Origin of the sequence: Anaerovibrio lipolyticus DSM 3074 (assembly GCF_900141865.1) — a bacterium.
GTDB classification, from domain to species: domain Bacteria; phylum Bacillota; class Negativicutes; order Selenomonadales; family Selenomonadaceae; genus Anaerovibrio; species Anaerovibrio lipolyticus.
The window spans coordinates 1-57,671 of record NZ_FQYW01000020.1 but is presented as its reverse complement, the minus strand read 5'-3'; the positions used below and the strand labels follow the sequence as shown (position 1 = coordinate 57,671).

Genomic DNA, 57,671 nt, shown 5'->3' with positions numbered 1-57,671 from the left:
ACTTAAACTTTGACGCTTACACTCAAATTATCGTAACTGCGTAATTCCCCTAATATTGTATCTCTCCTTGAACCACTTCTCTCATTGGCTTAAATGAGTCCAGCAGATCATTACGTGGTTCATTTTTATCATAAAAACTTGTATAATACTTTTCTCTCTTGTTTTTTGTGTAATAATTACCCATTTCCCAAGCGCACCACTGACGAATAAAGTGGCTACCGGGCATTCGCAATTCACTATTAGTTGTCCTAAGAAATAAAAATTGATCACTCTTCCTTAATGCATCTTCCAATTGTTCCTTGGTGGTAGAGCCATTTTTATTTACTCCCTCCCACATCCAATTAACATATAAAAATCCCGAACGTAGCCAAAAATAGTAAAACAAAGCTTGCGTTAATCCTTTGTCATAGTACGCGTATGACAAAAATGTTCGTTTTTTTAGTGTACTTACGGCCTTAACATTCGCGACCTCAACATAATTTGCATTTATAATATCCTCTTGATATTCCGCAATGGCTTTTAGTAACAGCCTAAAAAATGTTTTAAAATTGTGAGAAGAGTGCCCGTTTACTGTGTTAACATCCATTTGCCGCTGTATTTGTTTTTCTATTTCGTTTGCAAACGATTTATTTTCGACAGTTTCTGCATTACTATGAAATATCTCTAAATATTCTTCTCTCCGAGGCAATTCTGACCTACTATTTATTATATCTTCAAAGTGCATAATGAGGTGTGCTGAGTCATAATACATATTACGAACAATTAAATAATCTTTGTAACGTACTATGGAATTATCATTTGTTATTAAATTCCCACTTTCCATAAAAAGATTATATCTTGTCAAAAAACTAAACCCCATATGACATTCTTCTTTCACAAAAATACTAAATAAATTTATCTCACATATTATATATCTTATCTATGATTGTTATTATACACCAATATTCGGGCCTGTTTTTCCATTGTTAAATTACGCCGACGCTAATACCATTTCAAATAAAAATTAATATTTAAAATAATAGGCATCAATATTAGACATAGATGTTACTTTAAAATTATCATATTTTAGTGCGTCCTCAATCAGCTTTTTTTGATATGGCACATGGATAGTGGCTACATTACGCATGCTATTCCTAAACACTGGAAGATTATCCCATAAATCTCTGACTTGTTGTTTTATTCCGCTGTATCCCGCGATATCTGATTTTTCCTTAAAATCTGGATAAATAACTATCACAGGAAGCCCCTTATTATTTATTCCGTAATCAATTTCTTCATGTAATGCCCTACTATTTTTTGTGTGCCTGCTTAGAAACAATATTATATTTTTTGAAACGTCCAGTCTTTCATGCAAACGCTGTTTCAGTGTTTCCCATTTGCTATTATCTCTTACACTATATGTTTTACTATGAGCATCAACAAAAGGAAATGAACTATCCCTTGCTTTCCACGCGCGAAGCTGATTGTAATAGACAAAATCAGGAGTTGCGTTAGCGCCTAAATTAGATTCATCAAATGGCTCTGCAACATAAAATGCTGCATAATTTGCTGTTCTGTTTCCCATAAGAAGTTCCTCCCCACCTTATAATGTTAAATATATCTTTATACTCGTACAATGGGAGTTTATTCAATTTCTTTCTATCTTTAGAGTTACCCTCATATATAACAATGCTTATGTAAACTCACTAAGTCTAAATTTGTCACGGGTTCACATAATATAATACACTACATTCTTATTGTCAACTTCTCATATAACCCTTTAACAACATTATTTGATAGATATAATCTCTTATATAGGTCTGTTATTATCATGCAAGCCGTAAATAATCCCCCATATATAAACAATATGAAATTAATCGAATTTGCATTGTACGAATCCAAGCCTGCGTAAATTGCAACCAGTGAAATAATAGCCAGAATATAGCCAATTCCGTAATATTGCAGTGTAAAGTTTTTATTAAACAGTGCTTCTTTATGAAAAAAGTAAGTACCATTCTTCAATCTTCTCCAAAATTCTCCGCCCAGTACCAATATTTCTCTCACATATAGCCGGTCCTACACTGGCATCAAAGGGCTGGTTCAATTTTGCCAATATATCCTCTTTTAATGGCTTAGCCAATCTACTTACGTCGAAGGGAGTTCGTTTCGGAATTTTGGGCATATCCATGACATACACATAAGGTACCCCGGCAAAAAATGTCTCCGTCAGTACGCCACCGGAATCCGTCACCACCTGCTTTGCGCCCTTGATAAGATGTATTGATTCAAAATATCCCACGGGCTCTACAGCCCATATATTCTGAAAACTAAATTCATTTATCAGGCGGAGAACACGATCTTTATTTCGGGGATGAACCGGAAAAACTGTCGGATACTCCAAAGACTCCATGGCCATCATCATTGCTTTAAGAGCATTATCATTTCTAGTGTTTTCCTGGCGATGACACGTCATATAATAATACTTTTCCGGAACCTCAATATTACCTTGCTCTAACGACAGTAGTATTCTATCCTTCCATGGTTTTGAGGCATATCTAAAAAAAGCTTCCCCCATAAGATTTCCTACCACAAAAACATTGTCCGTGATTCCCTCACCGGCTAAATTTCTTCTAGCAGTTTCGGTGGTACATAGCAACAAATTGGAAATATGGTCAATCATAATCCGGTTCATCTCTTCTGGATTATTTTTATTGTCAGCACGATCCCCTGCCTCTACATGGATGACCTTGAAGCCCAGCTTAGCAGCCGTAAGAGCCCCAGCCAATGAAGAATTAGTATCACCATATATCAATACTACATCTGGCTGTTCGTCCATTATCGTAGACTCTACCCCAGTCATCATACGGGATAGATTATCTATCTGACTGCCACCAGAGACGCCAAGATTGTACTTAGGAGCCGGAATCCCCAATTGCCTAAAAAACACGCCAGACATATTATCATCATAATGCTGCCCGGTGTGAACCATTATTTCCTCGACCTCTGCACCAATATTATCTTTATTCCATTTTGCAATAGCATCGGACACCATAGCCGCTTTAACAAACTGCGGTCTGGCACCAACTATGGTCAATATTTTCATCTTTTTCCGACAAGCACTCACTCTTCTGCTTTAATCCACCGATAACTAATTCCCATACCAAACCAGAACCATTTCATCACAATAGGGTGGCTAAAGGTATGTTCGGTAAGACCGTTAATCATTAACCCCATAAATATAGCCAACATAAATATATAGCCAGTTTTCTTTTCCTTATGCCAGCCACGTATACAATAAGCTATCGTTCCCAGTACCCATATTACAAAGGCAATACCACCTGGATAACCATGCTCTGCAAATTCTTGGAAAAACAAATTGTGCGTGTGACCAAGGTGAGGCATTTTTGCTTCTGGCAAAATATATTTCTCATGATACATATCGCCAAAATTACCAGAGCCGACACCAGTCAATGGATAGTCATTTCCCATATTCGTTGCACTTTGCCACAAATACAACCGCTCCATGTTACTACGATTATCAGTCACATTGGTCATACTTTGTACCCGCATGTACATGGCAGGCACATGGCAAACCACAACTGATAAACCAATAGCCAGCACCAGCAGAGCCACTAGAGCCTTCACCTTTGACTTAACCATGAGCAATGTTGTTACCACCACAGTAACTGCAATGGCCACCCAAGCTCCACGAGTATTATTGGAAACGGCTCCCATAGCATTAATGAGCAAGCCCACCAGCATAACCCACTTCAGTTTCCCTTGGGTATTAAGCATAAGCAATGCAACAGTAGGAACCATCATAGAAAGCAGTCCCGCCGTGCTCATAATGCGAAAAAATCCTTGGGAGCCTCTGGCACCTGTATCCATAGATAGCCACTGATAAATAACATATATATTATTTATCACCGAAGAAGCCACCATTAAGCCAACAATTTTAATCAGCCAGTCTCTTTTTCGTACAAACATTACAGCCAGTAAAAATGGCTCAAAATTGTTGATATAATACTGAAACATATTTTTAGCGGTGGCTCCCATATTCAAGGTAAAAATATTAGTACCTACCAATACTCCGAGAAAAATTAAAAATGGTAGTCTAAGCCCCTTGTCAATGGTAAGCAGTTCACGCCAATCGTCGTGTTTCTTTATAAGTCGGATAATAGTACCAACCGTCGCCAAGCCCAAGCATACATTGGCACCGCCCATGGATATACTTGAACACAATGCATATCCACATAAAAAATAAAATATCCACTTTTCTATTTTTTCCACACTTCCGGCACTTCCCGCAGATTCATCTTGAAACATAAGCCCAAACACCCCATTTATACATGAAAAACCGTTACCAGCCCAACGAGCCGGTAACGGACTAAAATTCAAATACGTAGCTTAATTCTACACCTAATTATATGGGATTGACAAGCATTACATTGCCATCTATTTTGTTTCCATTATCATCTTGACTACCTTATCTCCCGCATGGCCGTCACCGTATAAGTTCATGGAGAAATCCAGTTTCTTGCCAGACAGTTCCTTTTCAGCAGCCAAAATCTTTTCTTTGTCTGCCCCCACCAAGGTGTTATAACCATTTTTAACCAGCTCCACCCATTCGGTTTCATCCCGCAAAGTAATACATGGCTTTTCAGCAAAGAAGGCTTCCTTCTGGACTCCACCACTATCAGTAAACACAGCCAGACAATTCCCCTGCAAGTGGAGCATATCAAAATAACCCACCGGATCAATACAAGTAATGTGTTGGAGTTTCATTCCCAACTTTTCCAATACCTTTCTGGTACGAGGGTGAAGTGGCAAAACAACCTTTGTTTTCTGTGCAATGACCTCTAATGCCTCAAAAATACCTTTAATCCTTGCAGGATCATCAGTATTCTCTGCACGATGAACGGTGGCCAAGTAATATTCTTCCTTTGCCAACGCTTTTATCTCATCACTTACCTTGCCCTGGGCTCGATAAAACAATGCCGCGTCATACATTACATCACCGATGCACAGCATATTGGCACCGAGTTTTTCATAGCCTTCGGCTCTAAGATTATCCATAGCAGTTTCCGTTGGGCAAAACAGCCACTTAGAAACTCTATCCGTCAACGCACGGTTGATTTCCTCTGGCATATCCATGTTGAAAGAGCGAAGACCTGCCTCCACATGAGCCACTGGAATATGCAGTTTAGCCGCCGCCACAGAACCAGCCAATGTGGAGTCCGTATCACCATATACCAGTACCACATCCGGCTTTTCCTGAAGCATAACCCCTTCCAGCTTCTCAAGCATCCGTCCGGTCATAGCACCATGGGTACCACCACCTAAATGAAGGTTGTACTTAGGCTGAGGAATACTCATTTCCTCAAAGAACACCTCTGACATGTTGGCATCATAATGCTGCCCAGTGTGAACGATTACTTCCTCTATTTCTGCCTTCCCAACAGATTCATTATACTTTTCAATAGCCCTGGACACCACAGCAGCTTTTATAAACTGTGGCCGAGCACCTATTACTGTGATTATCTTCATTATTATCACTCCATCTATTTAACCGCGTCCAAAAACATTTTAGCCAACGCTTCATAGTTATATTTGCTCAATACTGCCCTTTTGCCATTATTACCCATTTCCAGCAATTTTTCTGGTGGCGAATGCAATAATTCATTTATTCCAACTACCAATGCATCCACATTCTCTGCTTCAACACTAATACCACAATCATATTCTTCGGCAAAATTATTAGGAGCATTTACGGCATATAGCAAAGGCTTTCCACTCATCATAGAATCAAATAATTTATTCATCCCTATGCCAAACTTAAACATTTTATTGTTAATGGCAGCAACATAACAAGCATCCAACAATGCTGTAAAGGACGGAACAGCTATCTTTGGCACAGCATCAAAAAAAGCATAGCATTTTTTATCAAGCTTTAACTGGTCCGTAAGTTTTATCAAATAATCCTTATAATTTCCATTTCCTAAAAATGCTACAAACAACTTGTTTTGATCACATTTAGACAGGGCTTTTAACAATATATCCAGGCTATAAGACTTGGTATGGCTTCCAAAAAAACCGATTACAAAGCGTCCCTCCCGCTTTGCTTCCATGATGGTATTCTTATATTGTTCTGGGATATCAGCCAGCGATGACCAATCAGCCAAATTGATACCATTTGGTACGTGCGCAAATTTATCCCCAGCCATTCCATGCTGCACTAGATACTCTTTGGCACATGGCAAAATTGAAACCACCTTGTACGCATTACGGCAAAAATAGTTTTCACCAATTTGCATTATCATAACAAAGGGATGCCACTTGGACATACCATAAAGTTCCATTGGAGTAATTGGCCACATATCGTGAATTTCATGCACATATCTTGCATTAACGCTATCGGCTATTTTTTTTGCCGGAAATGCATCCAAAGGATATGTTGAAGAAGAAATAACTACATCCGGTTTAAAGTCAATTATCATTCTCGTTACGTTGAAATATAACTTCGCTATGAATCGAATCATGGAAAGCAGCCGTCCCACGCCATTTCCTGCATATCGTCCAGACTTAATCCACTGATATTCAATCCCATCAACCATATCTATCTGAAAATCCTTTTCCACATTAGGATTTTCTGTACGCAAATGAGAATAATCACCGGCCACTATGCGAACCCGATGACCATTTTTCACCCATTCCCTTGCAAGATAATACGGACGAAATTCCATGCCGTATTTCAGCCCGCCAGCATAATGATTAATATAGAGTATATTCATAGCTATCCCCGATCATTCAACAATTGCCTTAAAGGTCTTCAAGATAATAATAAAATCACCCCACACTGAGTGATTGCGCACATATTCCCTATAATATTTAATTTTTATAGGTAAAACCTCGTGAATGTATGCCTGCTCCGGATCTTCCGCCTGACCTAAAATCTCGTTTTCCGAACGAAATTCTATGGAGGCATTATCTGTAATTCCCGGACGTACCGAAAGGACTTCCTGCCGTTCTTCCTCAGTATATTCGGCAATATATCTTGGCACCTCTGGCCGCGGCCCTACCAAACTCATATCCCCCAGTACAACATTAACGAGCTGGGGCAGTTCATCCAGCTTATAATGGCGCAACACTTCACCACTTCTGGTCACCCGCTTATCGGCACCAACTGTGATCTGCTTGCCTTGTTTCTCTGCATCCACCACCATAGTGCGGAATTTAAAAATGCGGAAAGTCACACCATAACGACCTACTCTTTCCTGCCTAAAAAAAATAGGGCCATTTGAATCAAAATGAACCCATAAAGCTAGTACCAAAAGCACCGGGGATAAAACAATTATCCCCGGTATAGTAAACATCAAATCAAAAAGACGCTTCAACATACTCTCTTCCCTTTTCTTCCTTTTTGCCTCCCCCTCTGGGGTAATGTGTCAGCCTCCAAAGGCTGACGGATGAGATTTGTCTATAATTCTTTCTGGGCCTGCAGGAAACTATCAATTACAAAATCCACGTCCTTATCCGTAAGCCTTGTATGCAGCGGCAAAGTTATCTCATTGGCAAATCGATTATAGGCATTTGGATAATCTTTAATATCAAAACCCATATTCTTATACGCTGTATGCATAGGCAAAGGCTTATAGTGAACATTTGTTGCCACACCCTTTTCTGCCATCTTTTCAATAAAAGCATTACGATACTCCGCATCATGGCCCAAGAGTCTTACCAAATAAAGATGACCACTGCTCTTAAAATTATCACCATAATGGCACAGAACTTCCACATCGGCATTTTTAAGGCCAGCATTGTACCTTTCAATGATTTCCTTACGACGCATTAAAAGCCCCGGATACCGCTTTAACTGCACCAGTCCCATAGCTGCCATGATGTCAGTCATATTGCACTTGTAGTAGCAGCCCTTAATATCATATTCCCAAGCCCCCAGCTTTGTCTTGGCAAGAGCATCCTTATTCTGCCCATGCAGGGACAACAGCTGATAAGTCTTATAAATTTCCTCATCGTCAATACCATTAATTGGTCGCCAAGTAGCACAGCCTCCTTCAGCAGTAGTAAAGTTCTTTACTGCATGAAAAGAAAATGAACTAAAATCCGCTATATTACCAGCCATTTTACCATGCCATTCAGCACCAAGAGCATGAGCACAGTCAGCCACAACAGCCACACGGCCTATAGCTTTCTGAATTTCATTTGCAGGCTTAAAGAGTGCCTTCTTGGACTCCACAACATCAAATATCTTGTCATAATCGCAGACAACACCGCCCAAATCGACCGGAACAATAGCCTTTGTCTTTTCTGTAATAGCATTCGCCAGCTTTTCATAATCCATCTCATAGGAATCAGGCATCGTATCCACTAAAACGACTTTAGCACCAGTATGAACTGCTGCACTGGCACTGGCAGTATAAGTATAGGCCGATGTAATAACCTCATCCCCGGCACCAACCCCAAGCACATGCATGGTCATCTCAAGAGCCGCAGTTGCAGAATTCAGGCATACAGCCTTGTTCGTCCCCATATATTCTGAAAGCTGCTTCTCCAGCTCCTTGGTACGAGGCCCAGTGGTAATCCACCCACTCCGCATAGCTTCCCCGACTTCCTTAATTTCTTCTTCTGTTATATCTGGTGGTGAAAATGGTATTTTCATAACTTTGTCCCTCATTTCATTATTCAATAACAGCTAGGCCTTTTTGTACAGCCTTAGCCCCGCTCATTACTATAACTGATTCTGCGTTCCATATCTTTAAAAATGGACGCATTTTCTTTTGAAACATCGCAGATAAATGCAAACAATTATCCTCTGCAATAGTCTTAACCAAAAGCATAAACCGAATCTTAGGAGATTTCCCTAAGCATTCCTTTAGCGTTATACCAATAGGATAATCGGCATCTTCCTTTTGTATTTCATGGAAAATTGAATAACACAAAGATATTGAATGGATAAATTTATCAGCTATTTCAACTACATAGCTTTCCAAATCGTTTTTATTCTCCTTGTCTGGAGCAGTTGTTTTTAACTCAACAAAATATATCATATTTTTCTTGGCATTCACAACGCACTCCACGGACGATACGCCTGAACTGCGAATCTTTCTATAAGCATGACATTTTTCTATTAAAAAGCTTATATCATCCGTATAATTGATTGCCATGCCCGATTCATGAATCTCCATCGTCATCATCCCCTGTCAACATTTCTACTTCGGCACTATATAAAGCTATCGCCGCATCTATAATACTGTTATCAGGCATTCCATTTTTTAAATCTTCATACACTGGTTCATTAGTCAATGACAACGACAACACCGGAATAGATTCATGATATTTTTGAGCCAATAAAAACAATTTTTTTATAATAAAGTACGAGTGACTGGCAATAAAGAACTGCACACCACTCTCGGCCAAATTGTAAATAATATCCAAAAACTCAACGACCGCACTTGGATGAAGTGATGATTCCAGTTCATCCAAAAAAATCACTGAATTACGACTAATATAACGATTGACAAGCAATCTATCAAAAATGGCAATTTTTTTTATACCTTCAGCAGTTTCACCTATTGTATAAGTGTTACGACCTTGATAATAATACCACCTATTTGTCTTTGAATCGAGCTCTACCCGTCCATTAACCATACTACGTAAACGCTCTCTACTCTCAGCAAATCTTCTGTAGTTATTCCCCTGCTGACCAGGCAGCATAAGTGCCCTTGCTAAATCCACATATGTGTCATCAAAACCAAATGCTCTGTCCTGATCTCTGGATTTTAAGATAATCTGGTACAAGGACAAAACTTCCTTGGCAGGAATAAATACAGAATTATCCACACGATTTTCTTGGGACTCACTTTCCAGCTTAATTATCTTCCTAACCGTATCAGAACCAAATGAATACTCAAATATCTTACCATCAGACTGCATAGAAAAATGTAACTTTTCCTTATAATTCTTATTAACCAATTCTCCCAAGGAGTCAGGCTGAAATGTCCAATAAAGTTTATCCGCTAAAATATCGGGCAAACTTTGATTGTCCTGACCTTTCTTATACTGTTCCATGGTTTTCAGAGCCGTATACATGGCCTTCATTAGGAAAGTTTTACCTGTACCATTTTCGCCAATTATCAAATTGATTTTTCCAAGATTATTCCAATCAATTTGATGATGCATACCAAAATTTTTCAAATATAACCGTTCAATCATAATTTTTCACCATTTTCAATTAATTTTACATCGTTAACTCTAACTTTAATTTTTCTACTAATTCGCTTGATTTAGTTGGTTCAGTGCTATTAATGTCATCCACATACTTATCAATAATAGAAACTAACTCCGTTACCAGCTCAACTAATTTATTATTATTTTTTACAACCTTAAGAATAGTTTGACAGATTTTTTCAATTTCACCAGAGTTCATTTGTGGTATTTTACTGTCTACAAGTCGATATTTTATCATCATCAAAATATGATATCGAAATTTGCGATAGTTAGATGGTAAAGACTTATTTCTATATAAGTATTCCAATCTATATAATGTAAACGCACAGGTATAATATGGAAGCATTTTATGATCTTCACTAAAAATACCTGTTATTGAACTAAGTAATCTACTGTAATAGCGACTTGCCAGATTAGGCTTATCATAAAACATTGATGCTACAGATTTTATCTGCGTAACTATAGACACAATACGAACTTTCTCTATATCTGAGCCATAATTATACTGTTTTGATCTTCTTTCATAGTATAATTTATCATTTCCAGTAAATGTGCCATAAAAGGCTTCCAACTTACGATGAAATTCATTTAATGCGATTAACTGCTCGTCCGAAACCTCTGTTTGACGATTTGTCGCTTTTATAATGCGATTAACCGTTTCATCATCTTCCGTCTCAATAAGTTTTATCGGTATCTGAAGATCATGTTCTATGTCATCCCTATGATTATATAAAACATGACTAGTTTGACACCCATTTACAATCTGATAATCTGATAATGTAAATTTTTTACCTATATTAGTCATTTTTTTACATATAATAGTGACACCATTATTGAATAATACAAATTTTTGAGGATCAGAACACACCGTTTCTGCCACTTCGTGATTTACAGGATTATCCCCCTGAAAATCACGAACATTATCATAAAAAACGCTTTTCCTAATCTCTCCATTTTCTCCAACGATCAGTTTCAAATACTCTTTATAGCTTATAATCCCCAGGTAAGACTGTTTTACATTTTTAATATCTGGCAACAATATTTTGTTTTCAAATTCTATTTCTGTTTCAACAGCATCAATTGTCGAACGATAGTATTTTTGTAATAAAGATGAATCTACTGGAATATATCTAACATCATCAAATAAATTAAGATCTTTCAAATCAGAAATAGCCATATTCATACGGCCAGTACAATTTATATCATCTTGCCACTTTCCGGTAGTAATATAATACATATAACAAGTTGGTTTACGTTTTATATAGGTAGCCTTTGAAAAAATATATTCAACAATAGCACTTTTACCTGCAATCGAGGAATTTCTGACCATTTGAGGTTGCTCAGAAAAAACATCTTTTACTCCTGCACCAAATGTTCCCATATCACCATAATCGAAATTAGATGATGTCTTGGCCTGAATAAAAATAAAACTTATATCTGAAAAAGTTTTATTCATCTCTAAAATATCATCAATTTCCTCTTTTGATGTAATCAGGGTACCATTAATGATGATTGCTATGGCATCTATTCCACAATCTCCGCCTTTACCTACAATGATATCTGAAATATTATATGTTTCTGAATAATGATTTTCAACGGCACAATATGAGGCAAAAATTTCAAATTTTCTACTTTTATCCTTTTCTACTATTTGTTGTGACTTTAAAAAAGCCTCCATGTAACTTTGTATTATTCTGTCCATAAATATCCCCCCATTGTAAATACATCTTCCATACTAATGACAATATAGAGAACAGTTCAGGGACAAGCAAGAGGAACAGTATTATGCCATTTTGATGTAGCTGTCACACCTTGGATGTGGCCGATATCAATAGCAATAACAATTCCTTTATTATATCCATGAACTTATTTGCAGCATCTTTATCCCTTACATAATATATAATTTACTGTAAAAAAAATCTTTCATCAGATAAGCTTGACCACGAAAGTGAATCAACAGTTTTTAGGAAGGGAACATGTCTTATCCCTTTTATTGGCATTAACTTTTTCAATCCTTTAACCGGCTTAACCTGCTTTACAGGTTTTGTAGGACCGTCTCCTCTGGCAGCCTCTGTAAAAAATGCACAATCACCTCTTTTATCACGAATCCACCCATTTTCAAATCTTCCCAACTGGGTACCTTTATAGCTATACACAAGATTTCCATATAAATATCCCACTGGATCACCACTGTATAAATATATATTTTCATTATCCTCAGTATATGCAACTGCTCGTCCGGTTGAATCATAGAATGTCATTTTCTTTTCCTTTATCTCAATAACAACTTAATATCATTTACAGAAAGCTCTTCCTCTGAAGTATATGTTTTATCAATGTTCTCAATAAAAACTTGGGCATCAAGTAACACATTTGCCACCGTACCTAAACTTTGTGGCCGAGTCATTCTGTCTATCATATCCAAGATAAGTTCATCAACATAACTATGAAGATGTTCTACCAACGAAACCATGTACTCTCCCCGCTCCCCAGAATGAATAATAGCATTCCTTACACGATATAATCTCTGAATATGCCAAATAAGCCTTTGTGCATATCTATTCAGTTCCGCTAAAAACTTTTTCTTTTTTTTAAATACATCCTCATGCAACTGACTTATTCTACTACGAATAAGAGGATAATCTCTTAAAAACTCATACGCTTTTTTACGGCTTTCTTTATATTTGTCTAAGGACACCAAGCAAGCGATCTTAAATACTTCGGAGCCATCTTCTGTTATACTAGTAATTAGTTCATTATATTGCTCACTACTTAAGTTGCCTTTTAGATAATCATGGAGTTCCTCGAAGACTTTATTTACATAGTTTCTTTTTAAAACCGGTATAACATTGTCCAAAACCTGTTTTATCTTGCTTGTTTCCCCACCAAGTCCATCAACACCTACAATTTCCATAATTGACCATAGATTTAAGAATGCGCTATTAATATCTTGACTTGACAGTGCTGTATTATGGGCATGAATTACTTTTTCAAATTTAAAAAAATCATTCCTACCTGCGCTCTTGATGAGTTGCGTAATAATACGTTCCGAATTTCTTCCAAGAGTTTTATCATCGTAATCCTTAGAATAAAAATATCGTTCTGAACCTATGTGTGTATATGTACAATCACCATTTGAATCTACAACAAGGCAGCCCCTTCCCAACCACGTCTCATCTCTGTTCCCCAGAAATCTATAATATCGCATAAAGAGGTCAAAAGCGTCATATGCCTTCTGAGCGGCCACATTAGGATCTAATGCCTCTTCTGATATGTGTACGCATATTTGTTTTTGTACATCTTTTTGTACATCATGACACAATCGCTCTGAAAAGGCATCTTGTTCAAATGAAATGTGTAGTCTCTCTTCCAAGATTGTCTTAAACTTTTCAACCCTCTTACTTACTATAAAATAAACAATATATTCATTGTCTACCCCATGAAATGTCCCCAAAAAGGCTTCCATGGCATCCAAATAGTTGATATCAGGTTTTGTAAATTCTTTCTTGCACTTATGATATATGAAGTGCGGATGATAACCCATACCTATTATCATAGGAATGTATGAACGGACGGACCTTTCAATTCTTTTTTTCTCTTTTGGTTCAGCCACTGCTTTTTTGAGAGTTTCAACACACCAGTTAGGGTAATCCTTCATAACATGGAACAAGTAATGCATAGTGCGTTGTTGTTCAAAAGCAGAAGAACCTTTCAACCTATTTTTGAAATACTGAATATTTTCTGCCGTAAAGTGCTCCCTAATAACAACATCAGATTCAAAAGTAAAAATAAACTCGTCTAATACATTGTTCAAATGTGCCTTATCCAGCGACTTCTTCTCTACCGTGTTATAAACATTAAAAAATTCATAAAAAAGAAGTAATGTATTATATACTGGTGATTTATACAAATGAGATGTGTACATCATAAGCATTTCTTCTATACGTTGTGCACAATATAGTATACCATCATAATTATATTCATTATTACATCGACCAACTATATCAAAACGCATTATTTCACCTTTTTCCTCTTTTATAATACAAAGTGCTCTTGATACATATGTTAGCTAAATTTCATCCTTTATCCTCCAATTGCATTGTCCCAAGAAGTCTTACTTGTCTCAAGTCATAAATAAAATTTTCATAATCGTAATAATCTGAAAATACCCTTAAACACAGATCAAGAATCGATTCTATAGCCCAATACAAGTATGCGCCAACCCAGCAGATTGGCAAAACACTATAAACGTCATTAGCATCAAGATCACCACTAAATATAGCATTAATAAAAATTCCTATGCAAGATGTTAATATTACTGAAATAAACTTCCTATATTTAGCTAAAATCCTCAAAATAATATTCTCTTTTTGTCTAGTAATTGCTTCATCAATCAATGAATTTATAACATTTTTATCAGTACAACATATATGTACATCTTCCAAAACAGATATCATTAAATCTAATCTTTTTTTATCTCGCATATGCCAAAGCTTCTGCATCTTTCGCCGATTTTCTTCCCTTCTATCCACAACTATAACGAATAGAAAAACTCCGCCAAAAATAATCACTGGATACAAGAGTCCTATATCATAAGCTAAAAACATACACCAAGTAACAACGGACCAAATTAATATAAACACCATAAATATCTGCCTATAAAAAGGCAATTCAAAGAAAGAAAAACTTGAATTAATCTCTTTATTACCTTTACAACTTAATTGGTAAGAAAAAAATATATCTCGAAAACTTTTCTCCTCATTTTTCAAACCACTGTATAATTCACTCTTATATCGCGCTATACACTCACTCCAAATAGCATGCTTTTTTATTATTTCCCTATTCTTATCATATGCAACATGTTGGTCACATACACCTAAATTTAAATCTTCCCCCTTATATATTATACCATTTTCTCCATCAGTAACCCATTCCCTATTAGCTGGGAGGTCACTCACGATAGGTACACATCCATAGGACATGGCCTCCAACAAGGATACTGAAGTAGAATCAGATGTTGGCACAGAAATAAACCAACGACTCTTTTTATAATACTCCGCTTGTTGTGGTTTTGTTAAATAACCCACAAACTCCACATTATCTGACAAATTCAGCGCAGCAACAAGATTAACTAACTCTTCTCTTTGTGACCCATCATTTGCGAGCACAAGCTTTCGATTATTATCCTCTTGATACAGTTTCGAAAATAGCAAAACTACTTTATTGATATTATAATTGGGCTCCAATGCACGATTAGAGAAAAATATTGTATCATCTTTATCTGAATATTCCATGTCTGGAAGCTTTTCCACACCAAAAGGAAAAGTCATAACTCTGGCCGAATTTACAATTTCTTTGACTTTATCTGACATAAATTTCGCATCAGACGTAATCAAATCAGCTTTTCCTAAAACAAATTTAGTCAAATAAAAATATACTTTATTCTTCCACGGTGTCACTAATATGTCCGTCCCCCAAGCTGACAATACAATTTTACCTTTATAACCGGCCAAAATTGAAGCAAGGCAGGCTACCGTTCCATAACTTGTAATAAAATGAGCATTTATCACAGCTGGCTGTATGGATTTTATTAGTTTGCTAACAAAGCCGATGGACTTCAAAACGCCAATATTTCCTCCATCAACGTTTATAAGCACCATATAATCAAAACACTTATCAGTCCCCAGTGCCCTCCTTAACTCATCAGCAAAACCATTCAACGACACAACATAAACATCATAAAACTTTACTAATTCTTTTACCCATTTTAAAGTATGAGCACTTTTACCATCTGACAATATCAAATATGGTTCTTTTGACATAAAAATCCCTATCCTGTACGAATTATATATTCAGCATCATTATTTACTGTTCAATATTTCATTTATCAACCCATCCAATTTAGCTACCTGTATACGCCTATGATAAGTCTCCTGAACGTCTTTATTAATCTGTGGTACATTATTATTTTTCCAATCCATATATGCTTTATATATAGCCTCTTCTATTTCATCAACATTTTCATTTTCTGCAATATAACCATTGCCAGCTTGACTAATTAACTCAGCTGCTACATCATCTTTAGGAACCAACCCAAGAATTGGCTTACCTATACCAATATAATCAAAGATCTTACCCGTATAAATACCGCGTTCCCTAACCCTTGGAATAACCAACATCAGCAAATCAATATTATCCGCACAATACTCAATTAGGTTAGAGTATTCCATATAATCATATTCCTCAACAAATAGTTTAATATCACCTGGTACAGACAATACAGAATGATTACCTATAACTTTAAATCTAATATCTTCGATTTTCCTTTTTCTTACTAAATTACTGAGTGCGATAAAAAAATAATGTGGTGAAAGAGCACCATAAAAATTACCTGTAAACGCTATATTAAACATGCCATTTCTAGATGCTCTATTTATTACTGGTACATCAAAATCATAACCATTTGTGATTACCAGTAATTTAGTCGTACTACTTGCCATTTTGCTATACTTCTCCAAATGAGGCTGTGATACGGCAAGTATAGCATCGCATCTTTTTGCAACAGCATTTGTAATACACAACATTTTATCTTGTACGCGCTCACTACTGCCAGGTGACCACACTGCATCCCGCATATCCATTATCCACTTTATATTTGGATATTTCACCTTTATCTTTTCGCCAGCTACCATTGTCCCAATAGTAGGGTAACTGGTAATCATTACATCAATATGATTATTCTGAACAATCTCATTTGCAACACCTACGATATGCTTAACCCATGAAGTCGAATACAAATACATATTACTAAAAACAATATTCCATACACATTTTAAATAGTGTTTCCATGCACTCTCCTTTATATTAGTATCAAATCTCTTTATAACATCATCGTCTTGGCAGTAATATATGGTTGTAGTGCCATCAACAATACAAGAATCTTTGTCCCCCAAAGTTATAATAAACATTTTGTGTCCCATTTGAGAAAGATACTTCTCAAATGCTTTCATCCTGTTGGTAGCTATAGATTTTCTTGGAGGATAATAATCCGTTATAAGTAAAATATTAGCCATATATTGTCATCCTTGTATTATCGTTTTATAAGTATCTATTTCTGCTTTTTCAATAAACCTGCTGTTATGCCATAAAATAACAAAATTACCAGCATATTTTTCACAACGCTTTTTTAATTTTATCGAACGCTCACACATTTCCTCATGACTTAGTCCCATATAACATTCATCTAACCCGCTACATTCCATAACAATTAGAGGGTACTCTTTTAGTTTTAGCATTTTACGTTCTTCAATGTCGAATACACTGTATTCATAACATGTACCGCATCTAAATCCAATATGATCCGCATAACTTAATGTAGTATCATACTTTAAGCCAGAGTGTTCATAATGTCTCCATGTATCAGGGTTTTTCCATCGAAGATAATGCTGGCGCCCTCCTATAGCATCATCTATTGATAAATCTGCAAGACAGGACTTTAAACGATTCACGCTATCCTCCATCACCTCACTTGATGTATAGCTTTCAAATGAAGGATGAACACCTATTCTATGTCCTCTTTTTTTGATTTTTTTTATTAAATCAGTTATTTCAACTCTGTTTATATCATAATTACCATCGTTGTCAGATATACCAACAGCAGTCATAAAAAAAAATGTGCTGGTTAAGCCATTTTTTTTACTAATATCCATAATTAAATCAAAGGTATTATCTTCATCATATATATATCCTTTACTAAAAATGTCAAAAATCATTTTAGAGCGACGGAAAAAAAGACCTGGATTTTTTCTTTTTATCAAATCCCCAGCCAAGGTGTGTATTTTCTGATATGTAGTAAGAAAAGCTGTACCAAATGGTCTGTCAACATCATGTGTAGGCAAAATATTGAAATGACGTTGTTTCCTCTTAACATTTGGCCATAAAGTATGAATTGCCAACCATAATATTTCCACATACTCATTAATAATAGGTCTTTCTATGAACCCCTCTTTAAATGCCAAAGATTCCCTAGCTGGGAATCTATCATATTCATCTCTATTTTTATTAACTATTTCTTCATATCTGGTCAACATGAAAAATGCACTGCCAAAAATATCTATACCAATAGTGATTTTGCCCATATCGCAACTATCAGAATAATATTCTTCATTATTCGCCCAGCCATATATTATCGGCAATTTATCACCACAAAGAACAGTCTTGATATCTTTCCGCTTAGGTTGAAAAGTTACTAAAGGCTGTTTAGGCATACTATCTGATGATAAATATATTTCTTCTGGCTGAGAAAAGAAAACATCTACCACAGATACATTTTTTTCATCTTTATCAATGGTCACATAACCTTCAACTTCAGGCGAGAACTCAATTTGATATTCCAGACCTAAAAATTCATGCAACAAAACATAAAAAATATACTTCCGTTCTTCAATGAAGTTATTAGGGCACCTTATAATGAACATAATTAATTTCCTGTTATTTCTACATAATCAGCTGCTTTATAATATCCTTAACATCCAACAAGATTGAATACAATTTCCCTTCTTTTTTATATACTCTATAGTACACCTTTTGCATGGCACCATATTTCTTGAAAAACTGTTCTATTGGTTCAATATTACTTCCCTCAAAATCAAACTTTTTAGTAACCGATGCAGAAAACTTAATTGCCTCCCATATTAATAAACTCATTGCCTGACTTTGACGCTTGCTGGTATCTTCTCCGCCTATCAAGTAATATGCACTATTATCATCCCAAATAATATATGCGCCTGCATGAACATTCCTATCTTTATCATAAGCCAAAAATATTTTTCGTCCAGCATTCATCTGAATCGCCTTATCCAACGTATCTAAAAACTGATACGTGTATGGCACCAACCTTTTTTGCCTCTCAAATGTCATTGACACCAAAGCGTAGAGTCGTTTTAAATCCTCTGTTTCCTCTACAACTACTTCCGAAGAAGCTTTGTTAATATCTCTTCGTAATTTTTTGGATATCGTTTTATTGAATAACTCATCAAGATTACTAAGATCATCTATCACATAGGTGTACAGTGGTCTTGCATCGTAACCTTTCCAATAAAACGGTAACCAATTTGTAATATTATAAGAAAAATTTTGTGCAAAGCTATCGGCTGATGGCAGCTGATCAATCAACGAAAACATAACTTCTTTATCAAAAGACAATTTTCTTTCGTACTTCATGCCTTCAGGATACTTTATCCATGGGCCTAAAAATTGTGTCAAACATGGCACACCCAGGCTGGTAAACATCCCTCTGATTTTATCATGTGCGTATGGCAATGCTCCAAATATCTTATTTCCTTTTTCAAAAAGCACAACATCCCAATCAGAACCACAAGTCGCATCCAACCACCAGGCTTGTTGAAAAATAGCGATATCATTTTCCGATTTGCACAATTCTCTATATCGTTCCTTAATATTAGTACTCATACAGTTTAATAATCCTTATAAAACGAATTAACATCCAGAAACACGATTGTATTATATATTTTTATCTATGTGTTTTATTTTAAATATAACAACACGTCAGATCTATAATTACATTGTGCATCTTGTATTATTACTTCCAATCCTAATCTCTTACCAATCGAAATAAAAAGCTCCATACTGTGCCAATAAGAGCCATCCGCAAAAATCTGTCTTAATTTATCCTGATATTTATGTATAGTAGCTTCTGAAAATCTATTATAATAACACTTCGCCTTTGCCCTATCTGGAACATCCAAATGCCCTATAACGCCACCACCATTTTCCTTGAGAAAAACCACCTGCAATTCAATAAACCAATGTAAATCTTCAGGTTTACAGTACTGGGCAACACTAGAAGAGTAAATCTTGTTAATTCTCTCCCCCCCCGCAGGACACAGGTATTTCTCCAAGAAGCTTTGAATAAAATAGTGTCCCTTGGGGTTATTTTTCCGGGCAGCATCAACCTTAGAAGGAGCAAAGTCAAATCCATACAGTGCCCCGACCTTATCTTGCAAATAACTATCGACCTGTCCATCACCACAGCCAACACATAGAAGAACATCTTCCTGGGTAAGTTTCATAACATTTGCAATATTGTTGGCATACTTTTCCAAAACTTCAGGTGAAGTATCACCATGAACTTTAATAGCGTCATCATCCCAATGTTCCCTAACTGCATCATACTCCAAATCTACATCTTCGATAAGATTCCGGCGCATAATGTAATCATCACTTATCAATCCTAAACGAAACAAACCGCTTTCTATTTTATGTAGCATCATAAATCCCCCAATTTTTTATTGATTGATTAGCCGGATTAAATTATCAATTCCTGACATATCGATATCATTACGACTTGATTTTGCATCATTATTTTTTATACAAGCTGTTTCTCTCTTGATAATTTCATTCAACTCTACTGCGTTTGTTACATAAAAACATGTACCTTGATTAATATTCTCTTTGAAATAATTAAAACATTCTGTACTTAAACACACAGACTTCACCCCATATGACTCTGCATCTATTACAACACTCGAATGCGATGTTATATGTAAATTACATAATTCTAAAACGCTGACCAAAGGACAAGCAGAGGCAATTTCACACGCCACATTACTTTCATTTTTAACTTTATCAACAAATTCTTGTTGAATCTCATCCATAACAGGGTGGCACCTTATAAACCACTGGATATTTTCAGATGTCTTTATAAAAACTATAAACCATTCAGGCAACTTAAAACCTGGCTGCAGTGTAACCAAAACGCTAATTCTATCTTTTTCAATTTTTTCTGCAAGCTTTTTATTCCACAAACTACCTAAATCATATTTCAACAAATATGCCTGAGTATAATTGCCGCCCACAAAGGCTCTTTTTATATTACTATTCTCACTACAGTACCATTTATTAATTGCCGCAGCATCTTTATCGGACCAACTCCAAAAATTGGTTGGCATGATATTGTAACCATCCTGTGGAATGTTAATCCAATTATAATATGCTTCGTGTTTATTCCCCCCAGCAAATCCATGCTGAATGTCTATGCACGGTATACCTTTTTTTCGGCACGCTAATATAAATGACATACTAACATTGGAATACCAACACACCACCACTCCCATTTTTGCCTGTGTTTGTTGCAGTACACCATAAAAACACTCTGCATACGCCTTTAGGCTTTTTGCATAACTACTGATATAAGTTTCTTCACACGTTGAACTATTAAATCCATTTTTTTTTAAGTATTCCTCTACTTCGATTAATTGTGACAATTTTTTTTCTTCTTTTTGTGAATTGAATTTTAAAGCGCAACGAACTTTAAATAACTTCCAAAATATACTCAAATCCGAGCAAGTATATCTTGGAATCTTAGTAACAAAACCAGATATATATTCTAAGGCATAAAGAACATATCCTCTCTTTTGCAATTCAACCTTTATCATGTCAAGATTTTGGCACGCCAACTCACCAGTAGATAATTTAACTGTTCTATCAGCATTCCACCCCAAAAATACCACATCTGACTCATGCTCAGATGCATTATGTGAATTATCCCTTATGATCGTATATAGACATAAAAATAACAATTTTATTTCATTTATCAATGTTGATAATATACTACTTTTATGGGAATTCCCAATTGGTACTGTCGCAATATTTTCATAAAATAACCCTAGACGAACAATTGGCCAAACATCAATATCTCCAACTCGCCAACTACAAACTGGGAACTTTTTTTCTATATCATTTATACATTGAAATATATCCATACTATAAAGCACGTATAATCCAATCATCGATGATGGTGATTGGATTTTCCTTTCTCCCGGATTATCCGGGTTATTTTTTAACCATCTCTGATATACTTACTTTGGCGCTGTGGATCTGTACCTATAAAACTACAGCTTTGACTGGTATGAGGTGACTCAGACCACAGCTTTTCGTCTATTACTGTTAATCAGTTTGTTAACGCTCGACGTTTCTATTTACGTGATTACACAGCCGGATTCTCTGTGGAAGACAACAGCGCCAATTTTTCCTTAAGGAGGTGTTTCACCATGTCTCTATACTTTGTTGGAATTGATATTTCCAAGTACAAACATGATTGCTGTATTATCTCTTCAGCTGAGCAGCAGGTCGTTTCAAAGTTCACCTTCAAAAACAATAAAGATGGCTTCTCTGAACTTCTAACTACTCTGCATTCTCTCTCCAATCCCAAGAACATAAGAATAGGGTTTGAATCTACTTCTCATTATGCCCTCAATCTTGAACTCTTTCTTGAGAAAGCCCACCACAGCTTTATGGAAGTTAATCCAGTTCTCATTTCTCAGTACAAGAAGTCCACTACTCTTCGCAGAACGAAGACGGACCGTATCGATTGTGAATCGATTGCCTGCTGGCTAATGACCGTAGAGTACAAACCCCATCCAAAAGGATTTTATCATGCTTATTCTCTAAAGTCATTAACACGTTTACGGGACAAACTTATACGGCAGCGTTCTTTCTATCTCGTGAAGATCACCAATGTCCTGGATCACACTTTTCCGGAGTTTAAGCCTTTTTTCAATGAGCACTTCAGCAAGACAGCTCTGTATCTGCTAGAAAACTACGGCTCCGCAGAAAAGATGGCACATATGAATACTGCCTCTTATGAGAGGCTATATTCTCTTTCTCGTGGAAAGTTCTCTCCTCAACAGTTCCTTGAACTAAAATCTCTTGCAACCAATACCATTGGCGTAAACAATTCCATCTTTGAAATGGAGTTGAATACTCTTCTTACGCTTTATAAGGCTACAGCTGAACAGATATGCATTCTTGAGACCCAAATAACCGAATTAATCGAAGAAATTCACCCTCACTACATGTCGATTCCGGGAATCGGGCCAATATCGGCAGCTGTCATCTACGCTGAATATGGAGATATCTCCAACTTCTCAAAGCCATCACAAATGTTAGCATTTGCAGGGCTAGAGCCTGGCGTAAATGATTCCGGCACAGAAAGCCACGGTGGAAGAATGGTTAAGCGTGGATCTTCACAGCTTCGTTATGTACTGATGAACTGTGCTTTACCATTAATCCGCTTTGATGTAACTTTTGCTGCTTACTATGCAAAAAAACGTTCAGAAGGTAAGCCACACAGAGTAGCCTTGTCCCATGTCGTCAAGAAGCTTGTCAGAGTAATTTTTGCATTGGAGAGGCAGAACACCGACTTCATACCTCAGTCTCTTCGCTGACTAATATTGTCTCTCATCCGATGCCACCTGAAATACAACTTCTTCAGATGGCTTGTTTGCTGTGCAATTTTCACGATTCATTAAAAATCTTCATTTTTTACTTGACTGTTTATAGTTTGTCACCTATATCCTAAGTTCTCCTAAATCCTCTAAACGAAGCATCTCTCTTATTATATAAATTTTCCTCAGTTTCAATAGCATTTTTCTTTAATGAATCATAATAGTTGTTTAACAATGCCTTATTAGCATCTCGCAAGCAATTATAAAATTCATCATCAGACAAAGGAGTAAAGTTTACAGCTAACAAATCACTATTAACATGTTTGTTTTCATAAAAATCTTCTACATCTTTCAACAGTCCCTGCTCGATTGCATAATAATATAACGGGCAACCAGGATACGGGGTTACAGGGCGAATAGTTCTAAGCTGACTATGATCATCATATTTCAATAAGAAATCTACTCCCAACTGCAAAGATTTATCAGTTTCTCCAATATTGCCGAAAATGATATTATAACCAGGGCTAATACCAGCTGCAAGTGTATTTTCTATCCCCTTTATAATTTGAGATGTTGTCAGGCTCTTGTTCATTCTTTTCAAAGCCTCTTCATCCATGGACTCAATGCCGTAATTTATGAATACACAACCAGCCTTTTTCATTAATTCCAGCATTTCCTTTTTTGCAAAATTTAATCTCCCGTTGCAATCCCATTTCATATTTAAATTTGCAGCAATAAGCTTTTCACAAAATTCTGTAACGCGCTCCACAGAACTTACTAACAATTCATCAAAAAAAGCAATATAGCTTATATTATATCTTTCCTTTAAAATGCGCATCTCCTCAATTACAGAATCTGCGCTACGTGGCCTAAATCCTTTATCCATGCGATAACAGAAATTACATCTAAATAAACAACCACGTCCTGAATACATTACCATACACCGCTCATTCGAACCTATATTAGGCATTCGCAACAATGTATAGTGATCCATTGGAAAAAGATCCCACGCGGGGAATGGAATAGAATCAATATCTTTAATCAATTCTCTACGTTCATTAATTTTTACAGTACCATCACTCTTTTTATATGCAATTCCCTTTACATCATCTACATCAAGGTTACTTTCCAAGTGATATACTAAATCTTTCATGGTTTCTTCACCTTCACCAAGAACGATATAGTCCGCATTTAACAAATTTATAAAATACTCCGGCTCTGGTGTAACAAGATGTCCGCCAACAACAAATTTTGCATTACTTGTACTTTTTTTATAGCCTGAGCTATATTTTTCATCTCGCGATATTGATAATACCCGCCACAGGTACCTGTACCAATCACATCATAGTTATGTTCATTTAAAAAGTTGGTAAGGTGCTCTTCTGAATAGTGATACACATCCTTACAATATATTTCTACCGAATCCCCACGTTTCCGAAGCGTTGCAGCAATATAAGCAATCCCCAGTGGGAAAGTAGATATATAACTCCCATTATCTGGAACTATCAATAAAACCTTCATTCAGCATACCTCCAACAATACTACAAAAACCATACATTTCATTATTCATGTGGCAGAAAAATTACAAAAAATCTGACAACATATTTTACACAAATTAAATACAAAATGCAACAAATCGATAATACTAAATTGTTGCATATACAATCATCTAATACATATTTACCTTATGTTATATCTTATTTCCTTAAAATCCTCATACTTTTCAAAAAGATATTCCGCAATAACTTCCATCAATTCAAAATCATTCTCATGATCCAAATCCAATACAGCTGTATCAAACATCTCAATAGCTTCGCAATAACCATCCAAAACACCTTTACCAGATTTTAAGAACTCTGGAGAATAGGCGTACAATGAAGCGTTCATGTCAAATATCTCCGGTGCCTGCTGTCTGGCTGTATAATTTGAGTCAATAACCTTTTTGACGCCCTTATTCACTTTTTTTACCTGATTAAAATATGGATTACGTCTTGCTGTAGTTACCGATGTAGTTACATCAGGTTTTTGGGCCACATGCACCTTTATCAATTCATCAATATCCTTTACTCGACGTAAAGGGGAAGTGATGTCCAAGTCGACCACAATATCATATTTGATGCCTTTCCTTTTTCCCATTTCTGACAGGCAGTTGCTGATTACATCAATCTTACCAACGGTATCTCCAGCCAAAGATTGATTGCGAACAATTAGCTCAACAGGTCGCATCGGATTTTTATCCATCAATTCAAGCAATCTATCACTATCAGAATTCACGGCAATATCGTATTCTATATCATCATGCTTTTTCAAGTACAAATCTATTGCTGAAATGGTGTAATAAGCAAGAGGTTTTCCAAGAAAATCTCTTATATTTTTGTTTTTTATCCCCTTCGAACCAGCCCGGCCGCATACAGTAAACAAGATTCGCATGTATTTCTTCCTCCCGATGTTATTCGGTTATTCCCTGAGTAAGCTTCAAAATTTTTACGGCATTTGCAATATCATTGCTACATTTTCCATTTTTTAAAACCATATCAAGAAAATGTTCCAATTCCCGTTTCTGATATATATCCCTGTCAGCCGGTAAATTGACTATTTTACCTGACTTTAAATATGTTATCGTGCCAGTAATAAAATCGCCCACAACTGTATCTTCATCCATATAGAGTTCAACAGTTCTGATGCTTTGGCGGCCGAAATAATCCAAATGCAGTTCCGCAACCATATTATCATATTTTGCAATGTATATGGCATAATCATCACTGTCAATTTCCAGATTTGACACTTTTCCCAAAAATGATTTGACTGCTGACGGCATACCAAACAAATAAGTAATATAATCCCACTCATGGATAAGATCTATAGATACACCGCCTCCCAAATCTTTATGGGCACTATATGTTTCTCTGTAATCCTGTCCTGGTCTCCAATCCGGCAAGTAACTGGACGATATACAACGAACTGAATTAACAGCCTCAATATTAATTTCTTGCTTCAAATATTGAATAACATTGGTATATCTAAGGGGACAGGCCACATAGTAAACTGACTCCTCACGATAAGGAATCTCTTTTAGTATATCAACTGTATTAAGAGATGCAACTGGTTTTTCAATAAAAAAATGCTTTGCGTGGTCATGAAACTTCGACAGCATATCTGCATGATATTCCGTGGGGTTTGTAATGAATATCACATCATAATCCGCTGGCAGTTCCTCAGCTGATGTATAAACATCACCTATTTGCTGTAAATTATCAGGTCCAACGGAGTGAGACCTTCTTAAAGCATCAATTTGCAATGCTATCCTTTTTTTATTACAAATTTCACTTAGGTTTCTAATATGACGTTTTGCTATAGAGCCTATCCCCACGAAACAAACCTTCATTTGTTATTACCTGCCTCTATTTCATCAATCATAGCCAACACCTTTTTATCCTCCTCAAAGGTGTATTCTGCACGGCCTTTGCCATTTACCACATTAATAAATGTTTCCAACTCATTTTTATATGCATTTTCTATGACAAAGGAAGCGTAGCCTTCCTGCTTATCAACAGAATCATATAAATTTATATTTTTATCTGCTTTAGTTTCAAAATCATACTCTTTTAGTCCTAATGGCGTACCATCCCAGGTCATATAAAGATTTTCACCATAAACCTCCAAGTTGCGGACAGCTTTTCTGGAAACCACATCTACACACAGAACACCTTTATTGCCGGTAGTATGCTCTACAAGCAGTATGTAATTGTCATTATACTCTATTGGCAATTGGGTGTTTCGATCAGAAAGCACCTTATATGATTTTATCTCACCAAATGCCTTTATAATCCACGGCAATTCAATGGCAAACAGCTCCCTGCAGCCATTTGTGCGCTTGTCACCCACAAAATAATTCTGAATAGATTCCCAAGGATGCCAATCAGGAAGATATTGCCCCACATGATAATTGTAGTTTAATAAGCCCTCGGTATTTGCCACTTTATCCGCAACATATTTAATTTCATCTCTATATAAAAAAGTGGAGGACAAAAACAATGTTTTTTTCTGTTCCTTCGCCAGAAGCATGTTTTCATCATATTTATCACTCACTAAATTAAGCTCAGTAAAAACATGACAGCCGTTTTTTAAGCAAATTTCAACAATGGAGGCATGAGACAGGGGAGATGTGGAAATAACCGCACATTCCGGCTTCATATCTGCCAGTGTCTTTTCTAAATCTGACTGTGTGAATATTCCTAGCTCATCCTCGGCCTGTTTTTGCCTGTCAGGGTTACTGTCTATACCGATTATCTCAAATTTAGGAGATATCTGGTTAAGGAGTCTTATGCGTCTACGCCCCATTGAACCTAAGCCAACTACTAGAATTTTCATGCTACCTCCATAAAAAATATTAACATGTTTCGTGACTATCATTATACCGCATAATTAAAAAATCATAAATGTCATTTTTCCATCATCCGCCCAAACTCTCAGTTCAAAAAAAGCAGCCCGAAGGCTGCTTAATTCTGCAAATCAGTTGTTCATTCACTCATCATATATGGCTTCCTTCAGCACCCATCTGCCAAATTCATCCTTTGTGAACAGTTCCCTATTATACATCTTGTCTACAATAGCCCAAAATTCAGTATGTGTATACCCGCAAAAATCACAGAAGTCATCCACACATTTGGGGTCAAGTGCATGGTCTTTTTCCTTAATTAAATTTATAGCCTCTTTCCGTGTCATAAGACCATAGCGTATCAACCTTGAAGTATAATCCGTAGTAAATCCATGCCCAAACTTTGGGTACTTTAACCATGAATGCACTAAATATCCTCTAGAATCAATCTGATCAAAATTCTCTACATGATGTGTTCTATGCCACTCATGTGTAAGGTCTTTAAAACCTCTAGACTTGGCAAATACATAGTTTTTTACACTATTCCAAGGCAGGAAATAGCTTAAATATATAGGATCCAATCTTTGCAAGTCTTCTTTTGAAGGTGCTTCCAGCATAGCCAGTTCATTGTCCTCCAAGCCATAGCTTATTAGTTCTTCCTGACTTACACTATTTGCAGCTCCATTTTCAATTTGTCTACGTGCAGAATACGTTTCCTCATCATCTACTCCACCATATTCATAGGAAACATTTTCACCGTACACCAGCAACATAGTATTAAATTTTAACGCCATATGAAGTGGATATGTGTAAATATATCTATCAATATACCATGTAGGCTTGCCATATTTTTCAAACATGGCCCGCATAGCGATTTTCTGAGCGCGAATATTAGGCTTATAGCTGATAATCGGACAGCCAAAGGTTTCACTGATATTTTTTATATTATGTTTTCCAGCCTCAGTCATAGGGAAATTGTCCTCAACTGAAAACAGAACAGGATTCATGTGCATAACCTCTTTCATGATATGCACCTGAAAATGACTGTCCTTACCACCAGAAACAGCTATAGCACAATCATAGTTACCAGGACCATTGCACCCCCTATATTTATCGCAAAGTGCCTCAAATTCCTTCCAGCGTTGATCCCAATCTACATTTTTCCTGTTTTCATAATGATTGCACGCACAGCAAACTCCATTTTCATCAAAAGTAATTCCCGGTCTAGTATCCGGCATAGTGCATTTTTTACAATATTTCATTTAAATTCCCCCTTAAATCCTGACACAATTTATATTATTAGTGCATAGATAAAATACCATATCAGTTACTTGCAGGGCAACAATTATATGTTTAGCCCACCTAAATCCACTAAAAAGAAGTTAGTATAATTGCGGTATATATCATAGATTCGCCTCAATGTCAAAGAATTTCTTTTTCAAATCAATCCTATCTGAAGCAATAGCTTCAGATATTTTCTTGGTTATTTTTTCGGCGGCATGACCATCCCCATAAGGACTGACAACGGAATTACAAATAGCTCTAAATTCAGCGGTCATCGCTTTTTTTATAGCCATTACTATACTAACTGTATCTTCGCCACAGTCTATTATGCTTTCGGATTGCAGTCGTCCTCGTTGCCGGTCACCGATATTCACTGTTGGTACGTGAAAGGCCGGTGTTTCAATTATACCGCTGGAGGAATTGCCCAGAACGAACTCGGCGTATTTCATCAACGACAAATATCTTCTCACCCCAAGGGAAGTATAAACATGAAGATTATCAATCTCCTTTTCAGCTTCATCCAGCAGTTCGTTTATTCTTGCTCCGCCTTGGTCAGCATTAGATTTGGTTACAATGAACTGTAATTCAGGTAATACTTCAATCGCCGCCAGAAATGCCTTTATCTGATTATCAACACTGCCATTTTCCATAGTAACTGGATGATAGGTACAAAGAGCATACTTGCAATCAGCCAAACCAATACTTTCCAAAACCTCTGTTTTTGTCATATCAGCAACATGCAAAACATTATCAATACTGGTAGAGCCATAATTGAAGACGCGATTCGGATTCTCCCCTAGTTGAATAACTCTTCTACGACTATCCTCATTAGTAACAAAATGGAGGTAACTCATCTTTGTAATGGAATGTCTGATCCATTCATCCAAGGCTCCTTCTGTGGTATCACCACCACATAAATGGAATATCGGGGTATGGGTATTACCGGCCGCAATAGCTACAGCAAGCATTTCATAACGGTCCCCCAACAAAACAATACCATTATATTTTTCTGCCAAAAACAAATCAGTAGACTTAACCAAAGCTTCAGCCTGATTGGCAGAAATATCTGCCCCAGAAGCGGAACTTACAGAAATAGGAATCTTATGGTCTATCCTGTCATCTATTTCACATACCGTCATACCATATTGTTCGCTGAGATGAGTTCCAGTCACAATTAAATTCACCTTAAACGATTCACTTTCAAGGGACCGTAATTTCTTTATCACCGGTGACAACAGACCATATTCAGCTCTTGTTGCTGTTACTACAGCTATTTTGTTCATAGTTCAATCAACTCATCTTCACTAAAATCCTTTGGAGCAGCTTTGCCAATAACTTCATGCCACCTCATTGGGGAAATACCATTTCCTGGGCGTTTGGTAGTGATATTTTTCTCAGAAAAAATCTCGCCCTTGGCAATTCTACAAGCCGCCACAATGCTTTTTCTGGCAATTGCCTTATTTCCCTTTTCAGAGGTTGTAGCCTCTTTAATACCATTACCTATAGCTTTTCCTATATGGCGAATAGCACTTACCATCTGGGTAAGCTCATCTGGTTCGAGACTGGCCTTATGATCAGGCCCCTCCATATTTTTATCCAGGGTAAAATGCTTCTCGATAACAGTTGCTCCCAGAGCCACCGCGGCGATAGGAACTTCAATGCCCTTGGTATGGTCAGAATAGCCAACGACCTTACCTGTTGATTTAGCCATTGTTTCCATTGCAGATAAATTTACATCCTCAAATGGAGTAGGATATTGGGTATTACAGTGAAGCAGAACTATTTCCGGTGAACCGTTATTCTCCAGTATCCTGACAGCATCTTTGATTTCCTGAACATCGCTCATGCCCGTAGAAAGGATAACATTTCGCCCAGTCCGAGCTATTTTTTCAAGATATGGCAAATTGGTAATCTCCCCAGATGGAATTTTCCAAAAATCCATCTCCAGCTTTTCCAGAAAATCAATACTCTCCAAATCAAAAGGGGTTGATATGAAGCCGATTCCTACTTCATCACAATACTGTTTCAAAGATACAAATTCATCCTCAGATAATGATAATTTTCTAAGCATATCCAACTGGGATTCAGCCGCATCCGTAGTCTCCTTCTGATAATTTGCCTTTTCAGCATAACGGGAAACTAATTTCTCCGGCACAAAGGTCTGAAATTTTATGTAGTCAACACCAGCCATTTTTGCAACATCAACCATCTTTTTCGCAATGATTATATCACCATTATGGTTCACGCCTGCCTCGGCGATAATACATACTTTTTTCATAAAAATCGTCCTTATCTAATAGTAGCTCCCGCCGGAACGATGCCATTACTCTCAATCTGGCGGCATTGTATCACTGTAGCATTGGCTCCTATAAATGCAGCTTTCCCGACTTTAACTTGACCACATAACACTGCCCCCACAGCTACGTGAGAAAAATCATCAACAACACACTCGTGTTCAATCAATACCTTAGTGTTGATAATAGCCATCTTGCCGATATTAGCCTCAGCATTTATTACTGCACATTTGCCGATAAAAGTGCCTTCACCTACAACAGCAGTGCTGGATACAATGGCTGATGGATCCGTTACGACTGGTAAATAAAAGCCCATTTTTTTTAATGTAGCATAAAGGTGCTGTCTAACAGCACTTTTTCCCATATAGCCAATACCAATAATAGCATTTTTTACGCCACCATCAAAAATAGCCTGAAGCTCATCATCTGAGCCCAAATATGAATACCGTGAATCTGCTTCCCGCATATCAGTATAGCCAACAATATGATATTTTCCTTCACGCTCAATACAGTCAGCCACACTTTTGGCATGGCCCCCAAAGCCTACTATCAAAATATCTTCCATAATCATTTCTCAGAAATTATATTCAACTTCTGCTCCATACGCTTCATTTCTTCAAACTCGCCCATATCAAGGAAAGAATCCTCACTTATTGGATAAGTGCCAACCTTGCCCCCCTGCTGCATAACCTTCTCCACCAAATGAGTCATGTGAAACATTGTGTCATCTGGTATTAAGTCAATGGTTGCAGGATTTATAACATACATACCAGTGTTAATAAAATATGATAGGGTCGGCTTTTCCTCCATGGACAGTAACTCACCATTCTCCCCGGAATTAACAACGCCATAAGGAACTGTAATATTTTTCAAAGCAACTACCATGGTAATATCATTGCCGCATTTAATATGATGGTCGTAAACATCTGCATAATCTGCCCTAATTAGCGCATCACAATTGGTTACAAATAGAGGAGTATCAAACTTTTCTTCAATAAGTTTGATACTGCCACCAGTCCCTAAAGGTTTATCTTCCTCAACAAACTTTACAACATATTGTGGGGCTAAATCATTGAAATAGGAACGTAACATGCCCTTTTTATAATTTACTGTCATATAAAATTCTTCGATTCCATAATCCACATAACAGTCGATTATTCGTTCCACAATAGGTGTGTCGCCTATAGGGATAAGAGGCTTAGGCAAAATTTTAGTGAAAGGATAGAGACGAGTACCCTTACCGCCAGCCATGATAACCACTGGAACGCCCCTAAGTTGATTAACCTTTTGGAGTACACTACTTATTTCCTTGAACAGTATAATATCAATGATTTTTTTATCATCATCCAAAATTGGTACCGCCGTAATGGCTCTTTCCACCATTAAAGATTTAGCCTTGCCTTTCTCGCGCACCGGTAGACTTACAGGATTTTTGAACATTACAGCTTCGACAGTGGCACTTAACTCACCGCCTTTTAATATCCAGCGTCGAATATCACCATCAGTTATACAACCGATTAAGGACTTTGAATCATCAACAATGAATATAAGACCAGCATCGGTGGCATTCCCATCTATTTGAGCCATAGCTTCTACTACCGTCAATGACAACGAACCTATAAAATCTTTTATTCGCTCCTTATCCATGAGCAAACTCCCCTAACACTTTCTTTACCTGCGCAGCAACGTACTCTATTTCTTCCTTGGTTATCTGGGTACTTGAAGGCAAATTTAGAATTCTCTCCGCATAATACGGTGCCTTTTCCAGCTTATAGGTAACTTCATCCTTATATGGAACCTGCTCATTGATAAGCCCCCAAATAGCGCGGGTCTGAACCCCACACTGTTCCAGTGCAGTAATTATTTCCCGCATGGTGCCCTTAACCTTATCACAATCAATTTCCAAGGAATAGAACCACATATTGGAGTAAGTATCCTCGCGGAAGCCTATCAGCTTGCCCAGTTCAAAGCCTTCAAAAAGCTCACGATAAAGCTGATAATTGGCTTGCTTACGGCAAATAAATTCTGGCAATTCTTCCATCTGAGCCACCCCCAGGGCAGCCTGAATATTTGTCATGCGGTAGTTATAGCCCACTTCATTATGGATATAATAATGAACATCATCCTTCGCCTGAGTAGACAAATACCTGATATGGTCTACAACTTTTGTATCGTTGGCAGTAACAGCACCACCACCACCGGTGGTGATAATCTTATTTCCATTAAAGGAATAACAGCCAAAATCACCGATGGTACCGGCATATTTGCCGGCAAGTGGTCCATCGATGTATTTACTGCCCAATGCCTCAGTAGCATCCTCAATTACTTTAAGATTATACTTCTTGGCAATATCCATAATGGCAGCCATATCGGCCATGTTGCCAAAGACGTGAACCACAACTATAGCCTTAACGGCCTGATTATTATAGCGAAGCTGAGAACCATCAAAGCTGCACTCACTTTCGCAAAATGCCTGCAATTTCACCGGGTCCATACAAAAACTGCCATCACAGTCGATGAATACCGGCGTAGCAAACTGATATTTTACTGGATTTACAGCCGCAATAAATGTAAGTGGCGGAACCAGCACCACATCCCCTGGCCGTACACCAGCCTCCACCATTGAAAGATGCAGTGCAGCTGTACCACTCTGACAGGCAGCTACATTATCTGTATGCAAAAACTCAGCCAGTTTTTCCTCCAGCTTGGTAATATAAGCACCACCAGTTGAAACCCACCCCTGATCAATGGCATCGTCCACATATTTTCGTTCATTTCCTTCGAAATTAGGTATGGATAAAGGTACAAATCTGCTCACATTCACATCTCCCACAAATTACATTTTGCTATCCAGCGACTTTCCAGTTTCAATATGCTCAAAATTTGGCAAATAATCAGTCATAATCGACACTACTTCTTCCTTGGTGGTATTCTCTTTATCAAATACAGCTGTTAATTTGTCAAACAAGGCATCAATCTTTGCCTTATCTGGTATTTCTTTATCTGTAACTACCCCCAGTGATTTTAGGCGATTCATATCCACTTTCTCTGTATCTGTATAAAATTCCTCATAGGCCTTTTCGCCGGAAGTATTGGAACCAGAGTAGTGCACTGGATATTTGTAACTGCCATTCTTTAATTCAACGGCTTTTTCAATGGCCTTCTCATCACTGTCACACTCCAATACTTCGTAGCCGTTTTCTTCCAAAAAGGCTGTCGCAATCTTATCAAAAGTCATCATCTGAGCTTCTTCCAGACGCGGGAAGAAGATTTCCCGATTATTGCCCAGCATACAGGAAAGCATACAAATCTGCCCACTTTCCTCCGGTGACACAAAATACCGCTTTACATCATATGGTGCACTGATAGGCTGAAGTTTTTGCAGTCTGGCAATAAAGCCAGCTGGCAATGAACCATTGGAAAAGGCCACATTGGCAAATCTGGCGGTCTTTACAGGAAATTTATCAGAATAAGCGAAGATAACATCTTCCATGATACGCTTGCTTGCTCCCATGATATTTACGGGATTGGCAGCCTTATCAGTAGACACACAGAAATATTCCTCTGGAGGAATTTCTGCCAATAAATCCAGAAGCTTTTTTGCCTGCAAAACATTATTCTGCAAAAGAGCCTCCACGGAATATATATCTTTTTCCGAGCGGACATGCTTATGTGCGGAAAAATTGGCTACAATATCAAATCCCCCACGGCTCCTGAACATTTTTTCAAAAATAACTGAAGCAAAATCCATGGGATATGTAACGTAGTCACCTGGCACATACATCCCCTTGGTGGAACGCAGGTCACGGGTCAGCTCCGCCAAGCCATTTTCATTTGTGTCTACCACAACTAGAGTTGCTGGCTTAAACGGTAAAATAGCCTTAATAAATGACGAGCCAATAGAGCCTGCCCCACCAATGACCAAAACAGTTTTTCCAGCAATCTTCTTACTTAACTGCACCTTGTTTGCTTCAACATCAACGAGAAACATGCTCTGCGCCCGCTTGGTGACGTATTTATTAATAAATTCATTTAAATTAAACATCGTTATCCCTCTATGTTGTTTTTTTAATAACCTCGTCACCCAAAACTCGTTTTATCTCTTTGATGTACGCATTAACTATATTTCGTTTACTTTTTTCTCTAAACTGTGAAATGTTAGGACGATGCATTACATCCCACCAAACAATTCTGCCTTCGAAAAAATAATTCTCTAAAGTTTTAAAATACACCTTGATTTTCTTATCAATATCTTTATTATCAATACCTTTTTCCAGCTGATTCATAGCCATTTTACAATCATCATTATTCCTGATTGTAAATACATTTGGAGCATATTGCAAATAACTATAACCAAACATAAGACATGGCTTATGGACCGTTATTGCTTCCATCCCGGCAGTTCCTGTAATTACCGCTACAGCCTTGCTATTATCAATCAATTTATATGTATCTTCATTCAAGTCAATAAATCTGACATTTGTCAAACTATCCAATTCGTCGTAAAATGTTTTTGTCCGCCACGAAGCACGATGAGGATTATGAAGGCCCAAATTATTATTGAAATTGGGATGCTCCTTTATATAAATCAACCATCCCTCTGGTAAATAATAGGACATCGTTTTTATCATCATGACCTGATCAACAAATCTTCCACCTAAAGGATTTGAGGTAGCCTCTGGCTGGTAATGCAAAGGAACATAAATGTAATTTAAAGAATAATCTGCACTTATAGCCTTAGATTGATAATATGAGAAGTAAGTAGCAACTTCCCTAAAAATGGAGCTAGTTACAACAGATTTTATAAATAATTCATTAGTCTTACTATCAAAAGAGAAAAACCTAATTCCCATTCCTAACAAGAATTTAGCTCGACGATATAAATCTCTTATCCTTTTTCCGAAGAAATTATTATTCACATATACATCAAATAACCATTTAGCCACGAAGACGTTATCATATAACCAGATCGCCCACGTTCTTCTTTTAGGCGCCTTCCTATTTTTCATATAACTTGGAGTTCTATTTTTATTCCCTGTATAAAACTCATACACTTCCAGAATGTCAGGTCTTAAATCTATCTTATCTATATTTGTATTTTTATAAGCATCAAAGTTACTGATAAATTCATTCTTAAAAAATGGTAACTGATCATGAACATCAACAACAATATGTAAACGATCCGGAAATCCTGCCCTTTGTGTACTAAAATATTTTATCCCTTTAATCTTACATAATAAATACAAAATAAAATTATATCCCTGATGCACAACTTCTGTAGTAAAATAGACATCTATTTTGTACTTATCTAACACATGATTCCAAAATCTGATGTGATTATAATATTCATGCCATATATCGGTATATCCACTAGAAGACCATCTCAGCAACAATGCTATAATCTCATTCTCATAAGGGGAAAGCTGGTGCAAAAGTTTGTCGTCCACGGGTTCCCCCTCTCCAATTTCAGCAATGGCGTCGCTATAATCGCCATAAAAGAATGGCAATGCACAAAACGCCTGTGTTACATGCTTATTTATTTTACTAGAAGACAATAAATCCTCATTGTGATAATTCAAAACACAAGTTTGTACATGTAATAAATCTAATAGCTCTGTATAAACTTCATCGTCAAAATCTTCGGCACCAGTGCCAAATTCTACTAAAACATTCATATGTGATCTCCAATTTTTTTTACTAATAACTATAATGGGCCCTCTGTCAAGACCACTTTTTAAAATTTTAAGAGTGTCATAATACAGTATAATACTAAGCTGCAAAACAGCCATAAAAGACCTCATCTGGTACATTGTAGTCCAGTGCTTCATGCGGACGAAGGCTGTTATATGTGTCCACATAGTCATTAACCAGCTTACGTAATTCCCTGGGCGAATCATACTCATTGGGATAAATCTGTTCAGTCTTTAGACTACGGAACCATCTTTCTATCATGATGTTATCAGCCCAACGGCTCTTGCCGTCCATACTTTGACGAATGCCAAGGTCTTTTAGTAATTGCTTATAGGTATCACTTGTAAACTGGCTACCTTGATCTGAATTAATAATTGCTGGGATACCACACTCCTTAACAGCTTCCCTTACTGCGTATATGACAGACTCTGTATCAAGGCTGTCGGATAGATAGTGGCCTACAATCCTGCGACTGTACCAGTCTATTATGGCGGTCAGATACATATGCCCGTGAGGCCTTGGGATGTAGGTTATATCAATAGACCATACCTGATTTGGAAATGCCACATTGTAATTTCTGAGCAGATATGGGATGATAGCTTCTTTAAAGTTACGTGCCGACAGATTAGGCTTGGGATAAATGGCATATATACCCATCTTTTGCATTAAGCGTCTTACAATCTTTCGCTTGACAGGATAACCATCTTCATTTAGCTTAATGACAAGCTTTCTGGAGCCTAAATATGGCAATGCTGTATGCCAGTAATCAATACGGGCCATTATAGCCTCATCCAGAGCATTGGCCGATGGATCTGGCTCAGATGGGACATAATACAGGCTTGAACGGTTAATGCCCAGAAGTTCACATTGCCTGCGGATAGAAATGCCTTTATCCTTTTGAATTAAACTCCGGGATTTCTGGGATTTGTTCTCCAACTTGGCGAAAGCAGTCCTGAAGAAAATCACGTTCCAGGGTCAGTTGGCCAATGGTTTTTAGCATTTGATCGTTGTTCTTCTTCAGGTCAGACTCCTTCCTCTGAGCTATCTTTTGCTCAGGTGCTGCATCAAATACAAGATGGGCGTTCTGTAAGAAGTCCTGCTTCCACTTACGAACCATATTGGGATTTAAATTGTTTTCAGAACATATGACATTAAATTCTTTATCGCCTTGCAAAATAGCGATGATAATTCTGCTCTTGAATTCAGCAGTGTATTTCCTTTTCGGCATGATAGTAACCTCCATTCGTTACTAATTACTATATCATGCACGCTTAAAAAATAAAGTACTGGTCTAAATTCTTGGGACCATTATAAACCAAATAATATCTTAGTTATTTAAACACAAGTTTTATCATCTTGATAACATCCCGTCAACTATAAATGTCGACCATTATAATTAAACATTATCACAATTGATTCTATATTAATACGTTTACAGTTCTATATCATGCTTATGCAATATTTCTATTCCATCCTGATATGATGTAAAATTCTTTATATCATTAGGCTCAAGGCGTATTGAAAACTCTTTTTCCAGTGATGTTACCAGACTTATATGCCCCAATGAATCCCACGCACTTATTTCATTTCTTATTAAACTGTCTAAATCTGTGGTGTCACTTATCCTAATTCCTAATACATTAGCAAAAATTTTATTATATTTAATAATATTATTCATGGTATAACCTCTTTCATATCGTAATTATAAAAATACTCTCCACACAAACACCCATTATATTCATATTGAAATTTTTACATCAGGGTGTGTCTGACCACTCGTCCAATCAGGATGATAGTTTTTAAATTTGTAACAACCTCTAGCATCATTATTTTTTATATCATCGATATAAACAGAGAATGCTTCCGAACAATTCATAAACCACAAATCAATATCAAACCACTTAGCATGTTTAAAAATATCCTTGCCAGCAAATTCTTTTATATCACTGACTGGATCAAATACAATATCTAAATCTCGTACATACATCGAATATATCTTTTCAGTAGTATGCCCATCAGCATCCGTATAATTACCTGCAAATTCCTTCGTATATCGCCATGGCACTTTCAGACATCGTTCCACATAATGCTTAAAAGTAAAGCATTTACCCAAAAGTATATCAAAAGTCAATGTTGTAGCATTGTTTTCTCTGAGATAGGCAAACGGTGAATCATCCCCCCATCCATCTATATTTTGCATGCCAGCCAATAATCTAGCATCTTTTCCCCAAACCATAAAAGAGTACATCGGATGTTGTGTTCTCTGAAAATCTCTTCTGTTTTTCAAAATCCAGTTATTTAAAGCCCCTACTTCACATGCGCTTTCTTTTATTGAAAACCCTTCACCACGGCAAAATCCCCATGTAAATACGGGAAAAAGCAAGGTTCCGTCATTACCAATAATCTCTTGTAATTTGTCAACTAAAGCATTTAGATACTCATCATATTCTTCTATTGATTCAATATTATAGGTATTACGAACCTTGTACATTAACATGGTAATATCTGAAGCAACATATAAAACATCTCCGTGTTTTACTCCAAATTTCTTCAGTATAGATTCTAGCGCCCTAAACTCTACGTGTGCATCTAACATTTTATTCCACCACCTTTAACAAATTGGCCGCTATTAATTTTTCAGCAATAGGTATAATTTCATTGACTGGTACCCCAATAATATTGCTTATCTCAATCAAATCATTTTTCCCATCGGCATACGCAATAAAATCAAGCATTGCAGTCACTTCATCATAAGATCCTTTCTGACTAATGGTTGGATATAATCCCCGTTTGCCCAATTGTGGTTCTCCCAAGCATTGTATCTGATATTTTTTATTACTTTCTAACACTAAAATACACTGTTGCATCACATCATATGCACCTTGAAGACCTGCTGGTGAAATCAGTCCCATATCATCCTTGGACGTATGATATTCAGGATACTCACCAAATTTTGAGCGACAAAAACCACAAACAGGCAAGTCAATCCCCGGAGCATTGTACTGCCTCTCGTCACTGCCTCTTTTCAAGAAGGAATACTCCTTATATTTAGGATAAATAAACTGCAAAACATTTTTTGTAATTATATCAGTCAAAGTATTGCCATATCGCGTCCGAACATAAGAATAAGTGCGGTCATCCCCAACACAGGAAAGGTTCCATCCGGCTATAACATTTGCTTTCATCTTTTCAAGGTTATCGCCTTGGCTCATATACGTCAACGAACCAATAGTCTCAGGAACATATACAAAGCGATAGGTATAATGTCGATTCGTCAAAGAGAGCAACCATTTAGCAAGATAAACTGATACTGCCGGACCAGATAATTCATTGTTCGCCATGGATGGATGACACATATAGGTTGAGATGAGCACTTCCTTATTAGACTCACCAGGAATAATTAATTCACCGTAAGTCAAACTGCCATCAAAGAGCTTACTATCAATGAAAATGTGGTAAGTATCCTCTGGCAAAGCATCGTACTGCTCCTGGGTCATACAAAAGCCAAACCGCCCCTTATAATAGGAGGTTACATAAGGAATAGCATCTGGCTGATCTGGCTGAGTATATATATACTGCTTCAACTCTGCCAAATCCACTGTTTTATCTACAGGTGTTGAATAGCCCACCACATGAAGATTATGCTTGTTATAATCAAGTATCTTCTCACCTGAGGAGTTTTTTATCCAAGCATCGCGGATACGCCACTCTTTGGGTACCGTCCAATCAAAAGCGTTTGTACCGCTTGGTATTTCATGCACTGTTATTTCTGGTACTATTTCCCTCAACGACTGTAATGTTTGTCTTACTCCATCGCCAGTTATACTACGGCAATATGGGAACATTTTACTGCAGAGATTATATATTTCCTGCCCGATTAACACTTTTTTCCACATCCCTAGAGTCCATTTTCAATATAAACACAAAAATACACATACGGCCTATTTTATCAGTCAATACAACCATAACATGGTCTCAATGCAAGATGTCTATGAATACTAAACCCATTCTTATTGACACCATCTACATCGTGATACTTACCTACATATATTCTATCTCCATTATGGTCTGTATCACTACACCATACAAAATCATGATACCAAAGCTTAATACCTAAGATATACCACGCCATAAAAAAGGCATAGGTGCAACTTATAGCAGAAGGAAAATTATATTTTTCTTTCAATTCCAAAGGTTGTATGGCCCTACTCTCTTCATAAATTTCTTTTCTTATAAGGAACCATCCATCTCTCATAGGAATGTCAATAAAGTCCTCTTTATTATACCAATCCTGATTATAAAAGCAAGGTTCAGATAACTCAGGATTCATCCCCACTATTTTTTTCATATTCCGTATTGTAACAGGACTTCCATCATTAAAGCTTCCAATACCAAGAATAAGTATATAATCTTCCTTCTTTTTTTCGAGCTCATCCCTTGAGTATTGTATTTCTGGCAAAAGCTCACCTAAAAGTAATTTCATATCCGTCAGCTTGTCAATTTCCTCAGGACCAATCATGTTCTTCCCCATTATGCCTTTTGCATCACTTACACTAATATGATTCATTCATTAAAGCTTCCTTCCATTTTTGATATTGAATTACTTCATCAGCTGTTGCCAAATGTCCCAGCTCTGTGTATTTCTCTATCCGGTCAAACTCTCCCACCAGACGGTCTATACGCATTCCCCAACCAACATCTTGAAACCAGTTTAATTGTCTTGCTGGTGTGTTATATAAAATTATATCACTTTTTTTGTCTATTATTTCACGTAAAAATGTCAAATATGCCCTATATTGGTGCTCACTTGAAGCAACTAGTGCAAGTTTCTTCCATCCCATTTTTTCAGCCAAACCGATAACTTCAACAGCTTGCTGCCTTGTGTGGGTTGATTTATCCTCGTGAATCAAATCACTTTCCCTAACACCACTTTGTAATAACAGTGGTTTATTTTCCTCAAATGGATAACTTCCATAATCTCTGTCAACCACATTGCCGCTAAACACAATTTTGGAAACCAAACCATTTCTATATAGTTCAGCGGCCTTATTAACACGAAAAAAACCGTCGCCTTCCAATAAAATTGCAGCATCAGACTTGGAAAAGCAATCATTATCTACAATGGCAATTATTTTCTCTCTATCAGTTATCATAGTTTTCTCCACAAAAAGATGGATAGACATCACCTAACGACCATATTAAGGTCATTTATCCATCAGATTTCTATCCATCATCTTCATCAATCAAATATCTTCCCAAAAAATAGGATCACGAGCTGGAATATCCTTATTGGCAATTTTTCCAACAACTACATTTTTATACTTAGGCGGAATACCCAAAGCTGGACGCAAAACCTCCAAATCTTCTGCCTTAATTTTTTGGCCCTTTTTTATATCATTTTTAGCATAAAGGCAACGACGTTGAACATAAACTGTCTCGGCCTCTTCTTCAACCACTTCTTTACAGGTACTGCCCATGGCCCTTTCCACTTCCCGAATGGAATCAACCATAAACTTAAACTCATCAGGCTCCATAGAATGTGGATGATCAGGCCCTTTATCCTTTTTATTTAAGGTAAAATGTTTTTCAATTACTCTAGCCCCCAAAACGACAGACGCCAATGTCACAACATGCCCAGGAGAATGATCTGAGTAGCCGATTAAGCAATCAAATGCGCTCTGATAAGTTTTCAAAACATTAACATTTGCACTGTCAATCTTCGACGGATAATTTGTAATGCATTGCATCAAAACCAAATCCTTATTTCCCGTCTTTTTTATTGTACGCACTGCCTCGTCTATCTCAGACATCGTTGCGTCACCAGTTGCCAACATAATTGGGATTCCCTTGCGGGCCGTGTACTCAATCATCTCCAGCCATGTTATCTCACCAGAACCGATCTTGATGAATGGCACCTTCATATCAGCACAAAGATCCACTGCCTCTTTGAAATATGGGGATGTAGAAAAATCAATACCAATATTTTTACAATAATCAGCTATTTCCTGATGCCATTCCACAGGAAATTCGACATCTTTGAAAACCTCAGAAACAGTCCGTCCCCATGAGCCATGTACTCCATGGAGAGTCATTTTGGAGAATCCGCCCTCGGAAACAATAGTTTCCGCTGTAAAGGTCTGGAATTTCGCACAGTCAGCACCTGCTTCCTTAGCAGCATCGATTAATCTTTTTGCCTTATCTATGCTACCATCAAAATTGCCACCTATTTCAGCAATAAAATATGTGGGATAATCGATACCAATAGTAGAACTTCCTATTTTAATTTTTTTATTAAAGAACGACATTTGCAATCCCCCTCCCATGTGAACAACTTGCTAATACTACCATATATCGAACTTAATTCAATCTTCCAAAGCCAGACTGACAAACGCCATATTCAAGCTGACTTTCTACTGTTATCCCCGAACCATTCAATTCCGCAATTCTTTTAAACACATCTCCCAAATGCTTCAGGTACTGATTTATAATTTCCGCACTGTGAGCATTCGAAGTATAAAAAGAATTTGATGCAATATATCCCCGTTTGAGCATTTCTTGCGTAACAAATGTTTTGTAGATCAATGGATTTTCATTACCAATAATAGAAAAATGGCTCATTGGCAAAATTCCTCCAACATCTATTTTCAATCCGGCAGTGTTGGCTAGATCCTTCCATCCTTTTTGAATAATTTTCCCGTATTCACTCTGTTTTTCCCAAACACGTTCCCGTTCATAAACTTCAATACTTTTTAGGGTAGCCGCAAAAGCGACTCGTTCCGTATAAAATGTACTACTAATAAATGTTTCTTGAGCAGCATCCATTACATCACTCTTACCCACAACTGCTGTTAAGGGATAACCGTTCGTCATCCCCTTGGCAAAAACAGCGATATCAGGATCAACTCCCAAAACTCTATGGCTACCACCAGCACAAAGTCTAAAGCCAGCAGACACTTCATCAAATATCAACACAACTCCACTCTTTTCCGTAGACGTCCTAATTTTTTTCAAGAAATCGTCTTCTGGATAATCATTACGAATTGGTTCTATTACCACAGCAGCAATGTTATCTTTATGTTTATCCATCAAAGCATAAAATTCGTCAATGTTGTTATAATGAAATGGTAAATTAGTTCCTGCAAGCCCCTTAGGAACCCCCAATGGTTCAAGCCCTGGAATATGCAAATCATCAAGGGCATTTTTATTTGCTAAGTTAGCAGACAAATACCAATCATGCCAACCATGATATCCACAAAACAAAATAATATCCTTATTGGTATGTGCTCTAGCTATTCTAGATGCTAGTGCCATAGCCTCACCGCCAGCTTTAGCGTATCGAACTCCCCCAGCCCAAGGGTGCAAGTCAATAAGTTTTTCGGCTAAATAAACCTCTTCTGGTGCATTTAAAGTACACATTCCGCCACTATTAATTGCCTCCTTGGCAGCTGCATCGACTTCATCATTCGCATAACCTAAAACATTAGAACCTATTCCCATATAACTAACGTCTATATATTCATTTCCATCAAGATCCCAAATTTTGCACCCCTTAGCCCGCGAATAATACGCTGGCCACAATTCTGGCAGGAACATTTCCGGTCGTTTACTTAGAAGCTGCGTTCCGCCAGGGATAATCCGTTTTGCCTTTCTGTACAAAATCTGTCCTTTACCATCTTTTGAAATGCTCATATTGTATTATCCTTTCATATACTACTAGGTATTGAAACTATTCGGTCCTCTCTTATCGATTTAGCTAATCCTTCATCCCTATTAAACTGACTATTCAACATTTTTATATCTGGATGATTATCCAAATATTCTATAATATCCTTGTAAGTAAAATTATCATTTTTTCTTTCATTTATGAAATAGTTATAAATGTGTTCAACAAGCATAAAATCTTCTGGCTCGTCTACTGTCCACCTATGGTCACCAAAATAACCAATAGGAGAAACAAAATCCTGCAATTTAAATATTTCTGGATGTCTAATTGCATACTGAGTGACATGTTCTCGCTCAAAAGAGTGGTTTGCCTCTTTCCAAGATTTCTCCAGTGCTTTAAATGATATAATCTGAATATCAAGCCCATCTGCAAAGGATTGGCTCAACATCCCCATATAGTCTGTTCCATCATTCAACTGATAAAGTGCCTCATCCAATAAACCAGCATCAAAACAAGGACAATCCGCCGTTAATCGAATTACATACTCCGGACGCAGAAGTTTAGCTGTCTGGTAGTATCTATCCAGTACATCTTCTTCGGAGCCGACCCCTACCCTAACACCAAGCTCAGAACATAGCTTAATTATAGGTAAGTTGTTTTTTTCGATAGACGTAACTACAACAACTTCATCAATTATTTTGCTTTTTTGTACACGTTCTATCATGTGTTGTAAAAGTGTTTTCCCACAAATCTCCTTCAACACTTTGTTTGGCAACCTACTTGATCCACAACGTGCTTGAATCATCACTAAATATTTCATGGATTCTCCCTCAAATAATAACATACTCTAATAAGACGCTCATGCTCAATTTAATTCTAACACTACCTATATATTGCCAATTTTCCCCACATTATCTTTAATCCACTCCTGCAACTGCGGAATGGTCATCCATTCCTTGTTATTGTCGGAAGTATAGCTGAATCCCTCTGGCACTTGAATACCGCCCTTTATCATATTCTCGGGTTTACCCCAATCACAAATCTGCGGCAAAATCTTGAAATGTTGAGGATACTCATAGGTGAAATGGGCATCCTCAACGCCAATCATCTGCTCATGGAGTTTTTCGCCAGGGCGAATACCAATCTCCACCTGCTCTGCCTTATCATCTACAGCAGCGGCAATATCACAGATATTCATGGACGGAATCTTCTTAACGTATATTTCGCCGCCTTCCATATCCTCGAAAGCATGCCAAACCAGTTCTACGCCCTGTTCAAGGGAAATCATAAATCTCGTCATACGCTTATCTGTTATTGTAAGCTTTCCTTTCTTGGCAATTTCCATAAAATAAGGAATAACAGAGCCACGGGAGCCCATTACATTGCCGTATCTTACAACTGCAAATTTGGTTTTCCCTCCAGAATAGGAATTTCCCGCAATAAACACCTTATCAGAGCAAAGCTTAGTAGCACCATATAAATTCACCGGTGAACTGGCTTTATCCGTGGAAAGAGCAACTACACGTTTAACATCTGAATCTATACAGACATCAATGATGTTCATGGCACCATTTACATTGGTCTTTATGCATTCAAATGGATTGTATTCCGCTGTTGGTACAATCTTAGTGGCAGCGGCATGAACAACATAATCAACCCCGCTCATGGCCCGGTAAAGTCTGTCCTTATCCCGCACATCGCCAATAAAAAATCTTACCCTTTCATCCCCTTGGAATTTCTTGGCCATATTCCACTGCTTCATCTCATCACGAGAATAAATAATCAATTTCTTTGGATTGTATTTTTTTAAGGTCATAGGTACAAAGGTGTTGCCAAAGGAACCTGTACCTCCTGTAACTAAAATTGTTTTGTCAGTAAACATCATTGTCACTCCATATTTTACTAATTAATAATTTCCGCTTTTCCGTTTTCCAGTTTTATCTTATAATCACACGCCTCTAATGTTGAAACACGATGTGCGATTGCAATTATTGTAATTTTTCCTTTAAATTTCAATATTGTTTCAGTAATGGCCTTTTCTGTCTCGTTATCCAATGCCGAGGTTGCTTCATCAAGAATCAACACTTCTGGTTTTTGATACAAAGCTCTTGCTATACCAATTCTTTGACGTTGCCCACCAGACAATTTAACTCCTCGTTCACCTACAAATGTGTCTAATCCATCAGGCAACGTATTTACATAAGTATCCAATTCCGCCATAGACAAGGCTTTTTTTATTAACTCATCATCAATTTTATCCTCGGATTCACCAAGTGCTACATTTTCACGTATAGAGCCATCAATTAAATAAATCTCTTGAGGAACATACGCCAAATTTGCCTGCCAGCCTCCAGTATTTTCTATTATATCTTCTTCATCACAAAGAATTCTTCCAGTGGTTGGTTTCAATAACCCCAACAAAATATCAACTAATGTTGTTTTTCCTGCTCCTGAAGGACCAATAATCCCGACAAATTTCCCTTTAGGAATATTAAAAGTAACACCTTCTAATATCAAATCTTGACCTTCACCGTAACTGAAGGAAATGTTATCAATAAGCAAATTTTGTTTAAAAGATATTTTCTTTGTGTTATGTATAGGAAGAACTTCAATATCATTTGTTAAGCGAGTTCTAATCTCCAATAAAACACCATACAGTTCATAAAAAAATGGCATTTGGTTTTTTATGGCGTTATAAAAGCTGACTATTCTATTTGCACTTGGCATCAAGCGAAATGCTGCCATAGCTAAAACACCCAGCACGGGAATAATATCATTAGCATTGTCACCTATTGTTAGCTTAAAGATTATTAAAAATAATAAACCAACAACAACCACCATCTCTATTATTATTCGTGGTACATCAGACAGAAAAGAATATATTTGATTAGCTTTTGCATAACTTGTGTATGATGACATGAATTCTGTTAAAAAATAACGTTCTTTACCTAAAATTTTTGTTTCCTTAATTCCACCTAGAGCTTGATTTATCCATTTCAAATATTCTACATTGGCAATGTTTTGTATATCCCCCTGTTTTACTATTTCCCCCCTAAAAATACGAATAATGGATAAAATAATCATTCCCATTATAAAAGCAACAACTATAGCAGTGAACGCATCAACATATATTAACATTATCCAAATCGCTATTGCAGTTATAATCTCTGACCCCAAATAAAATAGCGACATCAAAATATTATTACATATGCTGCTAGCTCCACCATTAACATCTCTTAATAACTTGGCAGTATTATGATTTACATGAAACATATATGATTTGGCTAAATATGTTGACAATATTTCTCGGGCAAACATTGTTTGCATTCTCATGGTAAATTTTCTCTGTATGTAGATTTCCCAAGTGATAAAAGCATTTTTTATTACATAAAAAACTATAAGCAGAACCGCACAAGCAATTACAAATTCTTTATGTGTTGATAAATTAAGTTTGTCAGCTACCAGTGCAGCATAACTATTTACAACAAGAAAATCTGGTTGCCCCATCAAAGAGATTAATGGTAATATAGCAGCTATTCCTACAGATTCCAAAACAGCGCCAAGAAGCATAATCCCTAAAAATAATACAAAATATTTTTTTTGTCTATTTGTAAAAATAGAGAGAAATAAAAAAATGTCCTTCATACTATGCCTCAAATAGTTACAGTGTCAGCAACCAACCTTATCTCATCATCACTAACATAAGCACTCATAGGTAAGCTCATTACATGCTTAGCCGCCTCTTCGGCAATAGGCACACTGCCCCTGGTACCGAGGTAGTCAAACATTGGCTGCTGGCTGAGCGGAATAGGATAATGTACAGCAGTAGGAATACCAGCTTCCTTTAATTTTGCCTGCACTGCCTCCCTGTTCTCCACTTGAATGGTGTACTGAGCAAACACGCTGGTGTTATGTTCCTCAATGAATGGTGTAACAACACCATCAATTTCTTTCAATGCTTCTGTGTATTTTCTTCCAATTTCAGCCCGAAGCTTCACTTCTTCCTCAAACACTTCAAACTTTGCCAAAAGAATGGCTGCCTGCAAGGTGTCAAGACGGCTGTTCAGTCCCATGCAAATATGATGATACTTTCTGTCCTGGCCATGCTTATGGAGAATTACCAGCTTGGCTGCCAGTTCATCGTCATTAGTAAAGATAGCACCGCCATCACCATAACATCCCAACGGCTTTGTTGGGAAGAAGCTGGTGCAGCCAATGGTGGACAAACCGCAGGATTTGCACCCTTTATAGGTTGCACCAAAGCTCTGAGCCGCATCTTCCACTACTGGCAAATTATATTTATTGGCAATGGCATTGATAGCATCCATATCCGCACACTGACCATAAAGACTTACCGGCATAATGGCCTTGGTTTTATCAGTTATTGCCGCCTCAATCTTAGATGGATCAAGGTTATATGTCTTGGCATCAATATCCACAAATACTGGTTTTGCACCAATACGGGCAATTACTTCACCAGTTGCAACATATGTGAAGGCGGTAGTAATTACCTCATCCCCTGACTTAATACCAAGAACCATAAGAGCAATAAGCAATGCATCTGTTCCACTGGCACAGGCAATACAATGCTTTACACCCACATAATCTGCCAGTTTTTGTTCAAGTTCAGTTACCTCCGGACCAAGAATATATGCACCATGAGCCAACACCTTGGAAATTCTTTCATCCAAGGATTTTTTTATTTTTTGCTGCTGGGCAGCCAAGTTACAAAATTGCACGATTTTCCTCCTAAAATACCTCATCCGCCCTTCGGGCACCTTCCCCGGAGGGGAAGGCTAGAACTAGCCAGACCTCATCCGTCAACTTCGTTGACACCGACGGAGCTATGCTCCTAGTACCTGTAGGTGCTTCCCCAAAGGGGAAGGCAAATCATAAATCTACATCTACACCACAACGGGCACATTTCAAATGCTTGGCATCTGCTTTTACTATAGTGTCACCACAGGCACACATATAGCCATGGATTTGGGCTGGATTGCCATAAACCATGGCATAATCCGGCACATCCTTGGTTACAGTGGAGCCAGCCCCAACAAAGGCATTTTTACCAAGGGTAGTACCACATACTATGGTAGCATTGGCACCGATGCTGGCACCACGTTTTATCAAGGTATCGTTATAATCCGCCGAGGTATTTCTTGGAAACTCACAGCGCGGAGTCCGTACATTGGTAAATACCATGCTTGGACCACAGAATACATAATCTTCCAGTGTTACACCTTCGTATACACTGACGTTATTCTGAATTTTTACCTTATTGCCTATCTTTACTCCATTGCCAATAAACACATTTTGACCGAAGTTACAACCTTCGCCAATTTCCGCTCCTGAGGAAACATGGCTGAAATGCCAGATACGGGTTCCCTTTCCTATTTTTACATTATCATCCACATAGGAAGATTCATGGACAAAATAATCCTTTTCCATTACTTACTGAACCTCCCCACAAAATCTAAAGAACTGCAATTTGTTAAAGGCAATTTTACTGGCTTGCCCTCAGCGGCGGATTTATAAATAGCCAATACTGTTTCCAGAGCATTCTTGCCCGCAACAGCATCCACGTATGGCTGACGATTATTCTCGATTGCATCCATCATATCAGCAAAAAGCTTGGTGTGGCCATTGCCGTATACATTGCTGGTTGGCTCCTGGAAACCACGATTTTCCTCATCCTCTAGCTGGCTGTCTGCAAAATCCCATACATCAATAGTATTGGTGGACTTGCCCCCCAGTTTTGCGGTACCTGTTTCACCAAATATATAAAGGGTTTCTTCCAAATTCTGTGGATATACATTGGTAGTGCCTTCGATGGTAGCAACAGCACCATTGGCGAAGGTCAGTACGGCCATGCCCAGATCCTCAGCCTCCAGATAATCATGGAACTGCTGACGGGTCTGGCCATAAACCTCAACAATATCTTCACCCATCATCCAACGGAGCAAATCAATACCATGAATGCACTGATTCATCAATGCACCGCCGTCCTGGGCCCAAGTACCTCTCCATGGTGCCTGCTTATAATAGTTCTCATTGCGGTTCCAGCGAACGTGAATAGAACCATGGGAAAGCTTGCCAAAACGCTTTCCCTCAATAGCCTTACGAAGCTTCTGAACGGCAACATTAAAACGATTCTGGTGACATGCAGATACCTTTACGCCCTTCTCTTTGGCTAAATCAATAATACGCTGGGCATCATCAATATTCATGGCCATTGGCTTTTCAATGATAACATTAACGCCTTTTTCTATACAGTACAAGGCAATCTCAGCATGAATACCGCTCTCAGTGGCAATAGATACAAGTTCAGGCTGTTCCTTTTCCAGCATTTCCTTGTAATCAGTATATCTCTTTATGGAGGTGTCATTATTAAGTTCCTTTTTGGCAAGCAAATTCTCCATAGCCTTCGGCAACAGATCACACACTGATACAAATTCCAATTTATTATTTACAGCCGCAATAACATGATTTATAGCAATACGGCCACAGCCAATTAATGCGTATTTCATTCCTTGCAAACCTCCAAAATCAAAGTCTCCAGTATCTCATACCGGAAATATCCAGTTCATCCTTGCGATAAAGGCTCTTTACATCAATAAGTACCTTTTCCTCGTTAGGTAGTTCAGACTTGAACATGTCCTTAAGCTGCATCATGGAGAGATTTCTGTACTCCTTATGACCAACAGCCACAATAATGCAGTCAGCCTTTGGTGCTTCATTCATCGGTACCAAATCCACACCATATTCCTGATTGGCAATGGCCTTGTCAGCCCAATTATCCACCACAACAGGCTGTATATCATATTCCTTCAGTCGATTAATGATATCTGCCACCTTGCTGTTTCTGGTATCTGGGCAATTCTCTTTAAAAGTAATACCCAAAATAACTACCGTAGCTTTTTTCGGTGCCATACCAGCCTCAATCATTTGCTTAATGGCCGCATCAGCCACATAAGCCCCCATGCTGTCGTTTACCTTGCGGCCATTAATAATAATCTGACTATGATAACCATACTTTTCAGCTGCATTAGTAAGATAATAAGGGTCAACACCTATGCAGTGACCACCGACTAATCCTGGTCTAAATCCCAGTGCATTCCACTTGGTATTCATCCCGGCAATTACTTCATCAGTATCGATTCCCATCTTATCGCAGATCATGGCCACTTCATTAACAAAGGCAATATTTATATCACGTTGACTATTTTCCACAACCTTTACTGCTTCAGCAGTTTTAATGGTAGACACTGGGAAGGTCCCAGCCTTTATAACAATATCATATACTTTTTTGATAACATGGGCTGATTCCTCATCCATACCGGAAACAATCTTTTGAATATTAGTAAGGGTATGGACCCTGTCACCTGGGTTTATCCGCTCAGGAGAATAACCAATTTTCCAATCCACACCGCACTTTAAGCCTGACTCTTTTTCAATAATAGGCACACAGATATCCTCGGTTACACCTGGATAAACCGTAGACTCGAATACAACCACTGTCCCTGGCTTAATATTCCGACCAACAGTTCTTGAAGCCCCCTCCACCGGTCTTAAATCTGGGGAGTTATCCTCTTTTACCGGTGTAGGCACTGCCACAATAATGAACTTTGCCTCTGACAATTTAGTAGGGTCAGCGGTAAATTCTACGGTACTATCCTTAATGGCAGCACCAATCTCATTGGTGGAATCTATACCATTTTTGTATTCTTCAATACGCTTTTCGTTAATATCAAATCCTATAACCTTAACATGCTTGGCAAACTCCACTGCTATAGGCATGCCAACATAGCCAAGGCCCACCAAAGCCAGTTTGTCTTTGCCGGATAATAAGTTTTCATAAATGTTCTTATAACTCATGATTTTCTCCTAAAAAATAACCAATATATCAACCAGCCTGAACCTGTTTGTTAACCTCATCAGGTGTTTTATAGGTACTTACTACATTATGTAATGCCTTGCGAACAGCATCATCGCTGATATCACAAGCATCTTTCAGTTGTTTTAGCTTGCCACTTATCTCATCCAAAGAAAAGGCTTCATCCTGCTCGATAAAAATCTTCTCATTGCTGGTTTTGCTTAAATCAGCAGAATCCATCAAAAGCTCCTCGTAGAGCTTTTCCCCTGGCCTCAACCCAGTTTCAACTATTTCGATACCATCCACGCCGCTGAGTTTTATCATATTTTCAGCCAAATCAAGTATTTTTACTGGCTCACCCATATCGAGGACAAAAAGCTCTCCATTCTGAGCCATAGCCCCAGACTGAAGCACCAGCTGGCTAGCTTCCGGAATGGTCATAAAATAGCGGATAATTCGCTTATCTGTAATAGTAATAGGTCCGCCACTGGCTATTTGCTTTTTAAATAGTGGAATTACTGAACCCGCTGATCCAAGTACGTTACCAAATCTGGTGGCACTGTACTTCACCTTGCCAAAGGTGCTATAGCTCTGAACTATCATCTCGCACATACGCTTGGTGGCCCCCATCACATTGGTAGGATTTACAGCTTTGTCAGTGGACACCATCATAAAACGCTCCGCGTTGTATTTCTCGCACAGCTCCACCACATTCAATGTGCCAAAAACGTTATTTTCTACTGCCTCAATGCAGTTTCGTTCCATAAGCGGAACATGCTTATGGGCTGCAGCATGTATCACTATCTGTGGATTATGCTCCACAAAAACCTTTTCCAAGCCAACTCTATTGGTAATAGAGACAATTTCTACCGCCATATTAAGTGCTTTTTGGTATTTTATACGAAGCTCCTGCTGAATGTCATAGGCACCATTTTCGTAAACATCCAAGATAATAAGCTTTTTAGGTGACATATTGGCAATCTGACGACAAAGCTCAGATCCTATAGAACCACCGCCCCCTGTAATCATGACTACCTTATTTTTGTAGTAATTATAGGTATCTTCATCCAGTACATTCATGACTTTCCTAAAGAGAAGCTCCTCCACCTCAAATGAGCGGAGGACTCGTTTATTACCAGCATTCTGTACTGTAGGATAATCATAAATCTTCAACTTAAAACCGCTATTTTGGTAAAAATCATAAAGTTCTTTACGCCGCTCAGATGACATATTTGGTATAGCCATTACTACAAGATTAATGCCAGCCTCGCGCATCTCTGCTAAAGTGTCAGAACTGTCTTCAGCCTTAACCTCCAAACCGTGAATTGTACGACCAACTTTACTTTTTTTATTATCAATAAAATACATTGGAGCATATCTGGAGGATGGGTTTTCTCTTAACTCTTCAGCCAGAGACACACCTACAGTCCCTGCTCCCACGATAGCAATTTTAATTTTTCCTGACTCAAGAGCTGGTTCAGCAATAACGCGCCCGCCAGTAAAAATTTTCAATAAAACTCTTGAGATTTTACCACGACTATCATTTCTGCCGCCACATTTATAAGCATACCTGTACACCATTCTTGTACCCAAAGCACAGAGTGTATTTGTACAGCATAATGCAATAAGTTTTGCTGCTGAAATATTTGGTTCCATAACCAGTTCATCTATAGCCAAATACAAACACATAGCAAGTCCATCAGCCAAGAGCAACCTTATATAACATTGTATGCCACCGTAGCGCCAAATCTGGCGGTATATATTCCACATCAGACGACTGCCAAAAATAATTATAGCAGCCAAAGCTATGTGCAACATAATTCCATAATCATCTAGTCGTCCCGCCCCCTGGTAAAATGCCAACATCAGTAAGGCAGTGAACAGATAAATTATTGCGTCATATGTAAGCAGAGAAATAGTTATCATAAAGAAAGGTTTCATCAAAGTCGTCCAATCATAATTATTATATGAGTCATTTTGCTCATAAAAATTTATTATTATTATACTCTTGCAATGGAGCAAACGCAATTAAATATAACTAAAATAACCGAATACAATTAGGCTACATCCATAACAAGAAGCCCCTCTCTGCCAAATTTGGCAAAGAGGGGCTAGAACGTTCAAACTATTTTTATCTTGAATACCTTAATTATTCTATCGCTTATCTTCTGGATCATAGAAAGTCCGCCCATTATATGCATTTTTTACCAATAAATCGAGTTTTTCGTTATCAACATATTTAACGATCTTAGACTTGCATTTTATCATATCATTCACTATGTAAGCATAGGCCACACAACTTCCATGAAAACCATCCAGAAAGTTATCATCGCTAGCACCTATACCACTTATATCTAAGTAATCATAAAATTCAAAACCATATTTTTTAAATAAAGGCGTACACTGGATAGCTATTTCAGGCAAATACAAATACTTTCCACTATCATACATTGCCGATATGACCGAGGGAGCAAACGGAGGGGAAAAGCCTATCACATAAATCCCCTTTTCTGCACAATATGCCAAAAGTGCATCAAGCTTTGTTAGGGTTTTTAAATCTACATTCGCTCCCCATTCGAATCGTGCTGTACCAGTTTCAATTCTTTTGTAAGTATCTTTAAACATATAATCGCTCGATGCCTGGGGATTACGATAAATGTAGCCGTTGTAATAACTGCCATCTATCATAAAGCCTTGATCCTTTATGCGTCCATTAAATCCAATATTCTGCGGATACATGTCTATATCGGAAAAAGACCACTTATTGTCCAACCAATCAGTAATCACCGCTTTTACCAGCGTCATCTTTGGCCTTGGAATTTCAGTTACAGGAACAAGCTCATCGTACACTCTACAGTTATAGTTCCATTCATGATTAAATACCCAGGCATCCAAGCCTAAAATTATACACTTAGGAGTATAATCCAGATTTTTTAAAAAATTTAAATACTCATCATAATTTCCGCCAACAGCACCACCACAATTATAAAACGTAGTCGTGAAATAGTCTGATCTAAACTGCATGACACGACTAGTACCTAATGCAATAACTGATAACGTATAATATCTTTCGCAAAATTAAATAGACATGGACTATTACCACTTAGTAAGATTGAATCACCACAAACAACTTACGAAAGGGGTAAAGTACCATGTCTACTAAAATAATACAATTAAATGAGGCCGCAATAAAGGGGGAACTGAAAAATCTTGTAAAAAATAGTGTTGAAGAAACACTGAATGCCTTACTGGATCATGAAGCAGATGAGTTGGTTAATGCCGACCGCTACGAACGTTCCAACGAGCGGAAAGGGTATCGTTCAGGACATTATGACAGAAATTTCACTACAGCTGCCGGAGATGTGACTCTTCATGTTCCAAAATTAAAAGGAATTCCCTTTGAGACAGCAATAATCGAAAGATATCGTCGTCGTGAAACATCCATTGAAGAAGCACTTATTGAGATGTATCTTGCCGGAGTATCTGTGCGTCGCGTGGAAGATATCACTGAAGCCTTATGGGGTACCAGAGTATCATCCGGCACAGTAAGCAACCTAAATAAGAAAGCCTATGAGCACATCGAGAAATGGCGTTGTCGCCCGCTGGCTGGGCAATATGCTTATGTCTACGTTGACGGTGTATACCTTAAACGAAGTTGGGGTGGAGAAATCCAGAATGTCTCTGTGCTTGTGGCAATAGGTGTTGACCAGGATGGATATCGTGAAATACTTGGGGCCGCTGAGGGAATGAAGGAAGACCATGAAAGCTGGAAGAATTTTCTCCTTTGGCTCAAAAAACGCGGTCTAAATAATGTAAAACTATTTATTGGTGATAAGAATTATGGAATGCTTGAAACAATAGCGGAAGTATACCCTAAAGCTAAGTATCAGAGGTGTATTGTCCACTTTTATCGCAATGTCTTTTCAGTAGTTCCGAGAGTAAAAGTACGTGAAGTAGCAATGATGTTAAAAGCAATCCATGCCCAGGAAAGTAAGGAAACTGCTCAAGAGAAAGCCCGCCAGGTGGCTGAGAAATTAATTGATATGAAACTCAAAACAGCTGCCAAGAAAATAATAGATGGCATTGATGAAACACTTACTTTTATGGATTTTCCTAGTCAGCATTGGACAAGGATTCGTACCAATAACACCCTTGAACGGCTCAACCGTGAGATAAAACGGAGAACTAAGGCCATAGGAGCATTTCCTGATGGCAACAGTGCTCTTATGTTGGTATGCGCCAGATTACGTCATGTGGCTTGTTCTGACTGGGGTGTAAAACGCTACATGAATATGAAACACTTAGAGGATAAAGAAAATGATTACGCCGATGTAACGGTCGTGTGATATTCAACCATTAAGTGGTAATAAATGATTTTGCGAAAGATTCTTGACACTATCAACCGCTATTCCGTTCTTAAGGAAACCAGCATTCCGGTGCTGGAAACCATTTTCAGATATTCCTAAAATTAAACCATGCACCCACTGGTGTAAATTTAATTTTGGGAGGTCACAAACATGACCAAATACCGCGAAATCCTTAGACTGTCCAGCCTAGGATTAAGCGTAAGCGTCAAAATATCCTATGCCTAAACAAGCCCAAATAAAAACGCAGCTGGTCGGCTGCGTAATGACTTCATCATTCAGTTGGTAAGGATACATTCCATGGAAGATACTTTTCCAAAACAGCATCGTCCTTTAAGGATTCCTCCTGGGACATGTTTGTGAAGATATATTCCAGATATTCCTTGGTATCCACTTTGTTGGCTATACAAGTCTCTATGAGGCTGTACGCTGCGGCACTGGCTTCGGCACCAGCTGGAGAGCCGGAAAATACCCAGTTTTTTTCTACCAATGGTGAATGGACGGATACTTCTTTCAGCGAGGTTAAGTCCCATAATCTGCGACAGTTTTTCCTGCCGCTGTAGCGACAATGCAAACTGCACGAATTCGGTTTCTGTGGTTTGGGACTGCGTAATGTATTCCCTGATTTTTCGCAGCCAATAGTAATAGGCGTG

Annotated in this window: 52 protein-coding genes and 1 pseudogene; 2 read left to right on the top strand and 51 right to left on the bottom strand. The window is 37.7% G+C overall.

The window, feature by feature from the left end; translation table 11 throughout:
• Window positions 1-49: 49 nt before the first annotated feature.
• The 19 genes from B6K08_RS11200 to B6K08_RS11105 form a co-directional block, all read right to left on the bottom strand.
• The gene (locus B6K08_RS11200; RefSeq protein ID WP_200810423.1) at window positions 50-877 is read right to left on the bottom strand and encodes a hypothetical protein; all 828 of its coding nucleotides are present in this window, start codon (window positions 875-877) and stop codon (window positions 50-52) included.
• 126 nt (window positions 878-1,003) lie between these two features.
• The gene (locus B6K08_RS11195; RefSeq protein ID WP_080326161.1) at window positions 1,004-1,564 is read right to left on the bottom strand and encodes a TIR domain-containing protein; all 561 of its coding nucleotides are present in this window, start codon (window positions 1,562-1,564) and stop codon (window positions 1,004-1,006) included.
• Window positions 1,565-1,972: 408 nt separating this feature from the next.
• Window positions 1,973-3,082 carry a UDP-N-acetyl glucosamine 2-epimerase gene (locus B6K08_RS11185; RefSeq protein ID WP_039210398.1) on the bottom strand — a complete coding sequence of 370 codons (1,110 nt, stop codon included), beginning with the start codon at window positions 3,080-3,082 and terminating at the stop codon, window positions 1,973-1,975.
• Between the two features lie 17 nt (window positions 3,083-3,099).
• Window positions 3,100-4,305 (bottom strand): O-antigen ligase family protein, encoded by a 1,206-nt coding sequence (locus tag B6K08_RS11180; protein WP_080326160.1) that lies wholly within the window; start codon window positions 4,303-4,305, stop codon window positions 3,100-3,102.
• Window positions 4,306-4,434: 129 nt separating this feature from the next.
• Window positions 4,435-5,526, bottom strand: a complete 1,092-nt coding sequence (gene wecB / locus B6K08_RS11175; protein WP_234985354.1) for a non-hydrolyzing UDP-N-acetylglucosamine 2-epimerase — start codon at window positions 5,524-5,526, stop codon at window positions 4,435-4,437.
• Between the two features lie 14 nt (window positions 5,527-5,540).
• Window positions 5,541-6,770, bottom strand: a complete 1,230-nt coding sequence (locus tag B6K08_RS11170; RefSeq protein ID WP_039210405.1) for a glycosyltransferase family 4 protein — start codon at window positions 6,768-6,770, stop codon at window positions 5,541-5,543.
• Between the two features lie 12 nt (window positions 6,771-6,782).
• Window positions 6,783-7,376: a sugar transferase gene (locus B6K08_RS11165; RefSeq protein WP_080326159.1), complete on the bottom strand. Its 594-nt coding sequence runs from the start codon at window positions 7,374-7,376 to the stop codon at window positions 6,783-6,785.
• A gap of 80 nt (window positions 7,377-7,456) precedes the next feature.
• Entirely contained in the window at window positions 7,457-8,671 is a 1,215-nt protein-coding gene (locus B6K08_RS11160; protein ID WP_327078480.1) for a DegT/DnrJ/EryC1/StrS family aminotransferase, read from the bottom strand.
• A 4-nt stretch (window positions 8,672-8,675) separates the two neighbouring features.
• The gene (locus tag B6K08_RS11155; protein WP_080326157.1) at window positions 8,676-9,182 is read right to left on the bottom strand and encodes a hypothetical protein; all 507 of its coding nucleotides are present in this window, start codon (window positions 9,180-9,182) and stop codon (window positions 8,676-8,678) included.
• On the bottom strand, window positions 9,169-10,209 hold the full coding sequence (locus B6K08_RS11150) for an AAA family ATPase (RefSeq protein WP_080326156.1): 1,041 nt from the start codon (window positions 10,207-10,209) through the stop codon (window positions 9,169-9,171). Before B6K08_RS11150 ends, B6K08_RS11155 begins: the two co-directional genes overlap by 14 nt.
• A 25-nt stretch (window positions 10,210-10,234) precedes the next feature.
• Window positions 10,235-11,926, bottom strand: coding sequence for an AIPR family protein (locus B6K08_RS11145; protein WP_080326155.1), 1,692 nt, complete (start codon window positions 11,924-11,926; stop codon window positions 10,235-10,237).
• A gap of 202 nt (window positions 11,927-12,128) precedes the next feature.
• Window positions 12,129-12,485, bottom strand: a complete 357-nt coding sequence (locus B6K08_RS11140) for a 4-fold beta flower protein (RefSeq protein ID WP_080326154.1) — start codon at window positions 12,483-12,485, stop codon at window positions 12,129-12,131.
• An 11-nt stretch (window positions 12,486-12,496) separates the two neighbouring features.
• Window positions 12,497-14,239 (bottom strand): hypothetical protein, encoded by a 1,743-nt coding sequence (locus tag B6K08_RS11135; protein ID WP_080326153.1) that lies wholly within the window; start codon window positions 14,237-14,239, stop codon window positions 12,497-12,499.
• A 61-nt stretch (window positions 14,240-14,300) separates the two neighbouring features.
• A complete protein-coding gene (locus tag B6K08_RS11130; RefSeq protein ID WP_080326152.1) occupies window positions 14,301-16,046 on the bottom strand; it encodes a glycosyltransferase in 1,746 nt (581 codons plus the stop codon).
• Window positions 16,047-16,085: 39 nt separating this feature from the next.
• Window positions 16,086-17,297, bottom strand: coding sequence for a glycosyltransferase family protein (locus tag B6K08_RS11125; RefSeq protein ID WP_080326151.1), 1,212 nt, complete (start codon window positions 17,295-17,297; stop codon window positions 16,086-16,088).
• Between the two features lie 6 nt (window positions 17,298-17,303).
• Window positions 17,304-18,638, bottom strand: coding sequence for a polysaccharide deacetylase family protein (locus B6K08_RS11120; protein WP_159446773.1), 1,335 nt, complete (start codon window positions 18,636-18,638; stop codon window positions 17,304-17,306).
• A gap of 82 nt (window positions 18,639-18,720) precedes the next feature.
• Window positions 18,721-19,695, bottom strand: coding sequence for a GNAT family N-acetyltransferase (locus B6K08_RS11115; RefSeq protein WP_080326149.1), 975 nt, complete (start codon window positions 19,693-19,695; stop codon window positions 18,721-18,723).
• 74 nt (window positions 19,696-19,769) lie between these two features.
• A complete protein-coding gene (locus B6K08_RS11110; protein WP_080326148.1) occupies window positions 19,770-20,516 on the bottom strand; it encodes a class I SAM-dependent methyltransferase in 747 nt (248 codons plus the stop codon).
• A 15-nt stretch (window positions 20,517-20,531) separates the two neighbouring features.
• Window positions 20,532-22,034: a hypothetical protein gene (locus B6K08_RS11105; protein ID WP_080326147.1), complete on the bottom strand. Its 1,503-nt coding sequence runs from the start codon at window positions 22,032-22,034 to the stop codon at window positions 20,532-20,534.
• Window positions 22,035-22,295: 261 nt separating this feature from the next.
• Here B6K08_RS11105 and B6K08_RS11100 point away from each other — a divergent pair, with 261 nt between their 5' ends.
• Window positions 22,296-23,471, top strand: coding sequence for an IS110 family RNA-guided transposase (locus tag B6K08_RS11100; RefSeq protein ID WP_080326146.1), 1,176 nt, complete (start codon window positions 22,296-22,298; stop codon window positions 23,469-23,471).
• Between the two features lie 130 nt (window positions 23,472-23,601).
• Here the strand turns inward: B6K08_RS11100 and B6K08_RS11095 are convergent, their stop codons facing one another.
• The 31 genes from B6K08_RS11095 to B6K08_RS10950 form a co-directional block, all read right to left on the bottom strand.
• Entirely contained in the window at window positions 23,602-24,669 is a 1,068-nt protein-coding gene (locus B6K08_RS11095) for a B12-binding domain-containing radical SAM protein (RefSeq protein WP_200810422.1), read from the bottom strand.
• A 2-nt stretch (window positions 24,670-24,671) separates the two neighbouring features.
• A complete protein-coding gene (locus B6K08_RS14005) occupies window positions 24,672-24,992 on the bottom strand; it encodes a radical SAM protein (protein WP_200810421.1) in 321 nt (106 codons plus the stop codon).
• 159 nt (window positions 24,993-25,151) lie between these two features.
• Window positions 25,152-25,901 carry an acylneuraminate cytidylyltransferase family protein gene (locus tag B6K08_RS11090; RefSeq protein ID WP_080326145.1) on the bottom strand — a complete coding sequence of 250 codons (750 nt, stop codon included), beginning with the start codon at window positions 25,899-25,901 and terminating at the stop codon, window positions 25,152-25,154.
• A gap of 19 nt (window positions 25,902-25,920) precedes the next feature.
• Window positions 25,921-26,856: a Gfo/Idh/MocA family protein gene (locus B6K08_RS11085; protein WP_080326144.1), complete on the bottom strand. Its 936-nt coding sequence runs from the start codon at window positions 26,854-26,856 to the stop codon at window positions 25,921-25,923.
• Window positions 26,853-27,842, bottom strand: coding sequence for a Gfo/Idh/MocA family protein (locus B6K08_RS11080; protein ID WP_080326143.1), 990 nt, complete (start codon window positions 27,840-27,842; stop codon window positions 26,853-26,855). The genes B6K08_RS11085 and B6K08_RS11080 overlap by 4 nt, the downstream gene beginning before the upstream one ends.
• A gap of 153 nt (window positions 27,843-27,995) precedes the next feature.
• Complete coding sequence (locus B6K08_RS11075) at window positions 27,996-29,111, bottom strand: N-acetyl sugar amidotransferase (RefSeq protein WP_080326142.1); 1,116 nt, start codon at window positions 29,109-29,111, stop codon at window positions 27,996-27,998.
• 141 nt (window positions 29,112-29,252) lie between these two features.
• Window positions 29,253-30,416 carry a UDP-N-acetylglucosamine 2-epimerase gene (gene neuC / locus B6K08_RS11070; protein ID WP_080326141.1) on the bottom strand — a complete coding sequence of 388 codons (1,164 nt, stop codon included), beginning with the start codon at window positions 30,414-30,416 and terminating at the stop codon, window positions 29,253-29,255.
• On the bottom strand, window positions 30,413-31,411 hold the full coding sequence (neuB, locus tag B6K08_RS11065; RefSeq protein WP_080326140.1) for an N-acetylneuraminate synthase: 999 nt from the start codon (window positions 31,409-31,411) through the stop codon (window positions 30,413-30,415). Before neuB ends, neuC begins: the two co-directional genes overlap by 4 nt.
• An 11-nt stretch (window positions 31,412-31,422) precedes the next feature.
• Complete coding sequence (locus tag B6K08_RS11060) at window positions 31,423-31,992, bottom strand: acetyltransferase (protein ID WP_159446772.1); 570 nt, start codon at window positions 31,990-31,992, stop codon at window positions 31,423-31,425.
• A 2-nt stretch (window positions 31,993-31,994) separates the two neighbouring features.
• Window positions 31,995-33,074 (bottom strand): nucleotidyltransferase family protein, encoded by a 1,080-nt coding sequence (locus B6K08_RS11055; RefSeq protein ID WP_080326138.1) that lies wholly within the window; start codon window positions 33,072-33,074, stop codon window positions 31,995-31,997.
• On the bottom strand, window positions 33,067-34,245 hold the full coding sequence (locus B6K08_RS11050; RefSeq protein WP_080326137.1) for a LegC family aminotransferase: 1,179 nt from the start codon (window positions 34,243-34,245) through the stop codon (window positions 33,067-33,069). The genes B6K08_RS11055 and B6K08_RS11050 overlap by 8 nt, the downstream gene beginning before the upstream one ends.
• Before the next feature lie 18 nt (window positions 34,246-34,263).
• Complete coding sequence (locus B6K08_RS11045; RefSeq protein WP_080326136.1) at window positions 34,264-35,472, bottom strand: polysaccharide biosynthesis protein; 1,209 nt, start codon at window positions 35,470-35,472, stop codon at window positions 34,264-34,266.
• A gap of 10 nt (window positions 35,473-35,482) precedes the next feature.
• Complete coding sequence (locus B6K08_RS11040; protein WP_080326135.1) at window positions 35,483-37,216, bottom strand: capsular polysaccharide export protein, LipB/KpsS family; 1,734 nt, start codon at window positions 37,214-37,216, stop codon at window positions 35,483-35,485.
• Window positions 37,197-38,054 carry an IS3 family transposase gene (locus B6K08_RS11035; RefSeq protein WP_080326134.1) on the bottom strand — a complete coding sequence of 286 codons (858 nt, stop codon included), beginning with the start codon at window positions 38,052-38,054 and terminating at the stop codon, window positions 37,197-37,199. Before B6K08_RS11035 ends, B6K08_RS11040 begins: the two co-directional genes overlap by 20 nt.
• Window positions 38,008-38,346, bottom strand: coding sequence for a transposase (locus tag B6K08_RS11030; RefSeq protein ID WP_080326133.1), 339 nt, complete (start codon window positions 38,344-38,346; stop codon window positions 38,008-38,010). Before B6K08_RS11030 ends, B6K08_RS11035 begins: the two co-directional genes overlap by 47 nt.
• 204 nt (window positions 38,347-38,550) lie before the next feature.
• Complete coding sequence (locus B6K08_RS11025; RefSeq protein ID WP_080326132.1) at window positions 38,551-38,796, bottom strand: acyl carrier protein; 246 nt, start codon at window positions 38,794-38,796, stop codon at window positions 38,551-38,553.
• Between the two features lie 60 nt (window positions 38,797-38,856).
• Entirely contained in the window at window positions 38,857-39,714 is an 858-nt protein-coding gene (locus B6K08_RS11020) for an AAC(3) family N-acetyltransferase (RefSeq protein ID WP_080326131.1), read from the bottom strand.
• A gap of 1 nt (window position 39,715) precedes the next feature.
• Window positions 39,716-41,002: a DUF4910 domain-containing protein gene (locus tag B6K08_RS11015; protein WP_234985353.1), complete on the bottom strand. Its 1,287-nt coding sequence runs from the start codon at window positions 41,000-41,002 to the stop codon at window positions 39,716-39,718.
• A 65-nt stretch (window positions 41,003-41,067) separates the two neighbouring features.
• Complete coding sequence (locus B6K08_RS11010) at window positions 41,068-41,685, bottom strand: hypothetical protein (RefSeq protein ID WP_080326129.1); 618 nt, start codon at window positions 41,683-41,685, stop codon at window positions 41,068-41,070.
• Window positions 41,672-42,271, bottom strand: a complete 600-nt coding sequence (locus B6K08_RS11005) for a YdcF family protein (protein ID WP_080326128.1) — start codon at window positions 42,269-42,271, stop codon at window positions 41,672-41,674. Before B6K08_RS11005 ends, B6K08_RS11010 begins: the two co-directional genes overlap by 14 nt.
• Window positions 42,272-42,361: 90 nt before the next feature.
• Window positions 42,362-43,423, bottom strand: coding sequence for an N-acetylneuraminate synthase family protein (locus tag B6K08_RS11000; protein WP_080326127.1), 1,062 nt, complete (start codon window positions 43,421-43,423; stop codon window positions 42,362-42,364).
• Between the two features lie 52 nt (window positions 43,424-43,475).
• Window positions 43,476-44,807: an aminotransferase class III-fold pyridoxal phosphate-dependent enzyme gene (locus tag B6K08_RS10995; protein ID WP_080326126.1), complete on the bottom strand. Its 1,332-nt coding sequence runs from the start codon at window positions 44,805-44,807 to the stop codon at window positions 43,476-43,478.
• 14 nt (window positions 44,808-44,821) lie between these two features.
• A complete protein-coding gene (locus B6K08_RS10990) occupies window positions 44,822-45,586 on the bottom strand; it encodes a cytidylyltransferase domain-containing protein (protein WP_234985355.1) in 765 nt (254 codons plus the stop codon).
• An 81-nt stretch (window positions 45,587-45,667) separates the two neighbouring features.
• The gene (gene pseB / locus B6K08_RS10985) at window positions 45,668-46,663 is read right to left on the bottom strand and encodes a UDP-N-acetylglucosamine 4,6-dehydratase (inverting) (RefSeq protein WP_080326124.1); all 996 of its coding nucleotides are present in this window, start codon (window positions 46,661-46,663) and stop codon (window positions 45,668-45,670) included.
• Window positions 46,664-46,683: 20 nt separating this feature from the next.
• Window positions 46,684-48,426: an ABC transporter ATP-binding protein gene (locus B6K08_RS10980; RefSeq protein WP_080326123.1), complete on the bottom strand. Its 1,743-nt coding sequence runs from the start codon at window positions 48,424-48,426 to the stop codon at window positions 46,684-46,686.
• Between the two features lie 8 nt (window positions 48,427-48,434).
• A complete protein-coding gene (locus tag B6K08_RS10975) occupies window positions 48,435-49,520 on the bottom strand; it encodes a DegT/DnrJ/EryC1/StrS family aminotransferase (RefSeq protein WP_080326122.1) in 1,086 nt (361 codons plus the stop codon).
• A gap of 151 nt (window positions 49,521-49,671) precedes the next feature.
• Window positions 49,672-50,229 (bottom strand): acyltransferase, encoded by a 558-nt coding sequence (locus B6K08_RS10970; protein WP_080326121.1) that lies wholly within the window; start codon window positions 50,227-50,229, stop codon window positions 49,672-49,674.
• Entirely contained in the window at window positions 50,229-51,308 is a 1,080-nt protein-coding gene (locus B6K08_RS10965; RefSeq protein WP_080326120.1) for a Gfo/Idh/MocA family protein, read from the bottom strand. The genes B6K08_RS10970 and B6K08_RS10965 overlap by 1 nt, the downstream gene beginning before the upstream one ends.
• A gap of 19 nt (window positions 51,309-51,327) precedes the next feature.
• A complete protein-coding gene (locus B6K08_RS10960) occupies window positions 51,328-52,656 on the bottom strand; it encodes a nucleotide sugar dehydrogenase (protein ID WP_080326119.1) in 1,329 nt (442 codons plus the stop codon).
• A gap of 28 nt (window positions 52,657-52,684) precedes the next feature.
• Window positions 52,685-54,520: a polysaccharide biosynthesis protein gene (locus B6K08_RS10955; protein WP_200810419.1), complete on the bottom strand. Its 1,836-nt coding sequence runs from the start codon at window positions 54,518-54,520 to the stop codon at window positions 52,685-52,687.
• 288 nt (window positions 54,521-54,808) lie between these two features.
• Window positions 54,809-55,678 (bottom strand): hypothetical protein, encoded by an 870-nt coding sequence (locus tag B6K08_RS10950; protein WP_080326118.1) that lies wholly within the window; start codon window positions 55,676-55,678, stop codon window positions 54,809-54,811.
• A 128-nt stretch (window positions 55,679-55,806) separates the two neighbouring features.
• Between B6K08_RS10950 and B6K08_RS10945 the strand changes: the two genes are divergently transcribed.
• Complete coding sequence (locus B6K08_RS10945; RefSeq protein WP_080325129.1) at window positions 55,807-57,000, top strand: IS256 family transposase; 1,194 nt, start codon at window positions 55,807-55,809, stop codon at window positions 56,998-57,000.
• A gap of 414 nt (window positions 57,001-57,414) precedes the next feature.
• On the opposite strand, the pseudogene B6K08_RS14345 reads toward B6K08_RS10945, so the two are convergent.
• Window positions 57,415-57,545 (bottom strand): annotated as a pseudogene (locus B6K08_RS14345) (IS66 family transposase); the annotation flags it as partial.
• Between the last annotated feature and the right edge of the window lie 126 nt (window positions 57,546-57,671).

What these genes read in the sequence shown, in the direction of transcription:
- B6K08_RS11075 (WP_080326142.1), bottom strand. Translation starts at nt 29,111, where the DNA reads ATGAAATATTGTAAAAAATGCACTATGCCGGATACTAGACCGGGAATT.
- B6K08_RS10995 (WP_080326126.1), bottom strand. Translation starts at nt 44,807, where the DNA reads ATGAGCATTTCAAAAGATGGTAAAGGACAGATTTTGTACAGAAAGGCA.
- B6K08_RS11080 (WP_080326143.1), bottom strand. Translation starts at nt 27,842, where the DNA reads ATGAAAATTCTAGTAGTTGGCTTAGGTTCAATGGGGCGTAGACGCATA.
- B6K08_RS11170 (WP_039210405.1), bottom strand. Translation starts at nt 6,770, where the DNA reads ATGAATATACTCTATATTAATCATTATGCTGGCGGGCTGAAATACGGC.
- B6K08_RS11020 (WP_080326131.1), bottom strand. Translation starts at nt 39,714, where the DNA reads ATGTTAGATGCACACGTAGAGTTTAGGGCGCTAGAATCTATACTGAAG.
- B6K08_RS10945 (WP_080325129.1), top strand. Translation starts at nt 55,807, where the DNA reads ATGTCTACTAAAATAATACAATTAAATGAGGCCGCAATAAAGGGGGAA.
- B6K08_RS11125 (WP_080326151.1), bottom strand. Translation starts at nt 17,297, where the DNA reads ATGGCTAATATTTTACTTATAACGGATTATTATCCTCCAAGAAAATCT.
- B6K08_RS10960 (WP_080326119.1), bottom strand. Translation starts at nt 52,656, where the DNA reads ATGAGTTATAAGAACATTTATGAAAACTTATTATCCGGCAAAGACAAA.
- B6K08_RS11025 (WP_080326132.1), bottom strand. Translation starts at nt 38,796, where the DNA reads ATGAATAATATTATTAAATATAATAAAATTTTTGCTAATGTATTAGGA.
- B6K08_RS11140 (WP_080326154.1), bottom strand. Translation starts at nt 12,485, where the DNA reads ATGACATTCTATGATTCAACCGGACGAGCAGTTGCATATACTGAGGAT.
- B6K08_RS11105 (WP_080326147.1), bottom strand. Translation starts at nt 22,034, where the DNA reads ATGATTGGATTATACGTGCTTTATAGTATGGATATATTTCAATGTATA.
- B6K08_RS10990 (WP_234985355.1), bottom strand. Translation starts at nt 45,586, where the DNA reads ATGATTCAAGCACGTTGTGGATCAAGTAGGTTGCCAAACAAAGTGTTG.
- B6K08_RS11010 (WP_080326129.1), bottom strand. Translation starts at nt 41,685, where the DNA reads ATGAATCATATTAGTGTAAGTGATGCAAAAGGCATAATGGGGAAGAAC.
- B6K08_RS11160 (WP_327078480.1), bottom strand. Translation starts at nt 8,671, where the DNA reads ATGAGGGACAAAGTTATGAAAATACCATTTTCACCACCAGATATAACA.
- B6K08_RS11155 (WP_080326157.1), bottom strand. Translation starts at nt 9,182, where the DNA reads ATGGAGATTCATGAATCGGGCATGGCAATCAATTATACGGATGATATA.
- B6K08_RS11145 (WP_080326155.1), bottom strand. Translation starts at nt 11,926, where the DNA reads ATGGACAGAATAATACAAAGTTACATGGAGGCTTTTTTAAAGTCACAA.
- B6K08_RS11060 (WP_159446772.1), bottom strand. Translation starts at nt 31,992, where the DNA reads ATGGAAGATATTTTGATAGTAGGCTTTGGGGGCCATGCCAAAAGTGTG.
- B6K08_RS11180 (WP_080326160.1), bottom strand. Translation starts at nt 4,305, where the DNA reads ATGTTTCAAGATGAATCTGCGGGAAGTGCCGGAAGTGTGGAAAAAATA.
- neuB (WP_080326140.1), bottom strand. Translation starts at nt 31,411, where the DNA reads ATGAAAAAAGTATGTATTATCGCCGAGGCAGGCGTGAACCATAATGGT.
- pseB (WP_080326124.1), bottom strand. Translation starts at nt 46,663, where the DNA reads ATGTTTACTGACAAAACAATTTTAGTTACAGGAGGTACAGGTTCCTTT.
- B6K08_RS11030 (WP_080326133.1), bottom strand. Translation starts at nt 38,346, where the DNA reads ATGCCGAAAAGGAAATACACTGCTGAATTCAAGAGCAGAATTATCATC.
- B6K08_RS11135 (WP_080326153.1), bottom strand. Translation starts at nt 14,239, where the DNA reads ATGCGTTTTGATATAGTTGGTCGATGTAATAATGAATATAATTATGAT.
- B6K08_RS11195 (WP_080326161.1), bottom strand. Translation starts at nt 1,564, where the DNA reads ATGGGAAACAGAACAGCAAATTATGCAGCATTTTATGTTGCAGAGCCA.
- B6K08_RS11005 (WP_080326128.1), bottom strand. Translation starts at nt 42,271, where the DNA reads ATGATAACTGATAGAGAGAAAATAATTGCCATTGTAGATAATGATTGC.
- B6K08_RS10950 (WP_080326118.1), bottom strand. Translation starts at nt 55,678, where the DNA reads ATGCAGTTTAGATCAGACTATTTCACGACTACGTTTTATAATTGTGGT.
- B6K08_RS14005 (WP_200810421.1), bottom strand. Translation starts at nt 24,992, where the DNA reads ATGAAGGTTTTATTGATAGTTCCAGATAATGGGAGTTATATATCTACT.
- B6K08_RS11090 (WP_080326145.1), bottom strand. Translation starts at nt 25,901, where the DNA reads ATGCGAATCTTGTTTACTGTATGCGGCCGGGCTGGTTCGAAGGGGATA.
- B6K08_RS11130 (WP_080326152.1), bottom strand. Translation starts at nt 16,046, where the DNA reads ATGTCAAAAGAACCATATTTGATATTGTCAGATGGTAAAAGTGCTCAT.
- wecB (WP_234985354.1), bottom strand. Translation starts at nt 5,526, where the DNA reads ATGAAGATAATCACAGTAATAGGTGCTCGGCCACAGTTTATAAAAGCT.
- B6K08_RS11000 (WP_080326127.1), bottom strand. Translation starts at nt 43,423, where the DNA reads ATGTCGTTCTTTAATAAAAAAATTAAAATAGGAAGTTCTACTATTGGT.
- B6K08_RS10955 (WP_200810419.1), bottom strand. Translation starts at nt 54,520, where the DNA reads ATGTTGGCATTTTACCAGGGGGCGGGACGACTAGATGATTATGGAATT.
- B6K08_RS11045 (WP_080326136.1), bottom strand. Translation starts at nt 35,472, where the DNA reads ATGTTTAATTTAAATGAATTTATTAATAAATACGTCACCAAGCGGGCG.
- B6K08_RS11165 (WP_080326159.1), bottom strand. Translation starts at nt 7,376, where the DNA reads ATGTTGAAGCGTCTTTTTGATTTGATGTTTACTATACCGGGGATAATT.
- B6K08_RS10965 (WP_080326120.1), bottom strand. Translation starts at nt 51,308, where the DNA reads ATGAAATACGCATTAATTGGCTGTGGCCGTATTGCTATAAATCATGTT.
- B6K08_RS10970 (WP_080326121.1), bottom strand. Translation starts at nt 50,229, where the DNA reads ATGGAAAAGGATTATTTTGTCCATGAATCTTCCTATGTGGATGATAAT.
- B6K08_RS11115 (WP_080326149.1), bottom strand. Translation starts at nt 19,695, where the DNA reads ATGAGTACTAATATTAAGGAACGATATAGAGAATTGTGCAAATCGGAA.
- B6K08_RS10980 (WP_080326123.1), bottom strand. Translation starts at nt 48,426, where the DNA reads ATGAAGGACATTTTTTTATTTCTCTCTATTTTTACAAATAGACAAAAA.
- B6K08_RS11185 (WP_039210398.1), bottom strand. Translation starts at nt 3,082, where the DNA reads ATGAAAATATTGACCATAGTTGGTGCCAGACCGCAGTTTGTTAAAGCG.
- B6K08_RS11085 (WP_080326144.1), bottom strand. Translation starts at nt 26,856, where the DNA reads ATGAAGGTTTGTTTCGTGGGGATAGGCTCTATAGCAAAACGTCATATT.
- B6K08_RS11110 (WP_080326148.1), bottom strand. Translation starts at nt 20,516, where the DNA reads ATGATGCTACATAAAATAGAAAGCGGTTTGTTTCGTTTAGGATTGATA.
- B6K08_RS11100 (WP_080326146.1), top strand. Translation starts at nt 22,296, where the DNA reads ATGTCTCTATACTTTGTTGGAATTGATATTTCCAAGTACAAACATGAT.
- B6K08_RS11055 (WP_080326138.1), bottom strand. Translation starts at nt 33,074, where the DNA reads ATGGATAAGGAGCGAATAAAAGATTTTATAGGTTCGTTGTCATTGACG.
- B6K08_RS11150 (WP_080326156.1), bottom strand. Translation starts at nt 10,209, where the DNA reads ATGATTGAACGGTTATATTTGAAAAATTTTGGTATGCATCATCAAATT.
- neuC (WP_080326141.1), bottom strand. Translation starts at nt 30,416, where the DNA reads ATGAACAAAATAGCTGTAGTAACAGCAACAAGAGCTGAATATGGTCTG.
- B6K08_RS11040 (WP_080326135.1), bottom strand. Translation starts at nt 37,216, where the DNA reads ATGGCTGTTTTGCAGCTTAGTATTATACTGTATTATGACACTCTTAAA.